The organism is Nonomuraea sp. NPDC049504 (assembly GCF_040676845.1).
GTDB lineage: Bacteria > Actinomycetota > Actinomycetes > Streptosporangiales > Streptosporangiaceae > Nonomuraea > Nonomuraea salmonea.
Map to the genome: position 1 here is coordinate 1 of NZ_JBFAPT010000045.1, position 56,396 is coordinate 56,396.

Annotated in this window: 50 protein-coding genes, 4 tRNA genes and 1 pseudogene; 20 read left to right on the forward strand and 35 right to left on the reverse strand. The window is 68.7% G+C overall.

The features are described 5' to 3' along the window. Positions 1 to 344 precede the first annotated feature (344 nt). The 3 genes from AB0K28_RS47515 to AB0K28_RS47525 all read right to left on the reverse strand — a co-directional run bounded on the left by AB0K28_RS47515 (position 345) and on the right by AB0K28_RS47525 (position 5,257). The gene (locus AB0K28_RS47515) at positions 345 to 854 is read right to left on the reverse strand and encodes a hypothetical protein (RefSeq protein ID WP_364384109.1); all 510 of its coding nucleotides are present in this window, start codon (positions 852 to 854) and stop codon (positions 345 to 347) included. Between the two features lie 101 nt (positions 855 to 955). Further along, positions 956 to 1,345 carry a hypothetical protein gene (locus tag AB0K28_RS47520; RefSeq protein WP_364384112.1) on the reverse strand — a complete coding sequence of 130 codons (390 nt, stop codon included), beginning with the start codon at positions 1,343 to 1,345 and terminating at the stop codon, positions 956 to 958. Between the two features lie 75 nt (positions 1,346 to 1,420). After that, positions 1,421 to 5,257, reverse strand: a complete 3,837-nt coding sequence (locus AB0K28_RS47525) for an SGNH/GDSL hydrolase family protein (RefSeq protein ID WP_364384115.1) — start codon at positions 5,255 to 5,257, stop codon at positions 1,421 to 1,423. A gap of 875 nt (positions 5,258 to 6,132) precedes the next feature. Between AB0K28_RS47525 and AB0K28_RS47530 the strand changes: the two genes are divergently transcribed. Genes AB0K28_RS47530 through AB0K28_RS47540 form a run of 3 tightly spaced genes read left to right on the forward strand, consistent with a single transcriptional unit; the run spans position 6,133 to position 7,954 of the window. Continuing rightward, positions 6,133 to 6,750 carry a hypothetical protein gene (locus AB0K28_RS47530; protein WP_364384118.1) on the forward strand — a complete coding sequence of 206 codons (618 nt, stop codon included), beginning with the start codon at positions 6,133 to 6,135 and terminating at the stop codon, positions 6,748 to 6,750. After that, on the forward strand, positions 6,747 to 7,754 hold the full coding sequence (locus AB0K28_RS47535; RefSeq protein ID WP_364384121.1) for a hypothetical protein: 1,008 nt from the start codon (positions 6,747 to 6,749) through the stop codon (positions 7,752 to 7,754). Before AB0K28_RS47530 ends, AB0K28_RS47535 begins: the two co-directional genes overlap by 4 nt. A 44-nt stretch (positions 7,755 to 7,798) precedes the next feature. Further along, positions 7,799 to 7,954, forward strand: a complete 156-nt coding sequence (locus AB0K28_RS47540) for a hypothetical protein (protein WP_345391523.1) — start codon at positions 7,799 to 7,801, stop codon at positions 7,952 to 7,954. An 820-nt stretch (positions 7,955 to 8,774) separates the two neighbouring features. On the opposite strand, the gene AB0K28_RS47545 is transcribed toward AB0K28_RS47540, so the two are convergent. Both AB0K28_RS47545 and AB0K28_RS47550 read right to left on the reverse strand, forming a co-directional pair. Beyond that, the gene (locus AB0K28_RS47545; RefSeq protein WP_364384124.1) at positions 8,775 to 9,068 is read right to left on the reverse strand and encodes a hypothetical protein; all 294 of its coding nucleotides are present in this window, start codon (positions 9,066 to 9,068) and stop codon (positions 8,775 to 8,777) included. After that, a complete protein-coding gene (locus AB0K28_RS47550) occupies positions 9,065 to 9,607 on the reverse strand; it encodes a transposase (protein WP_364384127.1) in 543 nt (180 codons plus the stop codon). The genes AB0K28_RS47545 and AB0K28_RS47550 overlap by 4 nt, the downstream gene beginning before the upstream one ends. A gap of 337 nt (positions 9,608 to 9,944) precedes the next feature. Between AB0K28_RS47550 and AB0K28_RS47555 the strand changes: the two genes are divergently transcribed. Beyond that, positions 9,945 to 11,159, forward strand: coding sequence for a hypothetical protein (locus AB0K28_RS47555; RefSeq protein ID WP_364384130.1), 1,215 nt, complete (start codon positions 9,945 to 9,947; stop codon positions 11,157 to 11,159). Positions 11,160 to 11,598: 439 nt separating this feature from the next. On the opposite strand, the gene AB0K28_RS47560 is transcribed toward AB0K28_RS47555, so the two are convergent. The 13 genes and pseudogenes from AB0K28_RS47560 to AB0K28_RS47620 form a co-directional block, all read right to left on the reverse strand. Then, a complete protein-coding gene (locus AB0K28_RS47560) occupies positions 11,599 to 12,210 on the reverse strand; it encodes a hypothetical protein (protein ID WP_345391511.1) in 612 nt (203 codons plus the stop codon). A gap of 449 nt (positions 12,211 to 12,659) precedes the next feature. Next, positions 12,660 to 13,053 (reverse strand): annotated as a pseudogene (locus tag AB0K28_RS47565) (helix-turn-helix domain-containing protein); the annotation flags it as partial. A gap of 700 nt (positions 13,054 to 13,753) precedes the next feature. Further along, on the reverse strand, positions 13,754 to 14,920 hold the full coding sequence (locus tag AB0K28_RS47570) for a hypothetical protein (RefSeq protein ID WP_345391508.1): 1,167 nt from the start codon (positions 14,918 to 14,920) through the stop codon (positions 13,754 to 13,756). Positions 14,921 to 14,924: 4 nt separating this feature from the next. Further along, positions 14,925 to 15,059 (reverse strand): hypothetical protein, encoded by a 135-nt coding sequence (locus AB0K28_RS47575; protein WP_364384134.1) that lies wholly within the window; start codon positions 15,057 to 15,059, stop codon positions 14,925 to 14,927. 66 nt (positions 15,060 to 15,125) lie between these two features. Beyond that, positions 15,126 to 15,515, reverse strand: a complete 390-nt coding sequence (locus AB0K28_RS47580; RefSeq protein ID WP_020547379.1) for a type II toxin-antitoxin system VapC family toxin — start codon at positions 15,513 to 15,515, stop codon at positions 15,126 to 15,128. Beyond that, positions 15,512 to 15,757, reverse strand: a complete 246-nt coding sequence (locus AB0K28_RS47585; RefSeq protein ID WP_020547380.1) for a hypothetical protein — start codon at positions 15,755 to 15,757, stop codon at positions 15,512 to 15,514. Before AB0K28_RS47585 ends, AB0K28_RS47580 begins: the two co-directional genes overlap by 4 nt. 550 nt (positions 15,758 to 16,307) lie before the next feature. After that, positions 16,308 to 17,549 (reverse strand): TIGR02679 family protein, encoded by a 1,242-nt coding sequence (locus AB0K28_RS47590; protein ID WP_345391503.1) that lies wholly within the window; start codon positions 17,547 to 17,549, stop codon positions 16,308 to 16,310. Continuing rightward, the gene (locus AB0K28_RS47595) at positions 17,546 to 21,634 is read right to left on the reverse strand and encodes a TIGR02680 family protein (protein WP_364384139.1); all 4,089 of its coding nucleotides are present in this window, start codon (positions 21,632 to 21,634) and stop codon (positions 17,546 to 17,548) included. Before AB0K28_RS47595 ends, AB0K28_RS47590 begins: the two co-directional genes overlap by 4 nt. Next, a complete protein-coding gene (locus tag AB0K28_RS47600; protein ID WP_364384142.1) occupies positions 21,634 to 22,785 on the reverse strand; it encodes a TIGR02678 family protein in 1,152 nt (383 codons plus the stop codon). Before AB0K28_RS47600 ends, AB0K28_RS47595 begins: the two co-directional genes overlap by 1 nt. After that, on the reverse strand, positions 22,782 to 24,317 hold the full coding sequence (locus AB0K28_RS47605) for a TIGR02677 family protein (RefSeq protein WP_345391497.1): 1,536 nt from the start codon (positions 24,315 to 24,317) through the stop codon (positions 22,782 to 22,784). The genes AB0K28_RS47600 and AB0K28_RS47605 overlap by 4 nt, the downstream gene beginning before the upstream one ends. 236 nt (positions 24,318 to 24,553) lie before the next feature. After that, complete coding sequence (locus tag AB0K28_RS47610; protein ID WP_364384146.1) at positions 24,554 to 25,906, reverse strand: site-specific integrase; 1,353 nt, start codon at positions 25,904 to 25,906, stop codon at positions 24,554 to 24,556. Between the two features lie 251 nt (positions 25,907 to 26,157). Beyond that, positions 26,158 to 26,233: transfer RNA gene (locus tag AB0K28_RS47615), tRNA-Lys, on the reverse strand. Positions 26,234 to 26,282: 49 nt separating this feature from the next. Continuing rightward, positions 26,283 to 27,437, reverse strand: a complete 1,155-nt coding sequence (locus AB0K28_RS47620) for an acyl-CoA dehydrogenase family protein (RefSeq protein WP_364384149.1) — start codon at positions 27,435 to 27,437, stop codon at positions 26,283 to 26,285. A 93-nt stretch (positions 27,438 to 27,530) separates the two neighbouring features. Between AB0K28_RS47620 and AB0K28_RS47625 the strand changes: the two genes are divergently transcribed. Next, positions 27,531 to 27,818, forward strand: a complete 288-nt coding sequence (locus AB0K28_RS47625; protein WP_345391491.1) for a PspC domain-containing protein — start codon at positions 27,531 to 27,533, stop codon at positions 27,816 to 27,818. Here the strand turns inward: AB0K28_RS47625 and AB0K28_RS47630 are convergent, their stop codons facing one another. Both AB0K28_RS47630 and AB0K28_RS47635 read right to left on the reverse strand, forming a co-directional pair. After that, positions 27,819 to 29,099 carry an MFS transporter gene (locus AB0K28_RS47630; RefSeq protein ID WP_345391488.1) on the reverse strand — a complete coding sequence of 427 codons (1,281 nt, stop codon included), beginning with the start codon at positions 29,097 to 29,099 and terminating at the stop codon, positions 27,819 to 27,821. Positions 29,100 to 29,209: 110 nt separating this feature from the next. Next, positions 29,210 to 29,551, reverse strand: a complete 342-nt coding sequence (locus AB0K28_RS47635) for a metallopeptidase family protein (RefSeq protein ID WP_345391485.1) — start codon at positions 29,549 to 29,551, stop codon at positions 29,210 to 29,212. 96 nt (positions 29,552 to 29,647) lie between these two features. Between AB0K28_RS47635 and AB0K28_RS47640 the strand changes: the two genes are divergently transcribed. From AB0K28_RS47640 to AB0K28_RS47660, 5 genes are all read left to right on the forward strand, one after another. Next, positions 29,648 to 31,153 (forward strand): metallophosphoesterase, encoded by a 1,506-nt coding sequence (locus AB0K28_RS47640; RefSeq protein WP_364384154.1) that lies wholly within the window; start codon positions 29,648 to 29,650, stop codon positions 31,151 to 31,153. Next, positions 31,154 to 31,226, forward strand: a tRNA-Glu gene (locus AB0K28_RS47645). Positions 31,227 to 31,316: 90 nt separating this feature from the next. Further along, positions 31,317 to 31,391, forward strand: a tRNA-Asp gene (locus AB0K28_RS47650). 5 nt (positions 31,392 to 31,396) lie between these two features. Next, a tRNA-Phe gene (locus AB0K28_RS47655) sits at positions 31,397 to 31,473 on the forward strand. A gap of 70 nt (positions 31,474 to 31,543) precedes the next feature. Beyond that, on the forward strand, positions 31,544 to 31,723 hold the full coding sequence (locus tag AB0K28_RS47660) for a hypothetical protein (protein WP_364384157.1): 180 nt from the start codon (positions 31,544 to 31,546) through the stop codon (positions 31,721 to 31,723). 21 nt (positions 31,724 to 31,744) lie between these two features. Here AB0K28_RS47660 and AB0K28_RS47665 read toward each other — a convergent pair whose 3' ends face one another. Further along, a complete protein-coding gene (locus AB0K28_RS47665; protein WP_364384160.1) occupies positions 31,745 to 32,218 on the reverse strand; it encodes a MarR family transcriptional regulator in 474 nt (157 codons plus the stop codon). Between the two features lie 86 nt (positions 32,219 to 32,304). On the opposite strand from AB0K28_RS47665, the gene AB0K28_RS47670 reads away from it, so the two are divergent. Both AB0K28_RS47670 and AB0K28_RS47675 read left to right on the forward strand, forming a co-directional pair. Continuing rightward, positions 32,305 to 33,183 carry an alpha/beta hydrolase gene (locus AB0K28_RS47670; protein ID WP_364384163.1) on the forward strand — a complete coding sequence of 293 codons (879 nt, stop codon included), beginning with the start codon at positions 32,305 to 32,307 and terminating at the stop codon, positions 33,181 to 33,183. A gap of 33 nt (positions 33,184 to 33,216) precedes the next feature. Beyond that, positions 33,217 to 34,377: an NADAR family protein gene (locus tag AB0K28_RS47675; protein WP_364384166.1), complete on the forward strand. Its 1,161-nt coding sequence runs from the start codon at positions 33,217 to 33,219 to the stop codon at positions 34,375 to 34,377. Here the strand turns inward: AB0K28_RS47675 and AB0K28_RS47680 are convergent. After that, on the reverse strand, positions 34,358 to 35,149 hold the full coding sequence (locus AB0K28_RS47680) for a hypothetical protein (protein WP_364384169.1): 792 nt from the start codon (positions 35,147 to 35,149) through the stop codon (positions 34,358 to 34,360). The two genes, AB0K28_RS47675 and AB0K28_RS47680, sit on opposite strands and share 20 nt — an antisense overlap. Positions 35,150 to 35,190: 41 nt before the next feature. Continuing rightward, positions 35,191 to 35,553 (reverse strand): hypothetical protein, encoded by a 363-nt coding sequence (locus AB0K28_RS47685; protein WP_364384172.1) that lies wholly within the window; start codon positions 35,551 to 35,553, stop codon positions 35,191 to 35,193. A gap of 67 nt (positions 35,554 to 35,620) precedes the next feature. Between AB0K28_RS47685 and AB0K28_RS47690 the strand changes: the two genes are divergently transcribed. After that, the gene (locus AB0K28_RS47690) at positions 35,621 to 35,839 is read left to right on the forward strand and encodes a hypothetical protein (RefSeq protein ID WP_364384175.1); all 219 of its coding nucleotides are present in this window, start codon (positions 35,621 to 35,623) and stop codon (positions 35,837 to 35,839) included. Between the two features lie 268 nt (positions 35,840 to 36,107). Continuing rightward, positions 36,108 to 36,842, forward strand: a complete 735-nt coding sequence (locus AB0K28_RS47695) for a phosphotransferase (protein WP_345391454.1) — start codon at positions 36,108 to 36,110, stop codon at positions 36,840 to 36,842. 257 nt (positions 36,843 to 37,099) lie between these two features. Here the strand turns inward: AB0K28_RS47695 and AB0K28_RS47700 are convergent, their stop codons facing one another. Continuing rightward, positions 37,100 to 39,130 (reverse strand): cellulose binding domain-containing protein, encoded by a 2,031-nt coding sequence (locus AB0K28_RS47700; protein WP_364384178.1) that lies wholly within the window; start codon positions 39,128 to 39,130, stop codon positions 37,100 to 37,102. Positions 39,131 to 39,253: 123 nt separating this feature from the next. Here AB0K28_RS47700 and AB0K28_RS47705 point away from each other — a divergent pair, with 123 nt between their 5' ends. Beyond that, positions 39,254 to 40,231: a helix-turn-helix domain-containing protein gene (locus tag AB0K28_RS47705; protein ID WP_364384181.1), complete on the forward strand. Its 978-nt coding sequence runs from the start codon at positions 39,254 to 39,256 to the stop codon at positions 40,229 to 40,231. Positions 40,232 to 40,235: 4 nt separating this feature from the next. Here the strand turns inward: AB0K28_RS47705 and AB0K28_RS47710 are convergent, their stop codons facing one another. The 3 genes from AB0K28_RS47710 to AB0K28_RS47720 all read right to left on the reverse strand — a co-directional run bounded on the left by AB0K28_RS47710 (position 40,236) and on the right by AB0K28_RS47720 (position 45,172). Then, the gene (locus AB0K28_RS47710; protein WP_364384184.1) at positions 40,236 to 43,826 is read right to left on the reverse strand and encodes a S8 family serine peptidase; all 3,591 of its coding nucleotides are present in this window, start codon (positions 43,824 to 43,826) and stop codon (positions 40,236 to 40,238) included. Between the two features lie 191 nt (positions 43,827 to 44,017). Then, positions 44,018 to 44,512 (reverse strand): hypothetical protein, encoded by a 495-nt coding sequence (locus AB0K28_RS47715; RefSeq protein ID WP_345391442.1) that lies wholly within the window; start codon positions 44,510 to 44,512, stop codon positions 44,018 to 44,020. Positions 44,513 to 44,617: 105 nt separating this feature from the next. Then, positions 44,618 to 45,172, reverse strand: a complete 555-nt coding sequence (locus tag AB0K28_RS47720) for a TetR family transcriptional regulator (protein WP_364384187.1) — start codon at positions 45,170 to 45,172, stop codon at positions 44,618 to 44,620. A 130-nt stretch (positions 45,173 to 45,302) separates the two neighbouring features. Here AB0K28_RS47720 and AB0K28_RS47725 point away from each other — a divergent pair, with 130 nt between their 5' ends. Then, complete coding sequence (locus AB0K28_RS47725) at positions 45,303 to 45,992, forward strand: hypothetical protein (RefSeq protein WP_364384190.1); 690 nt, start codon at positions 45,303 to 45,305, stop codon at positions 45,990 to 45,992. A gap of 25 nt (positions 45,993 to 46,017) precedes the next feature. Here AB0K28_RS47725 and lpdA read toward each other — a convergent pair whose 3' ends face one another. Both lpdA and AB0K28_RS47735 read right to left on the reverse strand, forming a co-directional pair. Beyond that, positions 46,018 to 47,397, reverse strand: a complete 1,380-nt coding sequence (gene lpdA, locus AB0K28_RS47730) for a dihydrolipoyl dehydrogenase (RefSeq protein ID WP_345391433.1) — start codon at positions 47,395 to 47,397, stop codon at positions 46,018 to 46,020. Between the two features lie 39 nt (positions 47,398 to 47,436). Continuing rightward, entirely contained in the window at positions 47,437 to 47,811 is a 375-nt protein-coding gene (locus AB0K28_RS47735; protein WP_364384193.1) for a tautomerase family protein, read from the reverse strand. An 18-nt stretch (positions 47,812 to 47,829) separates the two neighbouring features. Here AB0K28_RS47735 and AB0K28_RS47740 point away from each other — a divergent pair, with 18 nt between their 5' ends. From AB0K28_RS47740 to AB0K28_RS47750, 3 genes are read left to right on the forward strand one after another with little or no spacing between them, the layout of a single operon-like run. After that, positions 47,830 to 48,480: a response regulator transcription factor gene (locus AB0K28_RS47740; protein WP_345391427.1), complete on the forward strand. Its 651-nt coding sequence runs from the start codon at positions 47,830 to 47,832 to the stop codon at positions 48,478 to 48,480. Between the two features lie 6 nt (positions 48,481 to 48,486). Continuing rightward, entirely contained in the window at positions 48,487 to 49,539 is a 1,053-nt protein-coding gene (locus AB0K28_RS47745) for a quinone-dependent dihydroorotate dehydrogenase (RefSeq protein ID WP_364384196.1), read from the forward strand. Between the two features lie 15 nt (positions 49,540 to 49,554). Next, positions 49,555 to 50,109, forward strand: coding sequence for a GNAT family N-acetyltransferase (locus tag AB0K28_RS47750; protein WP_364384199.1), 555 nt, complete (start codon positions 49,555 to 49,557; stop codon positions 50,107 to 50,109). Between the two features lie 7 nt (positions 50,110 to 50,116). Here AB0K28_RS47750 and AB0K28_RS47755 read toward each other — a convergent pair whose 3' ends face one another. The 4 genes from AB0K28_RS47755 to AB0K28_RS47770 form a co-directional block, all read right to left on the reverse strand. Next, positions 50,117 to 51,718: a beta-N-acetylhexosaminidase gene (locus AB0K28_RS47755; RefSeq protein WP_345391422.1), complete on the reverse strand. Its 1,602-nt coding sequence runs from the start codon at positions 51,716 to 51,718 to the stop codon at positions 50,117 to 50,119. Beyond that, positions 51,715 to 52,539 (reverse strand): N-acetylmuramoyl-L-alanine amidase, encoded by an 825-nt coding sequence (locus AB0K28_RS47760; protein ID WP_345391419.1) that lies wholly within the window; start codon positions 52,537 to 52,539, stop codon positions 51,715 to 51,717. The genes AB0K28_RS47755 and AB0K28_RS47760 overlap by 4 nt, the downstream gene beginning before the upstream one ends. Positions 52,540 to 52,617: 78 nt before the next feature. Then, the gene (locus tag AB0K28_RS47765) at positions 52,618 to 52,866 is read right to left on the reverse strand and encodes a hypothetical protein (RefSeq protein ID WP_355412099.1); all 249 of its coding nucleotides are present in this window, start codon (positions 52,864 to 52,866) and stop codon (positions 52,618 to 52,620) included. Positions 52,867 to 52,986: 120 nt separating this feature from the next. Then, a complete protein-coding gene (locus AB0K28_RS47770; protein WP_364384219.1) occupies positions 52,987 to 54,006 on the reverse strand; it encodes a LacI family DNA-binding transcriptional regulator in 1,020 nt (339 codons plus the stop codon). Positions 54,007 to 54,203: 197 nt separating this feature from the next. On the opposite strand from AB0K28_RS47770, the gene AB0K28_RS47775 reads away from it, so the two are divergent. Continuing rightward, complete coding sequence (locus tag AB0K28_RS47775) at positions 54,204 to 54,854, forward strand: TetR/AcrR family transcriptional regulator (protein ID WP_364384203.1); 651 nt, start codon at positions 54,204 to 54,206, stop codon at positions 54,852 to 54,854. A gap of 153 nt (positions 54,855 to 55,007) precedes the next feature. Here AB0K28_RS47775 and bldC read toward each other — a convergent pair whose 3' ends face one another. Next, complete coding sequence (gene bldC, locus AB0K28_RS47780) at positions 55,008 to 55,211, reverse strand: developmental transcriptional regulator BldC (RefSeq protein ID WP_013133571.1); 204 nt, start codon at positions 55,209 to 55,211, stop codon at positions 55,008 to 55,010. Positions 55,212 to 55,532: 321 nt separating this feature from the next. Next, positions 55,533 to 56,396 (reverse strand): hypothetical protein, encoded by an 864-nt coding sequence (locus AB0K28_RS47785; RefSeq protein WP_345391407.1) that lies wholly within the window; start codon positions 56,394 to 56,396, stop codon positions 55,533 to 55,535.

Here is a 56,396-nt window from a genome sequence, read left to right on the forward strand (position 1 = left end):
GCTACGAACGCCGGGCCGACCACTTCGCAGCCTTCGCCGCCATCGCCGCAGCCCTCATCTGCTACCGCCGACTCACCAAATGAGTCATCGTCTAAAAGCCGCAGTTCTCAATGCCGCCCACTATCGAATTGTGTCTCGTTGTATCGCGGTGTCACGCGTTGTCTGCTTTCGAAATGCCCGAGAATGCCGCCCCGTGCTATGCCGTATCAGGTGCCGATGAGCATGCAACGAGCAACACGGAACGGATGGCATCCCTTGACCATGCGCAATTTCCGACTGACTGAGCAGCGGTTACGTGAATTTCAGTACCTCGGACCGCTGATGACCAGGCAGGGAATCGCCAGTCACTCGGCCATGAGGCCCGCGTCGTTGAGTCGCTTGATGAGGCTGTGCTTGCCCTGGTGCCGTTCGCGGAGGTGGGTGAGGCGTTGGGTGAAGGCGCTGGCGTGCTCGTCGCGGAGTGTCAGGCGTGCAGGTCGCGCAGGAGCTCGACGGCCAGGTCGTATTCGCGGGGCTTCTTGGTGCCGATGGAGGCCTCCACCACGTCGCACGCGGCGTCGAGATCCTGGGCGAGCCGGTTCAGGCAGTTCCCGGGCTCGCCGATGCTCCTGTTCCCGCCGCGCCTGCTCTTCGGCGCGCCGGGCGGTCACCTGTTGCTCGCGGGCGTGGCGGCGGGCAGCGGCGTTGTCCAGCAGTTCGGCGACCGTCCGCCCCGTCTCCGTCTCCCGGCCGCTGCGCTCGCCGCCGAACTCGCCCAGCAGCTCCCAGCGAACGCTCGCGGCGTCCTCCTCGATCACCCGCAGCAGCAGCGCGTCCTTGCGCTCGGCGGGCAGCCCGGCGATCCAGGCGGCCAAGGCATTGCGGTCGTGCTGTACGGGCCGCGCCTCGCTCCCAGTTTCACGCCGTGGATTCAGGCTCAGGCTCCGGACTTGGCCTCGCGACCTGCGGTCTCAGCTCAACCTTCCTCGTACGGGCACTCGGGTAGATCCTCGAGGATGTGCCGGAATCCACCTGCCGGAGCATGGTCGTAGGTCAGCGTGTAGCAGCGAACGAATGTGCTCTGGCCGAAGAGATTCTCCTTGGGGGTCACCACGGCGATCTTCAAGAGAAGCCCCTGTGGGTTTCGCGTCGAGGAAAAGACTGAGACCTCGCCGGGCCAGCCCATGACTGTGTCCGCCGGCGGCAGCTCGGCCCCCCATTCCTGTGGCAATCTCGTCGCGAAAAGCTCGGCCACCTCTTCGTTATGGCTTGTAGCCGACGCTTTGTATAAATGACCGACGACGAACGGACTGAGCACGCAGATGGCGAGGGCGGCGAGCAGGGTGATGAGGCACCCTCTTGGCATGGGCCTTCCTTCATGTCGCGTGCTCAGCCTGTTTCCGAAAGCGATCAGCCTGTCACGGTCAGGCTGATCGCTATTCTACCAGCCGGTGTATCCTAGGGCTTGAAGGTGAGTCGTCAGGACGCCGGCGTACGCCCGGGCTCCCGCCGCGTTGGGGTGCATTGAGGTTCGGCTCGCACATCTGAATCCGTCAAACATGCAACCCGACCAGACGTCGTCGACATCCCCAAAATCGCCAGGGCCTGTCTTGGCGAAGGTTACTGGGGTGATCCAGCGTTCGCCCTCTGGCTTACATGCGCCGTGTCCCTGGAACGCTGGCATTGGGTTGGCGAAGGACACCTCGACACCTGCTGCCTTCGCCGTCTGCACCATTTTGTTCTCCTCGGCGGAGAAGTGCTCCGCCATCCGCTGCATCATGTTCTGCTCGTCCGGATCGAAGGCACCGCAGTCCAATACTCCGGTGCCCGTAATCTCGGGATATCCCATCAGTACTATCTGCGCCTTCTTCCCACGCGCGGGACTATAATTCTGGACGCGGCTGTCGATGCTCTCCACGATGTTCTTGACATTAGCTTCTTCGGTTCCCACCATCTTGTTGAAAACAGCGGCGGTAACGTCGGCCTTTATATCGTTCTCGTAGCCCTCGCTATAGCAGGGCAGTAGGAAACAGTTGGTGACAACGGGTGAGAAATTGGCGTCGTTGCCGCCGATCGAGAGCGCGACCAGCGTCGTGTTCTCGTCCAGGTACCCGCTCTCAAGTTGCGCAGCCTCCCGGAATCGACCTTCGGCGCTGCCCCGGTAGGCGGACCAGTCGAAGGGGACGGTGGTGTATGTGTATTCGGGAACGGTCATGTCCCTCGTAACGGCGCCCGAGCAGGCGACGAAGGAAAAGTCCAGCCTGGGGTCGAACGAGTCCGCAAGTTGCCCCACGGTCTGCGTCTCGCCCGGTAGTACTGTCTGCCGGATCCACGCGTCCTTGCTGCGGCGGCAGGCGTTCCAAGTCGAACGCTTGTAGCCCGTGTCGGTCTCCGGATAGTAGTTCCCGACCCCTTCGCCGGAGGCAAAGGAGTCTCCCATGCCGACGACGAAATGCTTAGGCTTCTTGGCCAGCACCTGGAAGGCGATGGCGTCCCACGCTACGGCGGCGGTGCCGTCCCCTTCCTGGTTACGGTTGGTAAGTGCCACCTTGGGCACGCCCTTGAACTCGAACACGCCGAGATTTTGCCAGTGGTTTTCCAGCCGGCCTTGCGACAGGTAACGGGTGCGGGTTTGCCCGTTGCCGAGGTGGACCGTGTACGGGGCCTGCTGGGTTTCCGCCCGGCGTTTTGGCACATGCACGAGGACCCGCGCCCAGCCATTGATAGGTTGGTTCAGCTCCCAGGTGCCAGTCACCTTCATGGGGTCGCCGAGATGGGAGCTGTTGCGCGTGTACCCATACCACAGGTGGCCGCCGAAGCCGTTGCCGAGCTGGCCGAAGTCTGCTCTGCCCGGCGCTTCGCCCGCAGAGTCCTGCTCGAATTCGAAGGTCAGCGCCCCAGAATTGGCCCATCCGCTGTTGTCGCATCCGCCGCGCACCGCTGGTACAGAGTCGGGCACGTCATCGACGATTAGCACGTTCTTGGTGTCGCCGGTTACCTGGGGCAACCCTGGGGTCAGGCACGTCGTCCACTGGTCGGACGGCTCGGAGCGCTCGATGCCGGCATAGCTCGCGTCGTAACGCAGAAACGCCTCGTTCCCACACTCCTGGGGGCAGGTCTTCCAGGTCTTCGCCGAATGCCACCAGCATTTCCAGTCAGCTCGCGTGCACCCCCGCGTCGTGTCGGCGGGGTCGCACTCGTTCTCCGCCGAGCAGAAGGCGTTCTCGTCCACCAGGGTCCCGCCCGGAACGATAGAGCTGCGGTACCCTTCGGAGTTCCACCAGGCGTAGTTGTAACCGCCTTCGGTGACCCACTCGCCGGTGGCGGCGTTGTAGTAGGTTTTTGCGATGGGCCAGGCCGACCAGCCGAGGACCTTCTCCTGGTACGGCCAGTCCTGGGGATGCGCGGCATCGGAGTAGGAGTTGTTGTCGAGGAAGGGGCGACGCCCTGCCACGTAGTCGGGGTTCTTGGGATTGTTGGCCCACCCGACGCCCCAGGCGCCGCCATTCGCGCTTGCCTGCGCCTTGGGGTAGTAACCGGAATTGTACGCCCAGATGGCGAAGTACCAGTTCTCGATCTTAGAGGGGTCACCGTTATTGATTTTCATGGTGCCGCCTGTGTCGGTGTAGATCTGGTTCCACTTCTCGGCAAGCGTAGTCAAGCCGACGGCGATGTTCGTTACGTAGTCCAGGGCTATCCTGCGCTGGGTGTCCGGATCCCACAGCCATTCCCCGGGCTTCGCATGTCCGGCTCGCCGCATGTGGTCGGTCTGCTGTGTGAGGCCGTACCCGCAGTCGGCTTCGTCCCATCGGATCACCCAGTCGTTGTCCGGTTTGTCGTCATAGATTTCGACGCCGTAGTAGTTGCCGACAAGCGGGTTGCCCGTCTCACCGGGAAGTGTGTCCCGCTGCGCTTGCCACAAGTTGGACTCCTGCGCGAGGATGCCGAACACGACCGAGACGGGAATCCGGCCGCCACCCGCGAGGTCGGGTGCCGAGAACAGGTCCTGCGGATTCCAGGATGAGAGGCCGGACTCTTTCCAGTTGTCTTGACGCCAAACTTGGAGCCGGTCCTTGAAGACGAGCTGGTCGACCGCCCATTCCACCTGCCGCCAGTGAGGCTGGTAGACCTGGGTGTTCGGGTCGTTGCGGGCAATGGCGCAAGAGTGGTTCGGGTCAATCGTCCCGGTCGAGGTTGCGGTCGTCTTTGATTCGGCCTGCCCGCGCGCCTCGGCCAGCCGCGGATTCTCCTCGCGACCCGATGGCGAGGTGGCTTCCCGCGTTGGGTCGATGGCGAAGGTCAGGGGGGAGTGTGTCCGAGCAGTCTGGGCGGTGATGTCGATGAGCTCCGGGGCAGGGTCCTCCTGTACGACACCGGGGTAGCGGGTGTCCGCTTGGTCGCTCTCACTGTCGCGCCTGAGCCCGCGCCGCGCGATACTCGTGATCAGCAGATCGCCTTCCGACGACACCGTCTCCACGTTCGGCGCGCCGCCGATGGCGGACATGTGCGAAGGCAGTGGGCCATGCTGACGCGTCTTGCCGGTAATGAAGACCCTGCCGCTCGTGCCCGAATGCAGACTCACTTCGCCCAGCCGTCCTGAAGCGAGCACCCGCACCGAGCCGTTGCGGTAGTGCTTGACGGACACGGCGCCGCCGGCCTGGTCCATGAACGCGACGCCCCCGTCAGCCGTCGGCCGGATACCGAAGGGGACGGAATCTGTCGTCGCCAGCGTCTTGAGCTTGCCCGACGCCGCGACTTTCACGAGCTTGTTGCCGCGGGCCGCCACGATGTGGTCGGCGACCGCAGTGGCTGAGGTGATCTGCCCGTCCAGGAGGATGGGTCGCGAGACCGACTTCGTGCTGGTGTCCACCGTGAGCAGGCGCGTCGTCATGCGCTCCTCGGTGGTGCCCTGGGTGAGGGCTACCTTGTCGTCCGAGCCGCATCCCGGGTTGTAGTAGGCAAGGCTCACCTGGTCCTCGAGTTTAGTGATCTTGCCACTCTTCACATCGATTACGGCGGCGAAGGCACCCCTGCTGAACAGCCAGGCGCGATTGGTAAAGTGCCGCGGCGCATAGGTAGCGACGACTTGGCGTCCCGAACTGGTCAGGCAGGCGTTGCCCACCCACTGGTCAGTGTCCATGCCAGGCTCGCTGAGGGTCGCAATGGTGTGCCAGGCGTAGCCGTCGCCCGCTCTTGCCGCCATGACGTGGAAGCCGGTGGCGTCGCCTGTGGCGGTGATGGCCAGGTCGTTCGATGCTTCCCAGCTTGATCCCAGCACCTTGTCGCGCTGGGACGGCTCGACCGACAGGCGTTCTTCATGCGGCTGCGGTGAGACTTTCGCGGGCGCGGATGCCGCAGCGGCGCTGCCCGTCGTGGCGAGGACTTCCGGGGCGGACAGTGCGGTGGTGACCAGAAGAGCGGATAACAGGAGGAAACATGTACGGTTCAGGACTCTGCGCTCCTTCTACAGAGGGTTACTGCAGTGGGGTCGCGTGCCGCCTGCAGCGTGTGGTCAGCCTGGTGTTTCGGTAGGAGGGAAAATGAGGGCCGCGAGGCAACTTGAGACGCCGGCTTCGCTGGCTCAGGGCCTTCATCCGTCTATAGGAGCGTGGATGCTGGCCTCCGGCGCGAGACGTTTGACGTCTTGATGTCCCAGTGACTATGGCCTATGGGGCGGGGCTCAATGGCTCACCAAGTCCTGGCCGAGCAGCTGACAAAGTGCCAATCACCTGCAAGGACAGCCCTTCCTGTGCGGTCGGTTCCCTTTATCGCTGCCTGTACTGGACACGACGATGACAGTCATGACCTACATAATGTGAGCACATCGGACAACCTTCAGCAAGGGGTAGAAAAATCCCATGCAGTCCTCTTGTGCTCCCGGCCGACAATGAGTAATGATCACTGTCGGCCGCGTCGTGTCATCCATCTCTGTCAAGGTTTCAATCCTTCGAGAAACCGAACGCACAGGGCTCGCCCGACTCGCGTTCGGTCATCCGCGAGGCTGTACGTCATCTTGAGGAGAAAGCATGGCGCCATACGCCGCACTGCCTGAGGTCCGGTAAGCGAAGGGGAAGGTAGCAAGATACAGAACATCGACTTCGGTGATTGTCAAGTTAACAGGAATGCCGATCGAAGAGAACGGGAGAGTTCGTTGTGCGATTGAACATGCGTGGAATCAAGTCAGCGGCGCGTGCCGTAACGGTAGGGCTGCTCGGCGTCGTGGCAGGCATCACTATGATGCCCGCAGGCACCGCTCAGGCGGACTCGGTGAACCGGTGGGCCACGGCGAACGACTACGGTAACGGATACCTCTACCTTGAAGTGCTCAATTCCAGCACTGCGGACCTCGCCTCCGTCATCGCTTTCCCTGGAAACAGCGGATCGGCCAATCAGTGGTGGTCCGACTATCAGTTATCCAATGGCTACTTCGCGCTGTTGAACAACAACAGCGGCAAGGCGCTTGACCGATGGGATCCCTACACCGGGCCGGGCAGTGATGGGGGCTGCAGCACGCCCATGCAGTATCCATGGGTGGATGAACTTCAGCAGCACTGGGGCTACCGTACTGAGTGGAGCGGCTACTACGGCCGGTACTTCAACAAATGGGTCAACCTGAATGGCTGTAACGGCGACCTCTGGCATGACACGATCAGTGTGAACTTCACCACCGCTGCTTCCTACGGCCTGTGGACGACCCTGTTCCATGCCAACCGCTGTGTCGATGGCCAAGACAACGCAACCCGGTGCTTTTGGAGGAGGAACGGCGAATGACGACGCGACGAAAAGGACCGGCCGTCGCGGGTGTGACCGCGGTTGCCCTGGCCACGTTGACTGCCGTGGGCTTCACCGTCAGCCAGCTTTCCAGTGCCGATACCTCGGCGTTGGCCACGGTGAACCCCACCATCGAACCCACCACCCCCAGAGCGACGTCCACGGCCCCGCCTCTCGGGGGTGAGGGCGAACCCGCCCTCGGAGCCATCCCGCACATCAAAGACACGACGCGCGTACCTATGCCGCTCGATTCCGTTCTCACGCCCATGAGCGACATCAAGCTCATCGACCAGGCTCGCGACGTCGCGGCAGCGGACTGTATGAACGCGCTCGGCTTCAAGACGTGGACGGCCGGTACTATCCGCACGTGGGACCCGGGGGAGTACCGCGAACACGATTTCTTCGACTACATCGATCCCGCGGTTGCGGCTGAATCCGGGTACCCGCGGCAGGCCGAGGTCAAGGACGTTTCCTCCACCTTCGCCGGCACGAAGCACGAACCGACCGCGGAGGAAAGGAAGGCGTACGAGGGAAGCGCCAGCAAGACCGCGGAAGGCAGGACGATCCCGGCGGGCGGCTGTGCACGCCACGCCGATGAGAAGCTCTATGGCCAGCAGAAGAAGCTTCCCGCTGACCCGCGCGCACTGGCCGTCGCCTCTCGCTCTCGCGCTCTCGGCGATAGTCGCGTCCGCGCGGCGCTGGCCTCGTGGCAGTCATGCGTGCGGAAGGCGGGTGTCACGGCCTACCAGCATCCGGTCACCGCACAGAACGACCCCAAGTGGCAGTCGAGAACACAAGGAACCCCCGCCTCGGACGAGGAGAAGCGGATAGCGGCTCTCGACGCCAAGTGCCAGGACGAGGTGAATCTAGTCGGCGTCTACAAGGCGGTCAGGGCTGCTTATGAGCAGCGACTTCTGGAGGAGAACCAGTCCAAGTTCGCCGAAACCAAGGCCATTGTGGACGTTTGGACGAAGAACGCGGCTGCGATTCTGAAATCCGGCTGAGGCGTGAAGCACGACTGATCGCGAGCCGGTAAAAGGTCCATGCCGTGTTGAAACCGCGCGCTCGATCGAAAGCGCGCGGTTTCTCGCTGCTTTTGAGCGCCGGCCAGCTGCCAAGCGCGTTCACGTGCGGTGGCCCGGGCGGCGCGGATGGCCTGCAGCGCGCGGGCCTCATCGGCGGCGAGCCGGTCGATCAGGCGTGAGATGGTCGGGTTCAAGGCGATGGGGCCGAACAGTCCGGGCTTGCAGCGCAGCAGGGCGATGTCGGCCATGCAGTCTCCGCCGAGCGTCAAGTGAGGGCAGATCAGTGATGATCTTTGCGGGGTCGTGCACCGCTCGGCTGGGGTGCCAGCGCTCCAGCCGCTGTGAGAGGTCCTTGTCCAGTCCGGTGATGCGCAGTGTGTGCGTCAGCAGCAGGCCGCTGGCATGGGATGCCAGCCCGCGGCCGTCGGCGGACACGGTGATCTTGCGGCGGTAGGCGGTAGAGTTCACTCTGAGAGTGCGTTCTGCGAGTTGATGTCCCTTTCATCGGTGGGGGTTGGGTTAGGTCGGCTGGTCGGAGACCCGCCGGTCGGACTACGGGCGCGGCTGAGTGAACAATCCCGGCTCGGTCTCGACAAGGATGCCGCGGCTGACCAGGCGTTTGAGCTTGGCGCGGACGTTCTGGATGTCGTTCTGCGTCAGGGGCAGGTCCATTGCCCTGGCCAGGTCCCGGGCGCGCAGGGAGCCGCCGGCCTCGGAGAAGACGGTGAGAATCTGCCGGTAGGCCGGGTGCTCGGGAACTGCGGGAGGTGGCGCGGCCGGTTGGATCGGGGTGGGTGGGATCTTCCTCGGCGAGGGAGATGAGGGTCTTGCGGCTGATCCGCAGGTGCTCGACCTGCTCGCTGAGTTGGCCCAGCCTCGCGGTGAGCATGTCGATCTCCGCCTGGCTCTGCTCGATCTGGCAGGTCAAGGCCTGCTCGCGGGCGTCGATCCGGTCCAGGAGCCAGGCACCCGGGTCGGCCGGCCGGGCGTCGGGCCCGATCATGCCCACCGCCACGACGGGGACGCGCCGCGGGTCAGGCGGCGGGACATCACGTCCGTCATCGCCCAATACACGCGGGCTTCGGAACTGGCCGGAAGGTGCTCATAGTCGCGGACCAGACGCCGGTGGAACATCAAGATGCCGTACGTTTGCTCGACGATCCATCTCTTGGGCTGGGGGACGAACCTCTTGCCGGCGGGGTTGCGTTCGACGATCTCCACGTCGATCCCCAGGTCGGCGCCATGTGCGACGACCGCGTTCTTGAACCCCTGGTCGGCCAGCGCCTTGGTCACGGTGCCCTCGGTGCCGGCGGCGACCCGGTCCGGCAGGGCGATCCCGGCGGTGTTCTCATGAGCCGAGGCGGCCAGGACGACCACGGCGATGACCAGGCCCAGCACGTCCACCGCCAGGCCCCGTTCCTGCCCGGCACGCGCTTGGCGGCGTCCTTGCCGGTCGTGGAGGCGGGGACCCCGCCCGCGACGTGGACGCTCTGGGTGTCCAGCACGACCAGGCTCGGGTCGGCTAATCGTTTCTTACTTTCGCGCAGATGCCAGCGCAGCAGGTCATGGATCGTCTTGTCGGTGCCGTCGTCGCGCCACTTGCCGAAGTAGTAGTACGTCGCGCTCTTGGGCGGCAGGTCGTGCGGGAGAAAGTCCCATTGGACACCGGTTCGTCCCTGGTAGCGGATGGCGTTCACGATCTCCCGCAGCTCGTAGTTGCCCTCGTGGCCGCTGACGGACGGGTGCGCGGCCTTCCACGCCGTGAGCACGGGCTCGATCAGCGCCCATTCCGCGTCGGTTAAGTCGCTGGGGTACGGCTTGCGCTCGGTCACCCGGCCATCCCAGCACAGCAGACCCACCGACCGGCGGTAACGCTACAAATCCATACGATCACATAGCGACATCAAAGGCATATGCTCGCGGAACGCACTCTCACATGACAGGGACCACCACACACCAGGTAATCCCGCTCAGCCTCTCGGCTGCCGTTAAGCTCCGCCAGGAGTTGGACGACGTACTCGACGGCACCCTGCGGGACGGGCTCAACCCCGAGGAACTGCGCTGAACAGTGACCCCCGCCCCGATTGGGACACCTACTTCCTCAAGATTGCTACCGCTGTCGCAGTACGAGGCGCTTGTGTCCAAGACCTGTCGGAGCAGTGCTCGTCGATGAGGATCGACGCATCGTTGGTACTGGGTACAACTATTTCGGTGCATTCAAGACAGATGGAGGTCCGGGCGAGGGGCGCTATCATTGCAGCCATGGGTATGGTTCAATTCTCCAGGTACGAATGGTCTCCCGTTCCAAATGGGCGGCCGGACGGAATTCAGTGGTGTGAGACGCGAGATCTGGGGATCAGCCTCGCTTCCGTAATATTAGTCAATGGCCTTTCCTCCATTTCGGGGAGCCGGCACGGCTCCTTCGAATCGCTGATGCTTGAAACTCGGCTGCTGGCCACGGCACTCGACAACACGGGCGGGAGTGCCAATGGTGCGCTCCACCGGACAAGGGCGTATGACTGCTCGTCACACCACATCAAGACGTTCATCGTCACCTCCGCTGGCCTGGGCTTGCTGACGGCGAGTATCGAGAGCCTGATCGCTCAGGGGAAGATCGGGCCGCTGCAGATCAACCACTGTGATCTCATGTCCGCCGTCTCCTCGCGTGGACCGAAAGGCGGGTATTCTAGGCCCGACCTGCTGATCGACTTGCCGGGCTATCGCGAGATGGTCTGTGAGGCTAAAGGAAGAAGTGGCGGCTCGGGGCGGACGACAATGGCAATCAGGGAATCCCTGAAAAAGCTTCACCTCTGGGCATCGATCAATCGTTACGTCGGATCCTCGCTCGCTTTGAGCTGGGCTGCGATTCGCAAGAACGAGACCTTTGTCAACCTCTACCATACGAATCCGGAAAAGGTAGTCGAGCTCATCCCACAGAGTACCAAAGAAGGGCAGGAGGCTTCCGCTCGGGCCGTATGGGATTCGGTCGATCTGCGGCCCGAGCGCCTGGAATTGCTGGACCTGGAGCGTGAATGGGAGCGCCTCGTCGACGAGCTGGAGACGCCCAACATGGCCCAACTCCGCGAGGATCCGCTTTACTGGAGTGCCCCCAACCCCCCTCGTGGAGAAAACTATCTCGCGGACACCCCGGTTCGGGGAGCTTGGGCATCCCTGGGTCGTGACGGGCGATCGGTTTTCGTTGGCGTCTTCCAGCGCGCTCCAGAGGCCGATGCCTCAATGAGCATGCAGCGCCAACGCCTGCTGAGCATCGCCGAGAACACGGTCAGTCCTCTGGACATCGCGGCCGGGGGGCGGCTCGTCTTCGCCGTCGCCCAAGACGCGGAGTTCGCCACCTGGCAGAGGCTTCGTCAGTGGATCAGATGAACTCTCCGGCTGAAGTTCTGAGCCCATGTGGCAGATCGCTTCACAGCCGTAAATTGGTCAGGGGCCAGATGCGGGCGCTCAAGACGACGCTCCACAGAATCGGAGAATCGGGAGCTGGAACCTTTACGGCCCGGCCGATCCCTAAAGTGCGCGTCTCAAGGACCGTTGGTCAGCTCGTGTTGTCGTTTCTCGGATAGGCCCGCTAAGTCGTTCGATGCAGATGTCTCCGTCTGGTGCCGCAGGTGACGCCGGCGGTCTCGCCACCAGGCGAGGCGATGGGCGGACTCTTGGGGCATAACATTCTGAAGAATGACCGAGATTCCCCAAGCGACTGTTGCGAGTACGGTGCAGAGCGCGGCGACAGGCCAGGGCGCGCTCATCCACATCGCGCTCAATGCCATTCCGCCTCCACCCAAGGCTGCGCCGCGCCCGACGCGGTTCATGCGCTGTGATCCTTCACGGTACGGGGTGAACGGGCGTGGTCGATCTGTCCTCGCCGGATCATTCTCCTTACAGTTACGCGAAGTCGCCGCATGTGTCCTTCGACAGCCCGGGTGGTCATGCCGAGGCGATCACCGATTTCCTGCTGAGATAGGTCTCGCAGGATGAGGCCGCAGATCAGCCTGGCTTCGGGCTGAGCCTCGCTGAAGATGCGGCGAAGTGTATCGCCGTTAGCGGCGGCGGTCGCTGGATCAATCGCCTCCGCCAGGTGTGACCAGGCTGTGTCCGCCAGCATTCCGTAGCCGTACTGCCTGAGCTGGGCCTTGCGCTGTGCCGACCATTTGCGGAAGGCGGCCTGAAAGCCGAATGCGCAGGCGCCGAGGAAGTAGGTGTTGATCGATGCGCCCAGCTCCGGATCCCACTTGCCGGGCTTGAGGACTTTCCGGCGGAAGTACTCGATGGCCCCGATGATGCTGTCGACTGCAAGCTGATCGCGATCTTCGAGGGATAGGCGAAGGGCCCGCTGCTCATCGTCAGACATGACAAGGACGACGTCCTTTTCGAAGCAGAGCCTCTTGATGGCTCCTGTGCGGATCATGCCCTTCAGCACAGGCAGAGCGTAAGACCAGAGGCTCTCCTCGAATTGCCGGTACTCGTTTGGGGTGAGGCCAACCCCTCGCGTCCATGTGGGTGCGTCCAGTCCCTCCCACTCTCGGGCGAGCTGGGCCCCGATCCGGCGTAGCTCTTCCATCTCTCCGGAGTCGACGTCCTCCCAAGGCGAGGCGCTGTCGCGGGCAGTTCTCGCCACCGAACTCCCGGAGAATCTCATTTCGGACATAGATCCCCCACCCCGTCCTGCTCCGCTCAGCCCGCGTTTTATCGTCGCGGGTACCCCCGCTCTATGCAGTCGCCCTCAATCACCCCACGGAAATAGTCCGAGAAGTCGGACCGGTACCAGGGAGTACCGAGCGGTGGAGCCTCCCTAAGACCAGGACCGCTCCAAGGTCTTCGCCGCCCTGGCTTAGCGGCGCAATCGGTACGGCAATGCGCGGTCATCAGCTCGGCTTTCCACTGCGCGATCGATGCCCGGTAGTCCAGGCGGCCACCTCGCGTGGCGGCGTTACGCCGCAGTTCGCGCGAGATGGTCGAGGGCGAGCGGCCCAGGCAGCGCGCGATCTCGCGAACCCCCTTGTGCTGCGCCTTGAGCAGGGCGATCTCTTCCCGCTCGGTGAACGACAGGTATCTGCCTGATGGCGGGCTGAGTTCGATCAACGGCATGCCGCCACCCTCGCGGAACCACCGAGACCCGGCCGGCCCCGACACGCCGCAGGCCCGGGCCGCATCTTCGCTGGTCAGCCCTTCGGCGAGCTCTCTCCAGAATGTTCGCTCCACGTCCCGGCGAATGGGGCCGTCCCGGTGACCGCATCTCTGGCCGCGCGGTGCGCGTCGTCATCCACCCTGCTGGTCTGCCCATACAACAGCTCCGGATCAAGGTGTTGCGACGACCGGTTGAATCCGCCCAAATCGCCCCGATGGCTTTGGTGGAGACCTTGGTGTGCGAAATGGGCCGGAGGCGGCTTGACCGGTGCTTGGACGGGTCTGCGGTCAATCCGGGTGTGTTCCCCTCGCCATCCCTTCCACCATGATCTTCTGTTGGGTGTCGCTCGGTCGTGGCTTGACGATCCGGTCTCAGGCACCCAACGCCCGGCGGCGTAAACCGGCTCATTTCGATCACGCCATCGGCCCGCCGATGTGCCGGACCCGTGCCGAAGAGTATCGGGCGAGCATGAACTCGGCCAGCTTCGCCTCGCAGGAGACGGCTCAAAATCAAGAAAGTGCAGGTCGGGCGGGGTGTGGAGTGGTAGGGCGCCCGGGGCTCGAACCCGGAACCTACGGATTAAAAGCCGCAGTTCTCAATGCCGCCCACTATCGAATCGTGTCCTCTTGTGTCGCGATGTCATGCATTGCCCGCGCTCAATATGTCCGGGAATGCCGCCCGGTGTCATGCCGGATGAGGTGCCGATGAGCATCCGACGAGCTTCCGTACAACGGTTGGCATCCCTTGACCATGCGCACTCTTCGGCTGGCTGGGCAGTGTGGCTCCGTGCAGCTCGCTGGCGCGGACCGCTGGTCAATAGGCATGGAATCGCCGGTTACTCGGCTGCGAGGCCTGCGTCGTTGAGCCGCTTGATGAGGCTGGGCTTGCCCTGGTGTCGTTCCCGGAGGTGGGTGAGGCGCTGGGTGAAGGCGCCGGCGTGCTCGTCGCGGAGGGCCAGGGCGTGCAGGTCACGAAGGAGTTCGACGGCCAGGTCGTATTCGCGGGGCTTCTTGGTGCCGATGGAGGTCTCCACCACGTCCCACGCGGCGTCGAGATCCTGGGCGAGCCGGTTCAGGCGCAGTTCCCTGGCTTGTCGTCGCTCCTGTTCCCTGCGGGCCTGCTCTTCGGCGCGCTGGGCGGCTTCCTGCTGCTCGCGTACGTGGCGGCGGGCGGCGGCGTTGTCCAGAAGTTCGGCGACCGTCCGCCCCGTCTCCGTCTTCTGGCCGGTGGTTTCGCCGCCGAACTCGCGCAGCAGTTCCCAGCGGACGCTCGCGGCGTCCTCCTTGATCACCCGCAGCAGCAGCGCGTCCTTGCGTTTGGCGGGCAGAGCGCCGATCCAGGCAGTCAGGGCCTTCCAGTCGTGCTGTACGGGTCGCGCCGGCGGGCTGGCTTCGGCGGCGGCCGCGAGCAGGTCGTGGTCCAGGCGCAGGAAGTCGGCCAGGGCCCGTTGCGGCGCGCTGAGCGAACCCAGCCCCGGCGGGACGGGCGGCTCCAGCGCGTCCTCTTCCTCGTAGTCGAAGGCGTCCTCGTCACGCTCCCATGTCCCATACGCCGACAACCAGGCCAGATAGAGCGGCCGCAGGTCACCGGCGGCCAGCTCGGCGCGGATGCCGACGATGGCCGACAGCGAGCGTTCGACGTCGTCTTCCCAATACTCCTCCTCTGCCTCGCTGGTGAAGTCGAGGACGAGGTGTCCGCCGCTGGTCCAGGCGGTGACCTGCTCGCCCACGCAGTAGCGCTGGGCCTGCTTGGGGTCGAGCACGGCCTTGGGCAGGCGCAGCATGATCCGGTGAGTGCCCCAGTTGGCCAGATACAGGTGGGCGTCGTAGTAACGCTCCATCAGGCGGGCCGGGTCGCCGCGGAAGTCGCCCCAGTGGTACTCGTTGGTGAAGCTGGTGGCGGTGATGTGGGCCCGGGTGGACAGGGCACGCACCTCGGCCTGCTGCTGGTCGGTGAGCGGCCGGTCGACGGCCAGGAACTTGTAGTACTGGTATTCGCTCATGCTGTCACCCGGCCCAGCGGCGGAACGCGTGGATCCATTCGGTCCCGGCCGGTGGCGGGTCGGGCTGCGGCAGATCGAGGACGCCGATCGCCTGCTTGATCAGCTCATCCAGATGATCGTCAGAGGGGCGGCGAGTCACAGCAGCACACGATACTCCCGCGAGGAACCCTGGCGATCACGCTTGAGCAGAGGGCATGCTGGACCGTCAGGGCTGCGCCGGGGTGATGTCGGTGTGCGGGAAGTCCTCGCCTTTGAAGAGCAGGGGTTGGTCGAGGTCCTTGGCGAGGGCGTAGGCGAAGCAGTCGCCCATGTTGAGTTTGGCCTTGGAGTTGTTGCCCTTGCCGTAGGTCTGGTATGCCCGGCGCGCGATCCTGGCCTGATGGGGTGTTACCGGCTCGATGATGAGGCCCATCTCGTCAACGAGCGTGTCGAAGGCGTTGCGCATGGCCTCACCACGGTTGTCCGCCACGATGGCCGCTTCGACGTAGTTGACGGCCGAGATGCGACACACGTTTGCGGCGATGGTGTGAGCGAATGGGATGGCCTCTGGCTCGCCGTTGATGACGGCAATGATGGCGCTGGAGTCGATGATCACGCGGGAAGGCCGGTGTCCGGGTCGTACAGATCTTCAACGGACAGTCGGTCTCGACCGAGGTGGGTCCGCATGCCCGCGGCAACGCTCAGAATGCGTTCGGCCCTGCCGGCGGCTTCGGAGCGGCGTTCCAGCGCATCCAGGCGGCGTTCGAGCACTTGAGCGGCATGCTGGGTTTCCTCGGCCAGCCGGATGACCCGGCGGGCGAGATCATGAATGGGCTCGTGTTCGAGGTCCACGCTCACCGTCGCTCGACTCCCTCCGTCGCGGCGCCTGAGTTGCACCTCCAGCGTAGCCGGTGGCCGAGCCTTACTCGCGTCGTTGGGCAGCATCCGTCCGCGTCGCAAGGTTCTCGTCGAGTCAGGGGTTTCCGCCGTCAGTTCTGCGGTGAAACGCACCGCGATCTGGTCATGGCCCGGCACCGTGGTGGCACCACCGTCTGGTGATCGGATGAGCCTGGCTCATAGCTGCCGTCCACGGCTGGAATCTGAGGGTGGCGCTGCTGGCGGCCCAGATCTTATCCACGTATGGGTCGCTCGGCCCCCGGTGTTTCGTCATTCCCACCACCCGGCCGACGCCGAGCCCGGAACGAGACATTTGCAGACGCGGTCAGCGGCGTCGCAGTGACGGGTCGAGCCCGCTCGTCGGAGGTGCGGCACTTCACCGCAGCACACGATGCTCCCTCCGAGAACCCGGCGGTGACCGCTAAGGGCCCCAGAAGAATAACTTGCTGGTTCGCAACCGCATGCCCTGGAGATACGTCGCCGAAACCGACGATCTATTGATCGACGGGCCCTATGGCGGCGCGGAGCCCAGGTCGGCGATCAGCTCGGGGAGGACGAGTTCCTCCTCCACCCGTACGCCGCGTCGTGCCATCGCCGAGGCCAGTTCCGGATCCCACGGTGACGGGCACGGGCCGCCGGTGAGCGGCGCAGCCGAAGGCACCGCCGCGTAAGAGGCGGCATCGAAGCGCCATGGCGCGAAGCCCATACGCTCGTGAACGGCGGCGGCGATGGCGAGCCCGCCCCAGTCGAAGTCCCCGTGGTAGGCGAACTCTGCGCCGCCACGGGCCAGGAGCTCCAGGAGCCGCCACACTGCGGCCGAGGGCCGGCCGCCGCAGCAGACCAGGGGTGGGCAGGCGGGCCCGAGTTCGTCGGCGGCCGCGGCGACCACCACGGGGTTCTCACAGATTCTGACCAGGCCGGCTGGGATCGGCGGCTCGTGGCGGCGGAGCTGGCGCAGGGTCAGCACGCACGGTTCGCCGGCCGCCTTGGCGGCGCTGAGCATGCGCCCGGTGGGGGTGTGGCCGTCGCCCGGCAGACCCAGGCAGAGCACGAGGGAGGACAGGTCGTCGACATGGACGCCGACCGCGGCCCACGCCGCCCGGCGGGCGTCCGCGCCGCCCTCGCCCGCGTACGGCAGCCCGGCCAGCGCGCGGACGGCGGACAGGCCCAGGGTCGCCAGCGGCCGTCCCTCGTCCAGGGCATGCGCATCGCCGCAGGTTTCGGCTGCGAGCCGGCCCAGGGGCAGGCCTGGCGAGGGTAGCCGGGCCAGAACGGCGGCCAGCCGGTCGAGCGACGTTCGCGCCTCGTCGGCCGTGGCAGTGAGCCTTCGCACCACCCCGGTGCTCTCCAGCCAGGAGCGCCATCCGGCCAGCTCGGAACGGTCGGCGACGAGGGCGTCGAGCCGCGCGAAGGCGCGCTTCCAGGCCGCCGCCTGCGCCGCGTTCTCACCGGCCAGGTCACGGATCGGGCCGCGCAGTCGTACGACGGCCTCGCGCAGCCCGCCGTCGGTCACGCCGCTGTCGCGCAGCATCCGGTCCACGTCGTCCAGGGACACCGACAGGGACGCGCCCGCTCCCGCCCGGCGGCCGAGCAGCACCTCGATCGCGCGGCGCTGGCCGGGGGTCGCGGTCGCCAGCGTCACCGTGCCGGTGGGCGGCCGGCCCTGTTCCAGGCGGCGGTGTACCCGGTCGACCAGCCAGGCGGTCTCCTCGCCGCCCAGCAGCCGCCGCAGCCGTTCCTCTGCCCCGCTCATCCGAACAGGCCGTCCTGCCGGGTGGCGGCCGGGGCGGCGGGCGCGGGCACCGCGACGGCCGGGCGCTCGGCCCGCCGCCGCTCGCGCCCGTCCCACCGCCAGGGCGTGACCAGCACCGCGTCGATGCCGTCGCGCCGCGAGAGCTGGCAGATCGCCAGCCCGGGCACTTGCGGGTAACAACCCCACTCGCGTTCGCTGGTCATCACCACGTCCATGTCGAAGGTGGCCAGCAGGCCCAGGCACTTGGCCCGGGAGTCGTCGTCCACCCCGGCGAACGCCTCGTCCAGGGCGACCAGCCGGGGCGCGTACGGGTTGCCCGCCGACTTGTAGTGGGCCGAGGCCGCGGCGAACAGCGGCACGGAAGCGGCCAGCACCCGCTCGCCGCCCGAGGCGGGACCGGTCGCGGCCCGCCACTGCCCGTCCTGCTGTCGCTGGATCGCGAACTCGTGCCAGGCCCGGTAGTCCAGAGCCTTGGTCAGCGCCTCGGTCCAGCCCGCGGCCGGGTTGTCGGCGTGCTCGCGGGCGATCCGCTCCTGCAGGAACGCGCCCACCGTGGACCGGTCGGCGACGGACCAGGCGTCCACGGTCTGCCGGAGTTTGTCCCTGATCCGATCCAGCCCATCCGGGGCCTTCTTGCCCGTCTTCCAGAGCAGGCGCAGGCGCATGCCGGTGGACGTGGGGCGGGACTCCAGCTCGGAGTTCATCTCCCGAACCTCGGACTCGGCCGCGGCGATCAGCTCGTGCAGCGTTCCGGCGACCTCGTTGAGCAGGTGGTTCTCCAGGATCTCGCGTTCCTTGGCCGACAACAGCCTGGCCCGGTGCCCAGTCTCCTCCGCCAGCGCTGCGGCCAGCCCGGGAACGTCCCTGCTGCGTCCCTGGAAGACCACGTCCACGATCATCACTCCGTCGTGCAGGGTCAGCCCGACGGAGTGTCCGTGCCTGGCCATGGCGTCGGACAGGAGTTTGTGCTCCTCGGCCACCTTCTTCTGGACCCGGTCCCAAGGGCCGTCGCCGTCGTCGACGGCGTCGAGTTCGGCATTGACCGTGCGGGCCAGGAGCACGGCGGGCGTGGCGGCCCACTCGCCCTCGGCGCCGGGTACGTCCAGGTCGGCGAGCGCGACGTTCAACAGGCCCGTGGCGGCGAACGCCCGGAACTCGCCCACGGCGGCCTCGCGCGTCCCGGACGCCTCCTGGATCTGCTCGCGCAGGTTGCCTAGCTCGCCCTCGGCCTTGCCGCGTTCCTGCAGGGCGCCCTGCTCGCGGCGGCGGGCGGCCCGCTCGGCGCTTTCGCGCTCGCGCAGTTCCTGCTCCACCTGGTTGAGCCGCCGGAACAGCTCATCGACGGCGGCACCGGCGGTCTCGGCCAGCGCCCGGTAGGTCTCGCCGGCGGCGTCGGCCTCGGCCCGCGTCGTCGCCGCCAGCTCGGCGGCGGCCTCAAGCTGCTGCCGGGTACGGCCGAGATCCTCCTCGGCCTCCGCGACCGCTTCCTGCGCGTTCCGGAACGCCTGCGCCGCGGGCCACAACCGGGCCAGCGCCAGCCGGTAGTCGGCGATCGCGGCCTTGACCTCGCCCAGCGCGGCAGGCTCGGCGGGCAGGCCGACGTCAGCGGCGAACTCCCCGGCCCGATCGGCCGCGGCCCGCACTTCGTCCTGCCCCTCCCGCAGCACCTGGGCCGCGGCGGCGTGGTCGGCGTCCAGGTGGCGGAGCCGTTCGTGTTCGGTGGCGAGCTTGACGTACGCCTCGCGCAGCGGCAGATCCGGCGGCAGCGCGCGATGTTCGGCGGCGAGCGTGTCCCGCCGCGAGCCGAGCGCGGCGAGATCGGCGCGCAGGCCGTCGATTCGCCGCTTGACCTGGTCCAGCTCGGCGCGCAGGACCGCCAGCCGGGCGCGCCGGGCAGCCTCTCTGGCGCCCTCGCCGATGTGATGGGCCTCGTCCTTGCGCCAGGACCCGGCCAGCACGCCGTTGGCCCACCGGCCGTCCACGGCCACCCATGCCCCGTCGCCGGCTCCGAGCCCGATGCCGTCAAGGACGGACTGGACGGCGGCGTCGGACAACGCCGCGGCCTGGGGATCGGCGCGGTCCACGGCCGGACGCAGCACGGCCGAGCAGGACGGTCCGGCCGAGGGCGGGGCGGCTACGATGACGCTGTCGTCCGCGGCGAGCAGCGTCCCGTCCGGCTGTACCCAGGAGTCGAGGATGCCCGCGGCCTCCAGCGCGGCCTCCAGCCCGGCCCGATGATCGGCGGGCACCTCGTCGGCGAAGTCGACCACCTTCCAGAGTGGGGCGCCGGGACGGCCGAGGCGGGCGGCGAGGTCGCGGGTGTGCGGGGCCGGGGGCGCGTCGTGCTCGCCGGCCTCCAGCCGCGCGATCTCCTCCGCCAGGCTCGTAGCGGTCTGCCCGGCCGCGCGCAGTTCGGCGTCCAGCTCGGCTCCCAACCGGCCCAGGGCGTCGGTGGCCGCCCTGCTCGCCTCGTCCACGGCGGCCGCGGCCGGGTTGGGGCCCTCGGCCGAGACCGCCCAGGTCTCCAGTGCGGCGAGCAGGTCGTCGGGGTCGTCCAGCCGCAACTCGCTCAGCTCGGCCAGGTAGAGGGTGTAGTCCTGGATCAGCGCGGCGCCCGCCGTGCCCGCCGCCCGCTCCGCGTCGCTGATCCGCTGGGCGGCGGCCTGCTGCTCCCCGGTCAGCCGGTCCACCTCGGAGCGTGCCGCCGCCAGCCGGGTTCGGGCCGTGTGCACGGCGCCGATCAGCCGTTCCAGCTCGCCGATCGCCCGCTCCTGGCGTTCGGCGAGGGCCTCGGCCGCGCGCCGCGGCTGCTCGGGCCGCTCCGGGAGGTCCTGCCAGTTCGTGACGGCGAGATGATCGCGCTCGCACCGTGCCGCGCGGGCGGCCGTGACGGCCGCCCGCCTGGTCTCGTCGAGGTCGCGGCCCGCCGCGCCGGCCTTGCCACGGGCGGCCTCGGCCCGCTGCCCGCGGCGCCGGGTCTCCCCGGTCAGGCGCTCGCGTTCCCGCTCGTAGCGCTGCGCGTCATCGGCCCGCCGCCGGGCCTCCTCGCCGGTCTGCTTGAGCCGTTCGGCGTCACGCATCTCGGGGCTCTGCTGCAGCGCCTCCCTGCGTGCCTCCAGCAGGTTACGCCGCTTCTCCAGCTCCTCCAGCAGGTCTTGGGCGGCGGCCAGCTCCGCCTCAGCCGCCGCGTGGCGGCCCTCGGCCTCGCTCAGATTACGCCCCAGGTGTTCGTAGCGGCTGTGCGCCACCCGCAGGACGGCGGCCTTGCGCTTGGCCGCGATCGCCGCGTACCGGCGGTAATGGACGAGGAAGTCGCCCGCGGCCCTGTGCGCCTCCTGCAGCCCGCGCAGCGCGTCGCGCTCCTCGTCCAGGCCGCGGAACGCGTCGGCGACCGTGGCGATCAGCGCGGGGCTGAGCGGCGGCAGCGCCTCGGTGAGGGCGCGCGAAAGCAGCTTCTCGTCCGGCTTCTTCGACAACTGCGGCTGGCGCAACTGGATGAGGAGGTTCACCAGCGCCTCGTACCGGTGCTCCCCGAGCCCGAACAGCGCCTCGTCCACGGCCCTGCGATAGTCGGAGGCCCGGTCGTAAACCATGCCGTCGCCCTCGACGGCCTCGCGCAGCTTCTCCCTGGTGAGCACCACTCCGGTGGGAGAGAGCAGATGGAGCTCCGCGCCGACGCGCCGCGGGGTGAGGAAGAACCAGTGCCGGACGATGCCGCGGTCCTTGACCGCCTTCAACCCGCAGCCGATCGTCCGGAACTCCTCGGTGCCGTCGGCGCCCCGGCGGCCGAACTCCATCCACGCGTAGCCCAGCCGCTCGGGATGCGGGTGCCGGCCGCCCAGCAGCAGGTTCCACTCCATCCGCTTCTGCCGGTCGCCGTCGGGCTCGACCCGGTGCGGAGCGAGCTCGCCGTCGAGCAGGAACGGCAGCGTCAGGGCCAGCACCTTGGACTTGCCGGTGCCGTTGTTGCCGCGCAGCAGGAGCCGGCCGTCGTGGAAATGGAACTCCTCCACGTCGTAGTAGAAGAGGTCCACGAGTCCGGCACGCAGCGGCTTCCAGCGCTCGGAGGTCGGGGAAGGCAGCATCACTGTCCTTTGATGACGGGTTCGTCCAGTGCGTAACGGGCGATGGCGGGAAGTCCCACGGCCGACCCCTCCTCCAGGCGGACCAGCCGCAGCGCGGTGAGCTTGGCCAGCGCCGTCGACAGCAGCCCGTCCTCGGCGCCCGGCTCGGTCACGCCCCTGCGCCAGAAGGAGGCGTGCGCGCGGGCGGCCTCCTGGACGAACGCCCTCAGCTCCTCCAGCGGCACCTCCCCGCGGGTTGCCAGGTGCTCGGCGACCAGCAGCGTCACATGCCCGTCGGTACGCTGCTCCGGCATGCGGACGTCGGTCAGCTCGTCGTCGGGGTCGACCATCGCGATGCCCTCCGCGCGTACCTCGGCCACCAGCCCGGTCGCCTCCTCGATCCGCCGGACGACGGCGTGCCGCTGCGAGGCCAGGTAGGCGCGCTCAGCCTCGTCCAGGTCGGCGTAGTAGATCACCGGATCCTCCAGCAGCCTGCGGGTCAGCCCACGCCGCAGCGCCTGGTTACGCAGGTCGTCGGTGTCGGCGACCGGCTCCGCGATCAGCTCGGCCAGCCGTTCCTCAAAGGAGTCCGCAGTGATCGTGGAGGGTCCCCGCGTGCCGGTGAGCAGCGCGGCCAGCACCGGTCTGCGCACGTCGTACAGCACGTCGCCGGTGGCGCTCAGGTACGCCTCCTCGTCGCCGGCGACCCTGCGCAGCACGCCCCAGTCGAGCAGCATGCGCACCACCGCCACCAGGTCGGCCCGCTCGGCCCGGCTGTCCAGGGTGAAGACGAAGTCCAGCTCCGGCTCGGCCGCGGCCGCCAGCACCTCCTCGGCCAGCCGGCCCAGCGTGGTCTGCGCGTCGGCCCGCTCCAGCATGGCCAGTGCCAGGCAGAGCAGTACGTAGCGGCGTCGGCCGTACGGTTCTGCCGCCTTGCCCCGCGCCGGGTGCGTCCCGTCCCGAGGGTCGGAGGCGGTCTTGAACAGCCGGGCCGCCCCCGCGTCCACCAGCAGCCGCCAGCCGGTCTCGCGCGTCAGCCAGCTACGCAGCTCGGTCAGATGGCGGCGGACCAGCACCAGCGCCTCGGCGTCGCGCTCGGCCGTCAGCAGGGGCCTGGCCAGCAGCGCGCGCAACGCCGCCCGCCGCTGAGCCCGCTCCTCCTCCAGGGTCACGGCGCCACCGCCATCAGATCGACGATCTCGACCATGTGCTCCGGCCCGGTGAGCACGCCGTCCTCGGTGCGGATCTCCACCTCGCCACCGTCGGGGACGAGAGCCAGCCGGACTTCCATAGAGCCGTCAGCGGTCACCGTCTTCACTTCCGTCTCCCAGGGGCGCCGGGCCGCCAGCGCGTCCCCCAGCAGCCCTAGGAACAGCCGGAACGCCTGCGGATCGAGCACATCCAGCTCCGAGAGCAGCATCGGGCCGTCGGTGCGCAGCGCCGCACGTGCCGCGGCCGTCTCGGCCGCCTCCCGCTCGGCCTGCTCCAGCAGCAGCCTCCTGGCCTGGCTGCGGTCGGCCACCCGGTTGGGCTTGCCGCGCCGCTCATAGGATCCGGTACGCCGGAGCTGCGGCGAGATGGTGATCGGCGGCGCCTCCTGCCACGAGGTCCCGGCCGTCACCTCCCGCCACTCCTCCAAGGTCGCCGCCGTGACCGTCAGGTGCCGCGCGGAGGCCAGCCCGAACGCCGCCCGCCACAGCCGGTGCGTCGCCTCCTCGTCGGGAGCCTCGGCGAACCAGCGGGCCAGGGCTCGGAAGTCGGCCGACCGATCCGACCGTCCGGACCGCCGCTCGTTGAGCAGCCCGACGGCGTCGATGAGCTGCTTGATCGCCGTGATCGCCGCCTGGCGCAGCAGCCGCGCCTGCGACGGCCGCTCCACTCCGGCGGAGATGAACCAGTCCTGCAGGCCGCGCCAGCGGTTCAGCCACGACTCGAACGCGCGCCTCTCAGCCCTCCCGTACGCCTCCGCCGCGTCCTCCCCGTCGGGCACCGCGTCAGCCGCCTCCCGGCGCGCGGCCAGCCGCAGCAGACCCTCATGCCCGCACCCCTCCAGCTCCGACAGCAGCCTGGCGATCCGCGCCCCGGAGTTGGCCAGGTCGGCGATGAAGCGGTTGATGTACTCGATCAACCGTTCCTTGTAGGCGACGAACCCCTCCACGTCGCCGTCGGAGAAGTCGATCGCGCGACGCAGCGAGGCCATGAACGCCTGGGCGTTGTCGGCCAGCGATGAGAACCGCTCGGTCAGCGAGAGCAGCAGCAGGTGGACCCTGGCCGGGTCGGGATCCGCATCCCGCGCCAGGACCGCCAGCGACTGCAGATGCTCGGCGATGTCGCCCAATGCCACCGACTGCAGCGCTCCGCGCTGCCCGATCGCCTCCTCGTAGAACGCGATCGCCTGCTCGGCCGCCTGCCCCGCCGGGGTGAGCTGGAACAGGAACCGCTTGCGGTGGAAGTCCTCCACGGACGTGACCCTGCCGGTGTCGGCGTCAGCCCGCAGGTTTCCCCACTCCCGCAGCTTGTCCAGCGCCTGCGACAGCGCGTCGTCGTTGTCCCTCCGCAACTCGGCGGCCACGTCCTCGGGCCGCAGGTGCACGATGAAACGTTCCTTCGCGCGCGCGAAGGCGCGCAGGACCTCCCGGTACAGGGCCGCGTTGGGAGCGCTCAGGTGCGCGAACGGCTGGTGCTCCTGAGACGGCAACGTCATATCGACAAGTCTCCATGTTTGTCAGGGGTGCTGCGTTCAACTCCCTCGCAAGAACACATGGATTGCAACAGAAGGTATCCGTGTAGGGACGTCCGGGTATATGTCTCAGATGCTCGGCAGCGGCGCGATCAACGAGGGGCGAATCTCGTGCCGCCCACGCGCCGCTGAGGCACAGCGCCTCCCTTGAACTGGATGGATGGGGTTTACAGCAGGCGCGGATACGAAGCGGAGTTTCGTTACCCGTGATCGGGTTCTGGATCGTTGAACAAGAATTCGGCTGCCTTGATCACGGGGTGGACGGACTCGAGGACGAGTGCTCGCTGGGCGGGGGTGTGCCGGCCGGAGTAGCCGGCGGTTGTCTGGTAGGACTCGTGGCCGGCGATCAGTTGCATGACTCCTGGGGCGACGCCGCCGTCGCGAAGCATGGTGATCATGGTGTGGCGAAGCGCGTGCGGGGTGATGTGTTTGGCCAGGCCGCGCTGGCGGGCGAGTTCGAGGGCGGGTTGGAGCACGGTGTTGCGCTGGTTGGCGTAGTCGATGTAGCGGCCTCCGCTGCCCTGGAAGAGGGGCTGGTCGGGGCGCTTACCGTCCGCGTGGCGTGCCAGAAGCATGGCCAGTTGGTGGCAGATGGGCACCTCGCGCTGCTTCTTGCCTTTCGGATAGGGCCTGAGCTGCCATTGCTTGCGGCCGGTCGTCTCGTTCAGCAGGTAGGCGTAGGTCTGGGTCACATGGATCAGGCCGCCGACCGGATCCAGGCCGGAGACATGAAGTCCGGCGATCTCGCCCCAGCGCAGGCCGGTGACCGTTTCGGTCAGGACGAACAAGGCGGTCTCGGGGTCGAGGTCGTGGACCGCCCGGAGGTAGACGCCCAGCTCGGGCCCGTACAAGATAGGCCGCGCGGTCACGGAGCCGGGCGGCAGGCGAAGGCCCTCGCAGGGAGAGGAGGCCAGCAGCGGTGGTTCACCGTCCTCCCCCTGTTGCGTGGCGGCTCGGAAGACCGGCTTGATCGCGCCTCGGTAGATCCGTTCCACGGTGGCCGGCGAGAGCGTCCTCGGGCTTGGTGGTGCGGGTGTGGGCGAGCCTGCCTCCCGCCACTGCCGCAGCACGCCGGGCGGTACGCGTCCGGTCTTCTTGACCGTGATGTCGCGGCCCTGTGCCCATCGGCGTGCCGCCTGCTCATCCGAAAGGGGCCGGCTCGGCTGGTGCTCGTTGCGCGCGGATGGTTTGGTGAGCATCCATTCCACCCATTCCCGCAGCACACGACGAGTGACCCGATCCAGTGGCAGGTGCCCGAAGAACGGAAAGACGTGCCGCTCCGCCTCGGCCAGATAGTCCAGGCGCTGGGTGGGGGCGGCGCCGAGCCGGGTGACGTAGTTGTGGCGGGCGTACTGCTCGAAGGTCGGCATGTCCGTATCGAGGATGCCGTCGAAGTGCGGGTCCCTGATGCCATGACAGCCCTTGGGGTAGCCGTGCGGCCGGTTCTCTCCGCTGAGCTCGACCAAGGCCGCGAAGTCTTCGGCGATCTGCCGTTCATAGCACGTCTCGAAGTCTTCCTTGCCGCTCCTGCCCCCGCCGATGCGCCACTTCACCAGCCATGATGTCGCGCCGTTCTTAGCCTTACGCTCGCTCGATGATCCGCGCCATGTTGCTCCTCCCCGCGTTCCCGCGGACGCATGGTGGCGGAGAGCGCAGGAGGGGAGCGGCTATGACGCGCGTCGACAAGAGGACTTTCACCAGCGCATGGTGAGATGCGGGAACATAGGGGGAACATGATCTTCGAGGCGGTCTCACCAGGCCGTGGCGCCATGCCGACAAAGCGCTTTCGACCTGCGGTGATGTGTGGTAGGGCGCCCGGGGCTCGAACCCGGAACCTACGGATTAAAAGTCCGCAGCTCTGCCAATTGAGCTAACGCCCCTAGCAACAGCAAGGGTACAGAGATTACCGCGCTGTCCGCGACGCCACCATCACCGGTAAGCCGCCAGCCCGGTCAGCGCCTCTCCCAGCACCAGGGTGTGGATCTCCTGGGTGCCTTCGTAGGTCAGCACGCTTTCCAGGTTGTTCATGTGCCTGATCACAGGGTACTCCAGGGTGATCCCGTTGCCGCCCAGGATGGAGCGGGCCTGGCGGGCGATGTCGAGGGCGGCGCGTACGTTCGCCAGCTTGCCGAAGCTGATCTGCCGGGGCTCCAGGGTGCCGGCGTCCTTGAGGCGGCCGAGGTGGAGTGCGGTGAGGCCGGCCTGGGCGAGGCCGACGTACATCCAGGCGAGTTTCTCCTGGGTGAGCTGGAACGCGCCGATCGGCTTGTCGAACTGGACGCGGGTCTTGGCGTAGTCGACGGCGGCCTCGAGGCAGGCGCGGGCCGCGCCGGTGACGCCCCAGACGATGCCGTATCGGGCCTCCGACAGGCAGGAGAGCGGGCCGCGCAGGCCCGTGACGCCGGGCAGGACGGCGGAGGCGGGCAGGCGTACGTCGTCGAAGTAGAGGGAGGAGGTGACGGACGCCCTCAGGGACATCTTCTTGTGGATCTCAGGGGCGGTGAAGCCGGGGGTGCCGGCGGGGACGACGAAGCCGCGTACGCCGTCGTCGGTCTGCGCCCAGACGACGGCCACGTCCGCGATGGAGCCGTTGGTGATCCACATCTTGGAGCCGTTGAGAATCCAGTCGGAGCCGTCCTTCTTCGCGTACGTGCGCATGCCGGCCGGGTCGGAGCCGTGGTCGGGCTCGGTGAGGCCGAAGCAGCCGATGGCCTGACCGGCGGCCATGCGCGGCAGCCATTCCTCCTTCTGCTCGTCGGAGCCGTACTTCCAGATGGGGAACATGGCGAGCGAGCCCTGCACGGACACGAACGAGCGCAGCCCGGAGTCGCCGGCTTCGAGCTCGCGGCAGGCGACGCCGTAGGAGGTGGCGTCGGTGCCGGCGCAGCCGTACCCCTGGAGGTGCATGCCGAGCAGGCCGAGCGAGCCGAGCTCCGGCGCGAGCTCGCGCGCGGGGAAGACGGCCTCCTCGAACCAGTCTCCGACGTGCGGAAGGACGCGGTCGGCGACGAAGGACCTGACGGTGTCGCGGATCAGCCGCTGGTCGGCGTCGAGCTCGTCGTCCAGGCGCAGCAGGTCGTCCATCGCGGGGCCCTCTCCCTCGGCTAGGGGACTACCAGGGTTCTACCAGGGCCAATCCTGATGTGCGAACACCAGGGCGCCGGGCAGTCTTGAGGCATGAGCGAATACAACGTCAAGAAGCTGCGCAGGACTCACAAGGGCCGGATCATCGCGGGCGTCTGCTCGGGCATCGGCGAGTACGTCGGGATCGACGCGAACCTCGTGCGGATCGGCCTCGCGATCGCGACGCTGTTCGGCGGGCTGGGCGTCGGCGTCTACGCGATCGGCTGGCTGCTCATGCCGGACGAGGAGCACGACACCTCGATCGTCCAGGACCTCATCGCCAAGCAGCAGCAGAGCAAATCGACGACCGACTGGAGCGGCGAGCACAAGCCGCAGCCGTGATCAGGCGGTGGCCTGGGCGCGTACCCGGCCCTTGCCACGGGACTCGGCCCACACGAGAGAGAGCGCGGCGGCGCTGACCACCCCGGCGACCCCCGCCATGGCGACCACAGGCTCAGGGCCGAGTCTCTCGGCGGCGAACCCGCCCACCAGGATCCCCACCCCCTGGACGGCCATCAGCCCCGACTGCACGAGGCCGAACGCCTGACCGCGACGTTCGGCCGGTACGTGCTGCACGAAAGCGGCATTGGCGGCGAGCTGGTACGCCCCGCCGATCCCCGACAGAACCCACGCGACGAGCACGACGGCCAGCGGTGGCTTGATCGCGGTGATGATGAGCGGCGCGCAGCTCAGGATGGCCATCCACCCCATGAGCCGCAGCCGCCGCGCAGGTGAGACGAACCTGCTGAAAAGGAACGCCCCCACGACCGTCCCCGCGGGCATGGCGGCCATGAGCAGCCCGGTGATCACGGGTGCGGGCAGGTCGTCGGTGGCGAGCCGGGCCGCGTAGGGGGCGGCGATGCCCTCGGGCAGGATGTAGAAGCCGCACAGCCAGGCGAACAGGACGAGCGTCCGCAACTGCCGCGAGCCGAACACCAGCCGGGCGCCGCTCGCGGTCATGTGCCACATGGACGGCTTGGCGCCGTCGGTGTGGGGGGCGGAACGGCGGCGGACGCCGGAGACGATGATCAGCGCGGAGCCGAGGAAGGTGGCCGCGTCGAGGGCCAGCGCGCGGTAGGGGCCCATGCCGGCGATGAGCGCTCCGCCGGCCGCGAAACCGAGCATCTGTACGGCCTGGTTCGTCATGTTCTGCAACGCCGAGCCGATGACGTACGCGTCGCCGTCGAGCACCTCGGGCAGCAGCGCCGCCCGCGCGGCCGAGAAGGGGGCGCTGAGCAGCACCACCAGGAACACCAGCGCGCACAGCGCCCAGAACGGCACGCCGGGGATCGCCATCACGGCCACCAGCGCCGCCCTGATGAGGTCGCAGGTCAGCATGACGCCGCGGCGCGCGAACCGGTCGGCCAGCCCGGCCAGCAGCGGCCCGCCGACGATGGAGGGCAGGTAGGTCAGCGCGTAGACGGCGGCGGTGGCGAGCGGGGACCCGGTGCGGTCGAAGACGAGTACGGCGAGCGCGACCTGGGCGAGCTGGTCGCCGAGGAGCGACAGGCCCTGGCCGTACCAGAGGGAGCGGAACTCCCGGATGGCGATGACTTCCCGATATGTGACTTGTGCTGCTTCTCCGGCACGGCGATGCCGTCCCGGGTGCCGTCGCGCCCGCATGGCCCCCATTGGACTCCGCTGTGCCTGACTCAGGGTGTTCGCTATGTCACCTAAGGTGCCCGACCGAGCCCGTCTGCCGCAACCGGAAGCAGCCAACCAAAAGCAAAGGGTTACCAGCCCAATTCGTGAAGGCGGGCGTCATCGATGCCGAAGTGATGCCCGACTTCATGGATGACCGTGATGCGGACCTCGTCGATCACGTCCTGTTCCGAGTCGCAAATCTCACATATCGGATTGCGGTAGATCTCTATCCGGTCGGGCAGAACCGCTGAGTACCAGTCGCCGCGTTCGGTGAGGGGGACCCCGGTGTACAGGCCGAGCAGATCAGGCTCAGGCGCATCATCGACGACGGTGACGACGACGTTGCTCATGGCACGGGTGAGGTCGGTGGGGATCGTGTCCAATGCCTCGGCCACGAGTTCCTCGAATCTCTGCCGCGATACCTCGATCACACTTGCCATTCTGCCCCGTCGTTCAGGTAAGCAAGAATCTGTATGAAGTTCGTGCAGAGGTCAAAGGTCATTCTCCGGTCACGAGCCGCAAAGGCCGTGGTCGTCCTCTTCGTGGCCGCGGTGGGCGCGTGGCTCGGGATCTTCCTCAGCGGCACCGTGACCACGCAGGTGGGCCCGGTGGAGACCGGGATGTCCCTGCGTCCCGCCTGGCACGGCGAGACCGTCGTGGACGCCAGCCCGCTCGGCACCCTCACCTTCCGCACCCACAGTGCGCCCCTGCGGTTGCGCATCACGCTCGAGAACATCGACCAGGAGCGCGCCAAGGCCCTCATCGAGGACCCCCGGCTGGCCGACCGCCTGCCTGGGATCATCGAGGAGGATCTCCTCGGCGGCGTGCGCGCCCTCCTCGTCCGCTCACTGCTGTGTGCGGGGGCCGGGGCCCTCGTCGCCGTCCTGCTCGTCCATCGGCGCCCCAGAGTGGCCCTGATGGGCCTTCTGGCGGCCTCTGTGGCCCTTTCCGCCACGGGAGTGCTGGCGGTCCTCACGTTCCGCCCCAACTCGCTCGTGGAGCCGCGCTACTCGGGTCTGGTGGCCGCGGCGCCGTCGCTGGTCGGCAGCGCGGAGTCGATCGTGACGCGTTTCGAGTCGTATCGGTCGCAGCTCACCAAACTCGTGACGAACGTCTCGAAGCTCTACGAAACGGTCTCCACCCTGCCCCTGTACGAGGCCGACCCCAAGACCATCAGGGTTCTGCACGTCAGCGACATCCACATCAACCCCATCGCCTGGAACGTCATCCGCTCGCTCAAGGACCAGTTCGCCGTCGACATGATCATCGACACGGGCGACATCTCCGACCACGGCACCAAGGCGGAGAACAAGTTCGTGGACGAGATCAGCGGGCTCAAGGTCCCGTACGTGTACGTACGCGGCAACCACGACTCGATGACGACCCAGAAGGCCGTGGCCAAGCAGAAGAACGCCATCGTCCTCGACGACAGCAGCAAGGAGGTCGCCGGCCTGACCATCTACGGCCTCGGCGACCCCCGCTTCACCCCGGACAAGACCACCGACGCCTACTCGAACCCCCAGGCACTCGGCGAATTCGCCCGAGCCCACCTCGGCAAGGTGGGCAAACCCGACCTGATCGCCGTACACGACCCCGACGTCGCCCGCGGCTTCACCGGCCTCACCCCCATGATCCTGTCCGGGCACACCCACGCCCGCCGCACGAACATGCTCCCGACCGGCACCCGCATCCTCATCCAGGGCTCCACCGGCGGCGCCGGCCTGCGCGCGCTCGAACACGCCCAGCCCACCCCCGTCCAGGCGTCCGTCCTGTACTTCGACAAGGAGACCAGACGCCTGCGGGCCTGGGACGACATCACGCTCGGCGGGCTCGGCGAGCAGTCGGTGTACATCCAGCGTCACGTGGAGCCCGACCCGCAACGTATGATTTCCCCGGAGCCAACGAACGCCCCGTCGCCAACGGGAACGATCACAGGCACCGGGTCATCGACCGCCGGTCCGCCACTTTGGCATCAGGGGCAATCGTCCCCTATGCTTCAGAGGTCTCCGACGGAAGGCGACAGGGAATCCTGAGCCCCCATCGTCTAGCGGCCTAGGACACCGCCCTTTCAAGGCGGCGGCACGGGTTCGAATCCCGTTGGGGGCACTGCGAGCGCCTAGCGCACCGCGAAACGGCTGGTCTCAAGACCACCGAAGAGCTGGTAAGCTAAGCGAGCGCAAACAGCAAGAAACGCAAGGTCCTGTAGAGCAGTTTGGAGTGCTCGCCACCCTGTCAAGGTGGAGGTCGCGGGTTCAAGTCCCGTCAGGACCGCTCTGGGTCAGGTAGCTCAGTTGGTACGAGCGTCCGCCTGAAAAGCGGAAGGTCGGCAGTTCGACCCTGCCCCTGACCACCAGCTTCGAACAGCCAGAACGCCCCGAACGGATCATCGTTCGGGGCTTTTTGATTGCACTGACAGCAGCGCCATGCGTCACTCGGAGAAGATCCTCGAGAAGGGCGAGGCGGCGAACGCGTTGTCGGGCCTGGCGGTCAATCCTGCGCTGCCGGAGAGCCTCATGCTCCGAAAGCTCCAGCCGGAAGCGGCAGCGGATGCGCTGCCGTACCTCGCGGGGCGGGCCGAGCTGCCGGAGCCGGTGGTGACCTGAGCCGGTGGTGACCTGAGGCTGTCAGCCGCCGAGGTCGTGGGTGATCCAGCCGGGGGTGTCGAAGCGTACGGGCTGTTTGCCCACCAGCGTTGTCAGGTGGGCTTCGAAGGCTTCCAGTTCGGCGGCGCCGATCTGACGGGCCCACTGGTCGCGTAGCTCGTCGAAGATCGCTTCTCCCTGGTGCAGGACCTCGAAGCCCAGCGGGGTCACCTGGAGGCGTTTGCGGCGGGCGTCGTTCGGGTCGGTGTCGCGGGCGACGTAGCCGCGTTCCTGCAGGACCGCGATGGTCCTCGCCGCCGACTGCTTGGAGATGGACAGGCGGCGGCCCAGCTCTGAGGCACTGTCGGCGCCGGCGGCGATGGCTCGCATGGCGAAGTCGTGGACGGGGCGCACGTCCTCGTGGCCGCGCCGGGCCAGCTCGGCGATCGCGGCGTCCACCAGTGTGCGGAAGCCTCCCAGCAGCAGCAAGGCGAGATCGGCGCCAGAGCGAGACATGGGGAGAAGCCTACGGCACCCGTTTGGACAAAGGACAGTCTAGGTGTCTAATATTCGACACCTTGCCTGTCTATTTGAGGAGAGCCATGACCGTCACGCCAGCCGGCGCCACGCTGCCGGACGTCACCCATCACCGCGTCGCGGTCAACGGGACCACGCTGCACTACGTCGCCGCCGGCACCAGTGGCTCCCCGATCCTGCTGGTCCACGGGTTTCCCGAGACCTGGTGGACCTTTCACAAGCTCCTCCCTCTGCTCGCGGCCGATCACCGGGTCTTCGCCGTCGATCTGCGCGGGTTCGGCGACTCGGACAACGGGCCGGGCGAGTACGACAGCGCGACCGCGGCCGAAGACCTCCACCTGCTGATCGAGCACCTCGGCGTCGGCCCGGTCCATCTCACGGGACAGGACATCAGCGGCGCGACCGTCTTCCGCCTGGCCACCACGCACCCCGACGACGTGCTCAGCCTCACCGCCATCGAGATGGGTCTGGCCGGGTTCGGCCTGGAAACGCTGGCCGACGTCACCCGCGGCGGCGCCTGGCACATCGGGGCACTCGCCGCACCCGGCATCCCCGAGCTGCTGCTGGCCGGCCGCGAGCGCGAGTTCCTCGGCCGGTACGCGTTCCCCGCCATGACCGCCACCCCTGGCGCGTTCACCGACGCCGACCTCGACGAGTTCGCCCGCGCCTACGCCCGGCCGGACGGCTGGCGCGGCGCGATCGGCCTCTACCGGTCGATGCTGCGGGAAGGCTCGGAGATCAGGGCCCTCGCGGCGGCTCCCGGGCTGCGGACGCCCGTGCTGGCGGTCGGCGCCCGCGGCGGGCCCTTCACGGCGGACACCATGTCCCAGGCCGCGTCTACCGAGATCAGGTCCGTGCACCTCGACGGTGTGGGCCACTACGTCGCGATGGAGGCCCCTGAGGCGCTGGCGAAGGCGTTCCTCGACTTCATCGAGGGCGTCTGACCGTACAAGTGCGGCGGGCCTAGGATGACGCGGATGATGGGGAATCGAACCTATCGCGTCGTCGATGGTGAGCGCATCGAGGGAGTCTTCCGGCCGGTTTTCATTCGGAACGGCGACACCCACTACCTGAGCGAACTCAAGGTCTTCGCGGACGGTGCCATCTATTACTGGGAGTGGGGCGACCTTGACGGGCTTCGCGCGAAACTCGAGTCGGGCTGGGTGGCGACGACTTTCGACGAAGGAGCCAGGGCGAGCGTTCACCATCTGGCGAGCTGGCGCTTCGACCAGGTCAATGCCTGGATCACAGCCGAGGAACTGCTCGGGGAGGTCGCCGATGCGATCGAGCGGTTGAACGGGCGTCCCGATTCCACGGATCGGTGCATCTCGGCGGCGCTGCGCTACGTCGATTCGCGTACGGAGGCCGACCGGCTCGCGCTGCGCACCGCCTACGCGGCCATTCCGGCGCATCTTCGCGTCTACGCACTCGGCGACATGGACGCCCGTGACCTTCCGCTGCGCGTGCTCGCCTCGGAAGTGGGTGAGACATGGGACGAGGACGTCTATTTCGCGTTCGAGGACGGCAGTGAGGCATTGGACGATGACGGCGCCGTCACCGAAGAAGGCCGGCGAGCTGCATTCCAGTACTTCGCGGAGTGGCGGCGACCTGATCAGGACGTGGCCGCAAGGCGGGAGGCCGAAGCTCAGTCGCCGACCGTGATGCTCACCTACGGCCGTCCGATGTACCCGCGTGCGCACGGGCTGCGCAACGAATTCCCCGCCTCGATCAAAGTCGCCGATGCCGTCTATCCGACGGTCGAGCATGCCTACTGGGCCTTGTCCACGGACGACGAAGCCGCGCGCGAACGCATCCGTACGGCACCGAACGCCAGGGAGGCGCACGACATCGCGGTCGCAGCTGAACGGCGGCCGCACTGGCCGGACGTGCGTCTCCTGGTGATGGCCGACCTGCTGCGCGCGAAGTTCGCCCAGCATCCGGATCTGGCCGAGATTCTCCTGGCCACGGGCGACGGAAGAATCCATTACGCGCACGCCACCTCGGAATTCTGGGACATCACCGACGCCGCCGGACGCAATTGGCTGGGCCGGCTCCTCGAACTGGTCCGCGCCGAACTCGTGGCCGACCGCATCGGCTTCCGTACGGCCCAGTGGTGGGTCAAGCGTCCTGGACGATGAGGGCGGCCTCGGTGCGTTCTCTTTCGAGGGCCTGGCGGATGGCGGTGAATTCGGTGGTGTGCTCTTTCAGGGCGGTGGTCTGCAGTTCTCGTTCCGCGCCGGACCAGATGGTGACGAGATTCGTCTGTTCCTTACAGGCGACGTCGGCCACCGCGGCGGCGGTTTCGGTTTGGGACGTGCTCGGGTCCTGCCAGCGCTCGTCGGCGGCCGCGGCGAGCGGGTCGGGGTAGTCCTTCTGGCCGCGGGCGCGCAGGCACGATCGCCAGGCTTCGAACGCCGACCTGACGCGGGCGTCCTTCGTCCGGGTCTGTTCGAAGATCTCCCGTTCCAGGCGGGTCAGGAGAGGGGAGTCGGCGGCGGTGACGTAGACGCGGGCCGTGCTCCGCTGGATGCAGTCGTTGGCCGCCGACTGCTCCGTCCTGGTGCGGGGGCCGCCGCGGGCGCGGTCCGCGCGTTCGCGTTCCTTCTCGGCGGTGGTGTACGGGGCCTGGTAGCCGGCCTGCTCGGCCACGACGGGCTCGATGACGCCGTAGCGGCGGCGGTTGGGGGCCTCGACCACGGGGATCGCGGGCAGGGGCGTCCGGTCGTACCCCTTCTGCTTCAGACACACGCTGGTCAGGACGTCCACGGCGCGTTCGGCGCGTTCGATGTCGGCCTCAGTGCGCTTGTAGGCGTCGAAGGGCAGGCGGAGTGCCCGTGCCTCGACGGACGGATCGATGACGGGCGGCGCGGGCGCCTGCGGGGCGGGGGCCGCGCACGCGGCGGCGGACATCAGCGCCAGCAGCGCGCAACCCCGCGCCCATCGTGCGGTGCTCAGGCGCAGGGAACGGTCCTGAAACGCAGAGATTCGACGGTGTTGTCGAACCCGTTGTTGGTGAAGTCGCTGTCGTTGCTGCGCGGGGCGGCGTAATACCTGACACCGGTCAGGTTGTCGCCGCTGTAAAGGTCGATGCCCGAGTAGGAGGCGTTGGCCATGGAGCTGGCCTGGTTTTCCAGTGCGCCCAGGTCGTCACGGACCTGGGTGACGCAGGTGACGTCTTTGCGTGCGCCTTTGTAGTCGTCGTGCTCCCAGAACGTGATGAGATTCCGGTCGACCATCTGCGCTTCCGCGGGGGTGACGGTGAGTGCGGAGAATGACGTGATCAGAGTGATGCCGGCAATCGCGAGTTTCCTCATCGACCCTCTTCGCGTGGGGGAGCCGGGCGCTCCGGCCCGGAGTTGATGTCGATCTTGGCAATAAGTCTTGACGATTGTCAACCGTCGGTTTGCAGGCGTGCTGAGCTGCGGTAACGCCGGTACGGCCTCCGCGAATGCGCAGACCGCGCAGGCGGAGGACTGCCTCAAGGTGGTCGAACTGGGCTTCACCAGTGCCCTGCAGCCCTACGCCAAGGTGAAGAAGCCAGGCGCATCCGTTCGCGACATTCGACAGGGTGGAGATTTGCTGAGACCGCGCAGGTCATGACGCCACAAAGGTCTGCGTACGGCGGCCCGCATCACCGGAAGCGACCGGTCCTCGCCCAACGGCTGGATGATCTTTAGCAGGACGGGCATGACGAGGTCCGGCTCACCGCTGATCGCCCGGACGGCGTGCGCGGCGCGGCCCCGGGTCCAAGCGTCCTTGCTGCCCAGCAGCCATCGGACCTGCGGCAGCAGCGGCCCGGCCCGCCGGTCCGATGGCGGCCACCCGTCAAGCACGCGGCCAACGTACCGAGGCTGGCTAGGATGCGGCGATGGGATGGGAAGCGCTTGAGCAGTGGGGTACGGACGTTCGCCGGGTTGAGCCGTTCACACGAGGCGTCGCCAACGACGTGTGGAGCGTGCGCGTTGATGGGCGGCTCGCGGTGGGGCGGCTTGGTAGCCGGAGTGACGATGATCTTGCCTGGGAGACTGAGCTGCTGGTTCATCTCGATCGGGCGGGGTTGAGTGTGCCGGTGCCCGTCCCGACCATGGACGGGCGGTTGTTCGTGGATGGGCTCGTGGTGATGTCCTACGTGGAGGGCCGGGCGCCTGAGACGACGGATGACTGGCGGCGGGTGGCTGAGGTGCTTCGGGAGGTGCATCGGTTGACGGCCGAATGGCCGCAGCGGCCGGGGTGGCGGTCGTCTACAGACCTGCTGCACGCCGAGAGCGGGACGAAGGTCGATCTGCGGGAGATGCCGGCGGAGGCCGTTGCTCGGTGCCGGGCGGCCTGGGCGCGGTTGGCGGGGCGGGCCACGTGTGTGGTGCATGGTGATCCCAATAATGTGGGCAATGTCCTCATCAGTGGAGATCGGGTTACCTTGATCGACTGGGATGAGGCGCATGTCGATGTGCCTGAGCTTGATCTGGTGCTGCCAGACAATGCCGCCGGGCTCGATGAGCACGCGTACGACGTCGCCTGTCAGGCGTCGGCGGCGTGGGAGGCCGCGGTCTGCTGGGATGACGACTACTCGGTCAAGCGGCTCGCCGAGGTGCGGGCGATCTGACGCGATAGGTGGCCGGGACACTCCGGAGACGTGGCGGAACAGCCGGGCTTCGCTGGTGAAGCCCGAGCGGGCGGCGATGACGCTCACCGGAAGCGTGGCGAGTGCGGGGTCGGTCAGGGCGCGCCGGCTGTGTTCGAGGCGGCGGCGCCGGATCCAGCCGCGGAGCGACACCTGCGTCAGGTCGGGTTTCCTCGACAACCCCGACGTCTGAGGGAAGCCGGGCCCGATGTGGGGCGGGCCCGGCTGCCCGACCAGGGTCAGCGGAGGGTGCAGGTCGTGCCGTTCAGGGTGAAGACGCGGGGCAGGACGTTCGGGCCGGTGTAGTTGCCGACGAAGCCGATCGACGCCGTGGCCCCCGTTCCGAGCGCCGGGTTGGCGGGCTCGTTGACGGCGCGGACCTGGCCGCCGTCCTCCGTCCACACGGCGCTCCACCCGCTCCCGAAGCTCTGCCAGGTGCGTGGCCAGGTGAAGGAGAGGGTCCAGCCGTCGAGCGGGGCGCCGTGGTTGGTGACGTCGAGGGCGCCGACGTAGCCGCTGGCCCAGTCGGACTGGACGGTCAGCTTCACGCTGCACGTGCTGGTCGCCGGGGTGCCGGTGGTGAAGGTGAGCGGGAGGGACGGGTGAGATTGGGCGCCGGCGTGGGTGCGGGCGAGCACGTTCACGGTGTAGCGGGTGCCGGGCTCAAGGTTGCGTACGGTCAGTTTGGTGCCGGAGGTCTCGCCGAGCTGCTCGGTGACGGCGCCGTGCTGGCGGACCAGCTCGTACTTGGCGACGCCGGGGACGGCGGGCCAGGTGATCGTGGCGGTGGTGTCCGTGACGGCGGTGAGCTTCGGCCGGCCAGGCGTGCCGGGGCGGGCGGCCTGCGGCTTCGCGGGCCGCAGGATGACGGTGGTCATCGAGAGCGGCGGGAGCGTCTGCGCGGTCGCGCTGCCGGTCGAGCCGGTGGTGATGGCGGTGGCGCCGTTGGTGTGGCTCAGCACGGTGGGGGCGCCGGCCGCGGGGGAGAAGCCGGTGTAGTCGAGTTCGACCGGGTACGACGTGTCGGCCGAGGTGTTGAGCAGCAGGACGGCGAGGTCGCCGTTGGGCCGCCGGGCGGCGTGGGCCTGGACGTCGGGCCTGGAGGCGGCGGCGCGGATGAACTGGTCGCCCGGCCTGGCGAACGTGCCGACCATCTGCAGCGCGTAATAGGGCGCGAAGGGCGTGTTGAGCGGCGGCTCGCAGACGCTGCCGTCGGCGGTGCAGCCGGCGCTGGACAGCAGGCCGAAGTCGCCGTAGTCGGTGTGTCCCGCGACCTCGGTGACCTCGCCGATGCCGTTGTGCACGTTCCACCAGTCCACCGTGAACACGCCGCCGGCCAGCAGCGTCGCGTACGCGTCGGCGGCGGCCAGCGCGCCCGGCTGGGTGTTGGTGCCGTTGCTGCTCGACCCCGTGTTGAACTCGGTCATCGCAATGCCGATGCGCTCGGCGCCGGGCCCCGCGTACGCGGCGATCTGCTCGCGGGTGAGCTGGATGATGTCGGGGACGTGGCCGGTCTTGTCGAGGGCGCCCGGATACCAGTGCAGGATCACGAAGTCGATCTTCGAGCCGGCGGTGGACAGGACGACCTGGTTCCACGAGCCGGTGTCGCCCTCGGCCACGATGGCGTCCGGCCAGTTGGCGGGGGTGGTCAGCACCGCGCCGATCTTGATGGTCGGGTCCACGGCCTTCATCGCGTCGGAGTAGGCGACGACGTGCCGGGCGTACTCGTGCGGGCTCTTGTCCTCGTGGTCGTCGGCCTCCCAGGCGGCGCCGTAGTGGCCGTTGCCGTAGTTCTCGTTGCCGATCTCCCACAGCTTGACGCCGTAGCGCTTGGTGACGTTGGCGTAGCGGACCCAGGCGGCGGCCTCCTCGGCGGTGCCGGTGCCGTAGTTGGCGGTGACCATGGGCTGCGCGCCGGTCCTGCGTACGCCGGCCATGAACGTGTCGAAGTCGGTGTTCGGCGCCACGTAGCCGCCGGGGGCGGTGTGGTCGGCCCAGTGGTAGATGTCGGAGTAGGAGCCGCCGGGATAGCGCAGCAGCTTCACGCCGGCGTCCTTGAGCAGGTCGGCGGTGGCGTTCGTGCCCAGGTTCGTGTCCCAGATGGCGTGGTTGGTGCCGATGCCCGTCTCGGGGACGGCGGCCAGGCCCGCGCGGGCGTTGACGGTCACGGCCACGGGTTCGTCGTCGGCCGCGTACGCGGTCGCAGGGGCGTTGAGCGCGGTCAGCGTCAGCAGGACGGCCAGCGCGGCTCGTAACGGGACTTTCGGCATCGGGCGCACCTCATGCTGGGAAGGGGACACCGGGAAAGCAGTGCGATCATCAGCGGCTCGCCGCGCGCCCGTCAATCGCAGCTGAAACTTTCACGAAATGTCCCGGATGCCATGATGGACGGCATGTTGAAGGCTGCGGGGCTGGACGAACTGGAGGAACGGGTCTACCGGGCACTCGTACGAGCAGGCGAGGCCGACACCCCGGGTTTGGCCGCCGAGCTGGGCGCCGGGGAGGCGGAGACGGCCCGCGCGCTGGCCGGGATGCGCGAATCGGGGCTGGTCAGAGAGGCGGCGCCGGGCAGGTTCGCGCCCGTGGCGCCCGAGGTGGCGCTGGGACCCCGGCTCGTACGCGGCCAGGAGGCCATCGACTGGGCCCGCCAGGCGATCGAGCAGCTCTCGGAGGAGTATCGCGCGAGCGCCCGCAGGCGCGACGCCCACCGCCTGATCGAGGTGCTGCCGAGCCGGGCCGCGCTGCGCGAGCAGGTACGCCACCTCCAGGACAGCGCCCGCGAGGAGGTCCTGTACTTCTGCCGCGCCGGCCACGTGGTGATGCCGTCGCAGGACAACGACGAGGAGCTGCAGGCGCTCGGCAGGGGCGTGGGTTACCGGGTCATCTACGAGCGGGCCCTGCTGGAGGAGCCCGGCATGGTCGCCAACGTGGCGTACGGGATCAAGCTCGGCGAGCAGGCCCGCGCCGTACGGACGCTGCCGGTGCGGATGATGATCGCGGACCGGGAGACCGCGCTGCTGCCGCTGGTCCAGCACGTCGGCGGGATGACGGAGCTGACGGCCGCGCTGGTGCGCGACAGCAGCCTGCTGGAGGCGCTGATCGCGCTGTTCGAGGCGCAGTGGGAGCGGGCGACGCCCATCAGGTTCTCGGAGGACGGCCAGGTGGCCGACACCGGGTCGTGCCCCCTGGACGCCGACGAGCTCTATCTGCTGTCACTGCTGGTGGCCGGCGTGCCGGAGAAGACGATCGCGAGCCAGCTCGGGCTCAGCCTGCGTACGGTGCAGCGCCGCGTCTACCACCTCATGCGGCTCGCGGGCGCGCAGACCAGGATGCAACTTGCCTGGCATGCGGCCCGCGAGCACTGGTTGTGATCGGTCAGCGCACGCCGTACGCCCTGGTCACGGTCTGCTCGAACCGGCTGCCCCGGTCGCCCGTCACGGTGACCCGCAGCGAGACGCCGGTGTCGGTGCGCTTGTGCGCGACGAGGCCGGAGTAGCGGCCCTGGCCGAGCGGCAGCACCGGGATGCGCTTCCAGGTCTTGCCGTCGTCGTACGACAGCTCGGCGCTCAGCGTCTTCGCCCCCTTGGCGGTGAAGCCGAGCGGGACCGGGAGCGTCCTCGGCACCCTGCCTTCGAGGTCGGCGGGGATCGTGTAGTCCACGCCGAGCAGCGGCAGCTCCTTGGTGCCCTCGGCGCGGCCCGACCTGAACGTCCACGCCGACTCGGTCGCCGTGGCGTAGCGCCAGTTCTCGGAGGTGCGGGTGGTGGACAGCTCCAAGCGGTACTCGGCGTCCTGCTCGGCGGCCGGGTAGGTGCCGCTCAGCGTCGCGCGCTCCTCCTCCAGCTTGCCGTCGCGGTAAAAGCGGGCGGCGGTGGTGTCCTTGTCGCCGCTGCCGCCGGCGTACCCGATGTGCCCGGCGGCGTCCACGAACTCGGGCGCCTCGACGCTCAGCACGTCACCCGTGCGGCTCGCGCTCTGCGCGACCGGCCGGACGACCGGCGCGAACCAGGTCTCCCTGACCGTCTCGCCGGCCCGGTACGTCCGGGGCACGTCGGTCAGCCCGCCACGCAGCCGCGAGTTGGACTCCCAGGTGAGCATGTGCTGCACGATGTGCTGCCATTGGGTGTCGCCCGAGCTGACGTACTCGGCCCTGCGGTTGCCGGTCGGCAGGTAGCGCTGGGTCTCCATCTGGTTGTCGAGGCTGTACTGCTGCCAGGGCCGCCAGCCGAAGCGCTGGTCCTTGCCGTACCGCTCGCCGCCCGACTCCTGGTAGTGGGAGTCGACGAGGGCGGTGTTGCGCCAGTTCACGTCATGGACGATCTTCTGGGGCACGTGGCCCTGGGAGACCTGCATGACCTCGTACAGGTACGGGGTCTGGAAGCGGCCCGTCACCTGCAGCGTGCCGCCGCCCTTGCGCACCCGGTCGAGCAGCGCCTGGCCGCGGTCGTGGGTGATCATCAGGGTGGGCAGCGGGTCGCGGGCGCCGGTGGGGTTCCACGGCTGCCACATCGCGCGCCCGTCGGGGCCGACCACGATCACCGCCACCGCGCCGGCCGCCTTGAGGCCGTCGATCTTGCTCGACCAGTCGCCGAACGAGGTGCTGGTGATGACCGCGGCCTTGCCCTTGAGCTTGCCGCCCGCGTCGCCGTCGGCGAGCTTCCAGTGCTGCGTGCCGGAGATCTCGGGAGACCTGATCGTCGGCCTGACCACCAGGTCGTCGCGGCCGAGCCGGGCGCTCACCCGGGGCGCGGCGAGCTGCCAGCGTGAGGCGAACTCGAACGTGCCGTTCTTGACCGGCGCCGTCGGGGTGACGGCCAGGCCCTCGACGGACGGGAAGTTCATCGCGCCGAGCGCGATCTTCCTGTTCCCGTACGTGCGGTAGGTGAAGTAGGTGGCGATGCCGTCCTGGATCACCGGCTGCGAGGTCCTGATCTCGATCGGCACGGCGGTCCTGGCGTCGAGCACGACCTCCATGTCCTGCCGCAGCTGCAGCTCGGGGAAGACCATCAGGGTGTCCATGGGCAGCTCGTCGCTGGTCTCGCCCATGATGGCCTGGGTGTGGTAGGTGCCCTCGGGCATCTCGACCGTCCAGCCCTCGGCCTCGTCGAGGATGTAGCCGTAGGCGTCGTCCCTGCTGGAGGCGCCGTACATCATGATCACCGGGACGCGGGACGGCTGCCCGTCGCGGCCGATCGCGGTGAAGTGGACCTTGTGCATCTTGCCGCGCCTGGTCAGCGCCAGCGTGGTGTGCGCGAGCGCGGAGCCGTCCGCGGTGGTGGCGGTGACGTAACCGGCGTGCCTGCCGTGCTGGAGCTTGGCGAGGTCCACCTGGAGGTCCACGGTGGCGCTCGCGCCCGGCTCGATCGTGACGGTGGTGGCCGACAGGGTCAGCGCGCCGTCGCCGGGGGCGGTGCCGTCCAGGTTGGACAGCGCACGGGTGAGCGTCAGCGTGGCGGGGGAGTCGCCGGCGTTGCTGTAGGTGATCGTGCCGGACGGGACGGCGGTGCCGTCGTCCTCGAAGATGCCGAGGCTCAGCGAGGCGGTGGCGGTGACGGTCTGGCGCAGGGCGCGCGTCACGTCGAGGCGGCCGCCGCCCTGCTCGAACGGGGTCTGCCCGTCGATCGTCTTCGCCGTGGACACCAGGGCGTCCTTGAGCCGGCCCGCCTTCCAGTCCGGGTGGCGCTGGGCGAGGATCGCCGCCGCGCCCGCCACGTGCGGCGTGGCCATGGACGTGCCGTTGAGCCGGGTGTAGAGGTCGTCGACCGGGGTGCCCAGGGTGGTGCCCGAGGCCCTGGCGGCGGTGATGTTCACGCCGGGCGCGGTGATGTCCGGCTTGATCGCCTCGTCCAGGCGCGGGCCCCGGCTGGAGAAGGAGGCGAGCGCGTCGTCGCCGTCCACGGCGCCGACGGTCAGCGCCGAACTGGCCGCGCCGGGGGAGCCGACCGTGTAGTCGTCGCCCTCGTTGCCCGCCGCGATCACGAACAGGCTGCCGGTCTCCTCGGTCAGCCGGTCCACCGCGACGCTGAGCGGGTCGGTGCCGTCGGTCGCGCCGCCGCCGAGGCTCATGCTGACGATGTCGGCGCCGCTCTCGCGCGCCGCCCACTCCATGCCGGCCAGCACCTGCGACTCGGATCCGCTGCCGCGCTTGTCGAGCACCTTGCCGATGGCCAGCTGCGCGCCAGGGGCCACGCCCTTGCGCTGCCCGCCCGCGCCGTTGCCGGTGCCCGCCACGGTCGCGGCGACGTGGGTGCCGTGGCCGTGCTCGTCCTTCACCGATTCGTCGTCGGTGAAGTTCCTGGTCTCGGTGATCTTGCCGGTGACGTCGGGGTGGTTCTCGTCGATGCCGGTGTCCAGCACGGCGACCTTGACGCCCGTGCCGTCGTACCCGTCCTGCCACGCCTGCGGCGCGCCCACCTGCGGGACGCTGTGCTCCAGCGTCGCGTGCACCTTGCCGTCGAGCCACACCTTGGCCAGCCCGTCGCGCAGCCTCGGCTCGCCCGACGCGCTCCACAGCGTGGGCAGGTCGTCCTTGTCGGCACGCATCGTGGCGGCGTTGACGCTGCGCAGCGTGACGCCCTTCGCGGCGCCGTCGCGGTAGGACAGGATGAGCGGCAGCACGTCGCTGCTCTCGTCGTCGTAGCCCTGCTCGATCAGCTCGCCGACCGAGAACAGCCGCTCGTCCACGAGGCCGCGCGACAGGTACGGCACCATGTCGGCGGGCGTGACGACCAGGTCGCCGTTCTCCTCGCGGGTGAAGAACCTGACGTCCTCGCGGCCCTCGGCCGGTTTCACGGTCGCGGCGCGCTTCCCGCCGGCGAACTCCTGTACGGTGACCACGTCACCGGTGATCAACGTCACCCGGTGCTGCTCCCCGCCGCCCGGCTGGCCTGGCTCCGCGGCCTGGGCCGGAGCCGCGAGCAGCGCCAGGCCCACGCCGGTGGCGGCGAAGAGGGGGATCCATCTCATGAACGAACCGATCTTTCGTGCGGCTTTACCCGTTCAAGAGAATGGGGGATCCTGCCGGTCAGAAGCAGTCGAACAGCCTGGTCAAATGACGACATGTCGCGAACATGACAGCAGGGCTGGGGCTCAGTTGTCCTTGTAGAGGCGGGTGGCTTGGCGCTCCCGTCGGGCCGGTCACCGCGACGCCCGCCTGGTCAGGCCGGCAGCTCCCGCCGCTTGGGAGTGACGCTGGCCAGCAGCAGGAGCAGGGCGGCCTGGGCGAGCATGCCGGGCGCGAGGGGCGGCGCGCCGCCGACCGACTTCGTCAGTGCCGACCACCACTGCGACAACGGCGACAGCGAGTCCCAGTCGGGGTCCATCGCGCCCATGCCGTGGTTGGCCACCACGTGCATGAGGACGCCGTACGCCGAGGCCAGCAGCACGATCACGGCGAGCACGCGCACCACGGTGAGCGCGGGCCCCGCGTCACGCAGGGCGAGCATGAGCAGCGCGACCGCGAGCAGCGCGATGGCCACCCAGGGGATCAGCTGGGGCGGGGTCTGCCAGTGGCGCTCGAAGGCCAGCTCGAGAGCGGCGCCCACGATACCGATCGCCACCAGGGCGAGCAGCCCGAGCCGCAGCATCGCGGTGCCTGCGGATCCGCGGCGGCGGCTGGGCCGCGCGGTCGTTCGTGAGGAGGTTGAGGTCATGTGCGGGGACCACCGTCCGGTACGAGGGGTCTTCGTCCCCTCCAAGGTCGCCGTGCATCCTCAGATATTTCTCAGTGGAATGTGAAGATCTGGTGAGAAGTGCAGCTAGGAAGGCCGGGTGGCGAGGTCGAAGACACGTATGAGCTCCTCTGCCCCGGCCCGCGGATCGTCCGCGAGGGCGAGCGCCTCGATGGAGCCCCGCAGCGCCGCGCTCATCACCTCGGCGTCGAACGCACGGAAGGCCCCCTCCCGCTGGCCCTCCGCGAAGAGCCCGGCGGGCCACCCGTCGGAGCCCGGCTCGGAGGTGTTGCAGACGATCTGCCGCAGCGCCCGTACGCGCTCGGGCCGGGCGGCGGCGAAGTCCAGCCGCCCCCTGATGTACGCCGACAGCCGCTCCCGCACCCCCGAGACCCCCGAGGCCGCCCGCCGGATGAACGCCGCCTCCTCCTCCCGCACCACCCGCGCCACGGTCGCCAGCAGTTCCTCCTTGTCGGCGAAGTGGTAGGAGATCAGCCGCTTGCTGCTGAGCCCCGCCTGCCGGCAGATGGCGTCGTAGCTGGTGCCGGCGAACCCCCGCCGCGCCAGCACGACGATCGTGGCCGACGTGATCTGCGCCCGGCGCACCTCGGACACCGGCAGGCGCCTCGCGGGGACTCCCATGCCTGCACACGTTCCACGCCGCGGCTCGGGACATCCCCAGGGACGCTTAAAGCGCGGATTTCTCTGGTTCACGCCGCCGATGCGCCTACCCTGGTACGCGCCGCACCGGAGACTCCCGGAGAGACCCCCCATGGCCAAATCCACGCCCCCGCAAGCCACCCACGAGCCGGGCACGTACGCGGGCGCCCTCGCGGGCGACCCCGACGCTCCCGCAGGCCCCGTGACCAGGGCCGACCCGGCCACGGCCGAGCGGGCGCCGTACCGAGGCACGCCGGCCGCGCGGCGGCAGCTCGCCGGGCTCGCCTTCGCCGCCCGCAGGCTCGCGCGCGGCGACGCGGGCGTCGCGCCGGCGGTCGCCGTCGTGTACGTGGCGGGCGGCGACGAGGAGCTCACCCTGCGCCGCGTGCACCAGGCGCTGCGCGAGCTGGGCGGCGACGTCGTCAGAGGCAGCGTGATCTTCACCGGCAGCCTGTGGCAGGCGGTGCTGACCGTCTTCAAGCGGCAGGCCGGCGCCGGGCGCGTCGAGTCGGCGGTCGGGCTGGCCGTCTCGGCGGGGGAGAACAAGCTGTACTTCGAGACCCAGGCGGCGATCACCAAGACCAACGCAGAGGCGATCGCCATGCTGCTGGACTCGCTGGGCGACGCCACCATCGGCCTGGTCTTCGTCGGCAACCTGCTGGCCATGAAGATCGACGGGACGACCGTCGGCATGGAGCTGACCCCGCGGCAGGCGGCCTACCTGCGCGACAATCCGGCGCTGCACCGAGACCCCGCCGCGGCCCTTGAGGCCATGGAGCGCATACGCGTACAGGGGGCCTGACGCGCCGCGGCCGGAGGTCGGTGGCTCACATGTTGATCATGTGACCCGCGAGCCCGTGGACGGCCTCCTTGACGGCCTCGCCGAGCGTCGGGTGGGCGTGGACGTTGCGCGCCACCTCGTGCACGGTGAGGTCCCACTGCTGCGCCAGCGTCAGCTCGGGCAGCAGCTCGGTGACCTCGGGCCCGATCAGGTGCGCGCCGAGCAGCTCGCCGTGGGTGTCGTCACTGATGATCTTCACGAAGCCGGCCGTCTCGCCGAGGCCGTGGGACTTGCCGTTGGCGGTGAACGGGAACTTCGACACCTTGACGTCGTAGCCCAGCTCGCGGGCCTGCGCCTCGGTGTGGCCGAAGCTCGCCACCTGTGGCTGGCAGTAGGTCGCGCGCGGGATCATCACGTAGTCGAGCTCCATCGTCTCGGCGTCCGCGATGGTCTCGGCGGCGATGATGCCCATCGACTCGGCCGCGTGGGCCAGCATCAGCTTGGCCGTGACGTCGCCGATGGCGAAGATGTGCGGCACGTTGGTGCGGCACCGGCCGTCGACCGCGATCGCGCCGCGCTCGGTCAGCTCGACGCCGGTCTTCTCCAGGCCGTAGCCCTCGACCCGCGGCTGGAACCCGATGGCCTGCATCACCTTGTCGGCCTCCAGCACCTGCGTCTGGTCGCCGCGCGTGACGGTGACCTTGACGGAGGAGCCGTTGTCCTCGATGGAGTCGACGCGGGTGGAGGTCAGCACCTCGATGCCGAGCCGCTTGTAGCGCTTGGCCAGCTCGGCCGAGACCTCTTCGTCCTCCAGCGGCACGATGCGGTCGAGGAACTCGACGATCGTCACCTTGACGCCGTAGTTGTGCAGCACGTACGCGAACTCGACGCCGATCGCGCCCGCGCCCGCGATGATGATGCTGCTGGGCAGCTCCTCGGAGAGGATCTGCTCCTCGTACGTCACCACGCGCTCCGACAGCTGCGTGCCGGGGATGAGCCGGGTGGTCGCGCCGGCCGCGATGATGCAGTGGGCGAACGTGATGGTCTCGCCGTTGACCTGGAGCGTGTTGGCGTCGAGGAACGTGCCGCGCCCGTCGTACTCCGTGATGGCGTTCTTCTTCATCAGGTAGTGAACGCCCTTGACCCGCCCGTCGGCCACCTTGCGGCTGCGCTGGAAGGCCGCGCCGTAGTCGAAGGTGACCTCGCCGCTGATGCCGAAGGTCTTGGCCTCGTGGTGGAAGATGTGGGCGAGCTCGGCGTTGCGCAGCAGTGCCTTGGACGGGATGCAGCCCACGTTCAGGCAGACGCCACCCCAGTACTTCTCCTCGACGACCGCGGTGCGCAGGCCGAGCTGGGCGGCGCGGACCGCGGCCGTATAACCTCCAGGACCCGCGCCGAGGACGACGACGTCATAGTGAGTGCTCATGAGTCGGACCATACCGCCCGGGCGTACCTGCCCCTGACCTCAGACCTCCACCTTGTACGGCAGGCTGAGCTCATCTGCGGGAACGCCCCGGATGCCCCAGTTGTGCGTGGGCATCTCGATGATCGTGATCTCAACGTCCTCGGGATCGTACCCCGATCTGGCGTAGATCTCGCGAATCAGCGCCTTCTTGGCCTCGGTGCTGCGCCCGGTGAAGCAGACGATCTCGATGATGAGATAACGCTCACTCCGCTGCGGGCAGACGAAGTCGTCGGCGTCGAGCAGCAGGAACCGGTGGAACCGCTTGTCCTCGGGCAGCCCCCACGCCTTCACCAGGCACGCCTGGATGAGATCGGAGACCTCACGCTGCCGGCCGGCCCACACGTCCCGGCGGCCGTACACCTTCACCTGCGCCATGCCGCCACTATAGAGGGCGTGATCCGCATACTCCTGGCCGACGACGAGGCCATGATCAGAGCGGGGGTCAGGGCGATCCTCGAATCCGACCCCGAGCTGGACGTCGTGGCCGAGGCCGGCGACGGCAGGCAGGCGGTCGACCTCGCCATCAGCCACCACCCCGACGTCGCGCTCCTCGACATCCGCATGCCGCGCCTCGACGGCCTGGCCGCCGCCGCCGAGATCCGCAGGGCGGCGCCCGGCACGGCGGTGGTGATGCTGACCACGTTCGGCGAGGACGACTACATCGCCAAGGCGCTCGACGTGGGCGCGGGCGGGTTCCTGCTCAAGTCGGGCGACCCGCGTGAGCTGCTGGCCGGCATCCACGCGGTCGCCGAGGGGGCGGCGTACCTGTCGCCGAAGGTCGCCCAGCGGGTGATCGCGCAGCTGTCCGGCGGGCGCATGTCGAAGGGGGCGCAGGCGCGTGACCGCATCGAGGTGCTCACCGAGCGGGAGCGCGAGGTGCTCGCGCTGCTCGGCGCGGGCCTGTCCAACGCGGAGATCGCGCGCGAGCTGCACCTCGTGGAGGGCACGGTGAAGGCGTACGTGAGCGCCATCCTCACCCGGCTCGACGTGCGCAACCGCGTGCAGGCCGCGATCATCGCCCACGAGGCCGGCTTGGTAGCCTGACGCGTGATGTATCGCCTCGTGTTCTCGCAGGTCTTGCGGCGTTTCGACGCCGAGGCCGTGCACCGACTCACCGTGAGCGCCCTCGCGCTCCTCGCCCGGCTGCCGCTGCTCAAGCGGCTGCTGCACCGGGCGTACGCGCCGCACGACCCGGCCCTGCGCGTGAGCGCGTTCGGCGTGCACTTCCCCGGCCCGCTCGGCCTGGCCGCCGGCTTCGACAAGGACGCCGCCTGCGCCGAAGCCGTCGCCGCGCTCGGCTTCAGCCACGTCGAGGTGGGCACCATCACGGCCCACGGCCAGCCGGGCAACCCGCGCCCCCGCCTGTTCCGTCTCGTACGCGAGCGCGCGGTGATCAACCGGATGGGCTTCAACAACGCCGGCGCCCACGCCGCGGCCCGCAGGCTGCGCCGCCCGCGCGGCGTGCCCGTCGTGGTCGGGGTGAACATCGGCAAGACCAAGGTGATCCCCGAGTCGGGCGCCACCGCCGACTACGTCGCCGGCGCGAAGAAGCTCGCCCCGCTGGCCGACTACCTCGTGGTCAACGTCAGCTCGCCCAACACCCCTGGGCTGCGCGACCTCCAGGCCGTCTCGCTGCTGCGGCCGCTGCTCACCGCGGTCAAGGAGGTCTGCGACGCCACCCCGCGCCGCACCCCGCTGCTCGTCAAGATCGCGCCCGACCTGGCCGACGAGGACGTCGACGCGGTCGCCGAGCTGGCCATGGAGCTGGGCCTCGACGGCATCATCGCCACCAACACCACGATCAGGCACGACGGCGAGCGCGGCGGGCTGTCGGGCCGCCCGCTCAAGGTCCGCTCGCTGGAGGTGCTGCGGCGGCTGCGCGCCAAGGTCGGTGACCGGCTCACGCTGGTCTCGGTCGGCGGCGTCGAGGACGTCGACGACGTGTGGGAGCGCATCCTCGCCGGCGCCACCCTCGTCCAGGGCTACACCGGCTGGATCTACGGGGGCCCGCTGTGGGCCGCCCGCATCCACCGGCAGCTGCTGCGCCGGGTCCGCCGCCACGGCCTGAGCTCGGTCATGGAAGCCGTCGGCCGTACGGCGTGACTTAAGGTGGTCCGAATGATCAGACCCGTGACTGTGACCGGCGGCGTGATCATGCGCCTGGCGACCGAGCAGGACGCCGAGGCGCTCGCCGCCGCCTACCTCCGCAACCGCGACCACCTCAAGCGGTGGGAGCCGCGCCGCTCCGAGGGGTTCTTCACCTTCGCGGGGCAGGCCGAGGGCCTCAAGGGCCAGCTCCAGGCGCACGGCAGGGGCCAGGTGGTGCCGTGGCTGCTGTGTGACGGCGAGCGGGTGGTCGGCCGCATGACGCTCAGCAACATCGTCCGCGGCCCCTGGCTCAGCGCCGACGTCGGCTACTGGATCGACGCCGAGTACAACGGCCGCGGCCTCGCGACCGCGGCCGTGCACGAGGTGTGCAGGCAGGCCGACCAGGAGATCGGCCTGCACCGCGTCGCGGCGAGCACCCTGCTCGACAACGCCGCCTCGCAGAGCGTGCTGCGCAAGTGCGGCTTCGAGCCGTACGGCACGGCGCCGAACTATCTGGAGATCGACGGACGCTGGCAGCACCACCTGCTCTGGCAGCGCATACTCAACGACCGCCCGGCCTTCTGACCCCGCGTCAGAGGCTGGGCCTGGTGGACTCGGCGTCGTGGGTCATGGCGTCGATGCGCTCCATCACCTCGGTCACCCGCACGGTGGAGGGCCGGTGCGGGCGGCGGCGCTGCCACGGGTGCGGCCCCGCCGCCGGCCGATACTCCACGCCGAGCGCGTCCAGCCGCCCCAGGTGCTCGCCCAGCCGGGCGTCGAAGTCGTCGCCCGCCGCGCCCGCCGCGCCCGCCCACGCCACCTCGGCCAGCGCGCAGGCCCTGGGCCACATCCGGTAGTCGACGGTCCGCGGGTCGGGCACCCGCTCGGTCCACAGCTGCGCCTGCACGCCGATGACCCGCGCCCGCTCCTCGTCGCTCCACCCGGCGGGCGCGGGGTCGAACGCGGCGACGTCCGCCACGGTGATCGCGTCGCCGATCGCCATCGGCTCGTCCGGCGAGCCGGCCTCGGCGTAGTCGAAGTAGAGCGGGAACACCGGCGTGGCCACCACGTCATGACCGGCCGCGGCCGCCCTGCGGCCCACGTTCATGCCGCGCCACGGCATCACGATCGTGTCCTGCCGCAGCCCGCCGCCCACGAACGCCTCGTCCCACACCACGGCCCGCGCGCCCCGCTCGGCCAGCACGTCGGCCAGCCGCCGCAGGAACCACGCCTGCAGCTCCACCACGCCGCCGAGGCCGAGCGACTCCCGGTAAGCGGTGATCTCGTCGGAGGCCGCCCACCGGTCGAGCACCACCTCGTCGCCGCCGATGTGCACGTAGGGGGTCTCGCCCAGGGCGCCGATCAGCTCGTCGAAGATCGCGGTCAGGAACTCCACGGTCTTCGGCAGCGGCGACAGGATCGCGGGGGAGATGCCCCACCGGTCCAGCACGTCATGGGGCTCACCCGTGGCCCCGAACTCCGGGTAGGCCGCCAGGATCGCCGACGCGTGCCCCGGCACGTCGATCTCCGGCACGATCGTCACGTGCCGCGAGCGCGCGTACGCGGCCAGCTCTGCCAGGTCGTCGAGCGTGTAGTAGCCGCCGTGCGGCACCTCGTCGTACGCGTCGGGCTCGCGGTAGTGGTTGACCGCCGTCCGCGGCCGGTGCGAGGAGACCTCGTGCAGCAGCGGGTAGGCCCGGCTCTCCACCCGCCAGCCCTGGTCGTCCACGAGGTGCAGGTGCAGCCGGTTGAGCTTGTGCACCGCCATCAGGTCGATCAGCCGCAGCACCTCACGCTTGGGGAAGAAGTGCCTGGCCACGTCGAGGTGCAGGCCGCGCCAGGCGAAGCGCGGCGCGTCCTCGATCCGCACCCCGCGCACCGGCCACGAGGCGCCGGAGGAGAACCGGTAGGCGGCCGGCGGCAGGAGCTGGCGCAGCGACTGCGCCGCGTAGAACGCGCCCGCCGGGCCGCCCGCCACGATCTCCACACCCCGCGACCCGACCGTCAGCCGGTACGCCTCCTCGCCCAGCCCGGCGTCACGGCGCACGTCGATCTCACCGGAGTCGCCGGGCAGCGGGTCGAGCCCGGCCAGCGCCGTGCGTACGGAGGCGACCAGGTCACCGGAGACCGTGGGAGAGGCCGTCAGCTCGAAGGAGGAGGAAAGGTCACGAAGCAGCTCTGGGCGAGGAATCATGCTTGCAGATAGTGCTGCAATCCGTTCGCCAGCGCCACAGCGATCTTCTGCCGGAACTTCGGGTCACGGAACTTGGCCGCCTCGGTGGCGTTGCGCATGTTGCCGGCCTCCACGAAGATCTTCGGCACCGTCGACAGATTGAGCCCGCCGAGGTCGCTGCGGTAGTCGAGGGCCTTGCGCCCGATGTAGGTGGAGTAGGGCAGCCCGGTGCCCTTGCGGAAGGCGTCGCGTACGGCCATGCCCAGGCTGCTGGAGTCGGCCACGACCTTGTCGACCGGACCCTTGATCTTCTTGGGCATGATCACGTGGAAGCCCCTGTTGGCCGGGGCCGAGCCGTCGGCGTGCACCGAGATCGCGGCGTCCGCCCCGGCCTTGTTGCCGATCGCGGCCCGCTCGGTGATGCACGGCCCGACGCCGTCGTTGCTCGTGCGGGTCAGCTTCACCGTCGCGCCGCGCTTCTTCAGGATCTTCTGCAGGCGCTTGGAGACGTCCCAGGTGAAGGCGGCCTCGCTGTAGCCGTCGTTGGTGGAGGTGCCGGTCGTGTCGCAGGCCTTCATCTGCGTCAGCACGTTGACCTTGCGGTTGATCTCCTTGGGCGCCCGGTAGTTGCCGCCGTTGTGGCCGGGGTCGATGACGACCACCTTGCCGTCGAGCGGCTTGGCCTCGGGCGGTGCGTCCTTGGCCTGAGCGGCGGCGGGTGCCTGCCCTGCCGTGGTCGCTGGGGCGGCCTGACCTGCCGCGGCGCCACCGGTGCCGGTGCCGCCACACGCGGAGGCGATCAGGCCGCAGACGGCGAGGACTGTGGCTGGTAGAGCACGCATGCCGTCCAACTTACGGCAATCCAGGCATGCGAACTCGACTTATGCCAAGCGCGGCGTGCCACGGCACGCCGTACGTCCTCACCAGACGCGCTCGCCGGCCTCCTGACGTTCGAGCAGGGCGGCGAGCTCCCGCGCGTCCTCGGCGTCGAGGCCGAGGACGACGCGGGGACGGCCCCACGGGTGGTCGAGCGAGTGGGCGACGTAGCTGGCGACCGACTCCGCGGCGCCGTCGGTGCCCCGTCCCCTGCCCGCCCGCCAGTGCCCCCAGGCGCGCTCTAGCTCGGCGGCGGCGCGCTGGGCGCAGGACACCAGTTCCGGATCACGCATAGCTGTTCCCCCGGATCAGATCGTGGCCGGATCGGATCCGGCCACACCTAGCATGACCCTGCCGAGTAAACCGCCGTGTGGCGCCGCCGCCACACGGCTTGACCCAGGTTTGATGCTCTCTTAGGCGGGTCCCGTGCTCCGCCGGACGATCAGTTCAGGGCGTACCTCCCGCAGGCGTGCGACCTTGCCGGGATCGCCGATCCTGTCGCTCAGCAACGCGGCCGCCGACCTGCCCATGGTGCGGCGAGGCTGGTCGACGGAGGTGAGCGAGATGTGCCGGGAGGCCGACAGGTGGGTGTTGTCGTAGCCGACGACCGAGAGGTCCTCGGGGACGCGCAGGCCCAGCTCGCTCGCGGCCGAGAGCACGCCGAGCGCGGTCACGTCATTGGCGGCGAAGATCGCCGTGGGCCTGGGGTCGCGGGTGAGCAGCGCGAGCGCCGCCTCCCTGCCGCCCTCTTCCGTCGAGTCAGCGGCCTCGACCATGATGTACGGCGCCAGCGAGTGCCTGCGCATCGCCACGAGGTAGCCCTCGCAGCGCGACGCCCGCCGGCCTTCGATGTGGGCGATGCGCTTGTGGCCCAGCTCGACCAGGTGGTCGATGGCCAGCCGCGCGCCGAGCTGGTCGTCGTCGACCACGATGTCGACGCCGTCGAGCTCGATGTCACGTTCCCCCACGACGACCGTGGGGGTGTACGCGGTCGCCTCGATCAGCGTCTCGCTGGTCGGGGCGATGCCGAGCAGGACCAGCCCGTCGACCCTCAGCTCGAGGAAGGCCTCCACGGCCTCGTCCTCGAACGCGGGGTCCCATTGGCTGTTCCCGATCAGCATGCGCAGCCCGTCGCCGTGCAGGCTCTCCTGCAGACCGTCGAGGAACTCCGCGTAGAACGGGTTGTGCAGGTCGGCGACCAGTGCGCCCACCAGATGGGTACGTCCTTCGACCAGGCTCCGCGCGACCGCGTTGGGCCGGTAGCCGAGTTCGCGGGCCGCCTGCAGCACGGCCTGGCGCCGGTGCTCGCTCACGTGCGGGGATCCGCGCAGCACGAGTGAGACCAGCGATTTGGACACGCCGGCTCGTTCGGCGACGTTACGGATGGTCGGTCTGGGCCGAGGCAGCGCGTCTACCTCTCTTAGCTCAGGGATGGTGGATGTGTTGACGGGCGGTCCTGACATGTGTCTCCCCCGCGATGCGGATATGGGCACCTGTCTCACCAAACGATCGAGTTGACCGCAGGGTACGGCCTACGTCACGGATTGCCGCAACCTGTCGCGTAACGGGCGCGGGACGTGCGGGATCCCGGCGGGGGCCGGTCGGATAGCCGGTCGGATACTGTGCTGGTGTGACACCCGGGAAGTCAGCCGAGACGGCACGGCCGGCTCGGCGCAGGCTCAGTGTGGACCGCCGCCGGGAAGAGCTCATGGCGGCGGCGCTGGAGTTGTTCTCCACCCGCGACGCGGAAGACGTGTCGATCGACGACGTCGCGTCGGCGGCGGGGGCTTCGCGGGCCCTGGTCTACCACTACTTCGGTGGCAAGCAGGAGCTCTACGTGGCGGCGCTGAGAAGCGCGGCGGAGCAGTTGGAGTCGCGGCTGCGGCCGCAGGAGGGCGGCAGTCCGCTCGACGAGCTGGCCTCCGGGCTCAGGCGCTATTTCGACTTCGTCGAGGAGCACGCGGCGGGCTTCGCGGCGCTGCTGCGCGGCGGCCCCGCCAACAGGACGGGCGAGGTGGGGGAGATCGTCGACGGCGTGCGCCGCCGGCTCTTCCTCCTCATCCAGAAGCAGATGGGCGTCGAAGAACCGAGCCCGGTGCTGCGCACGACCCTGCGGTCGTGGATCGCCTCCGTCGAGACCGCCGGGCTCGACTGGCTGGAGCATCGCGACATCGACCGGCCCACCTTGGAGAAGCTGCTGGTCGACCAGATGGTCGCGCTGCTCGGAGTCGCCGCGTCGCATGACGGCGGCGTCGCCGGTTTACTCGACCGGCCGGCGTAGCGGCGGAGGGCGTGACACGTCACGGAAGAGTGGCGCCGGGCGGGCGGCGCCAACTTCCATCCGACGTCTCGTCGTCACAGTGGTGGACCCGGCCCAAATGGCGACCCGGTCCACCCCCATCAAACCCCCCTGAGGTCCGTGACGACCTTCCCGCTACTCGGAGCGCTGCTGCGGAATGCCCGCGAGCAGCGCCCGAACCTCGGTCTCCCGGTAACGCCGATGACCGCCCAGGGTACGAATCGACGTCAACTTGCCCGCCTTGGCCCACCGCGTAACGGTCTTGGGGTCGACCCTGAACATGGTCGCGACCTCAGCGGGCGTGAGCAGTGGCTCGGCCTCGGGTGTACGAGCTGACATTTGTGCGGCCTCTCCTCCGTGTGGACCGGCTTGCGATCCTGTGACTGCCTTTGCGCGTGTCACGGATGTCCCCCTATGGCGCAGAGCGTGCGGCTTTTCTGAGCCATATGCGGCATCACCCGATGTGACCATACCGCCACTCAGAGCGATTGGCGAGCCCTTCTTTGACCCAGCTGCCCGCCCCCGTGGCCATGTCACGCTCGGTGATTCTAGCGACACGGTTCGTGGTATCGCAGTGAAAACGGCAAACTACTCAGTTCGCAGAAGAGAGCAGCCGCGAGACGTGACCTACTCATGCAGGTCAGACGGCCGTATTGGGGCTCAGTTGGCAGATTCCAGCAGTTGCATTGACTTCCACCGCAGGATGACCCTCTGGTACATGGCGTAGGCAAGTTCTTCTTGACCCGTGTCCAGTCCCGTCAAAGCGGCAGAAAGCTCCGCAACCGACTGGTCGGCCTGCAGCGCGTCGTCGTCCATCAGGTGGACGAGACCGCCGTAGTCGAGCTCGACGAGGGAGTGCGGGTGGAACTCCTCCAGCCACCTGGCGATGTCCTCGACCTCGAGATTGGCCGCCGCGTCGCCCAGATGCCGGCGCAGCACGTTGAGTGCGCGGGCCGCCCGCCTCCTGGCCTGGGCCATGGAGGTGACGTAGATGAGGTTACGGCCCGTAGCGGTCGTCACGTCCTGTCCCGGGTTGGCGGAGCCGAGCACCAGCCAGCGCTCGTTTCCATCAAACGGCACGAACCACGACGGCGGCACATGCCACGCCGTGGTGCGGATGTGGGTGCGCAACGCGGCCGAACCGGCCTTCCTCTTGTACCGGTCGAAGTCGTCGGCCGTCTGGTCGGCGATCGCCTTCGGCACGAGATGGTCCATGATCTTTTGAGGTGTGGTGCCACGAAGCCGTGAGAACGCCAGCCACGAGCGCAGACGCGTCTGCCAAGGACAGACATAGAGACGGTCCTCAACGCGCCGGAGATAGGCGTTGGGGCTCTCCTGGGCGGGAACGGGTTGAGGGGGCGTGCCGAGCAGACGCATGACCGACTCGCCATGCTCCGCATTGAGCGCGTTCGCGCGGCGCGGGCGGTCACGTGAGTCGGCGTAGTCGGCCCACACCTTGCGCTCGGACTCGGCGAACGCGGTCAGTGGCTCATAGACACGGAGGTAGGCGGCATAGGGCAGCAC

Excerpts from the sequence above, each read along its gene's own strand:
- AB0K28_RS47520 (WP_364384112.1), bottom strand. The coding sequence starts at position 1,345 with ATGCCAAGAGGGTGCCTCATCACCCTGCTCGCCGCCCTCGCCATCTGC.
- AB0K28_RS47535 (WP_364384121.1), top strand. The coding sequence starts at position 6,747 with ATGACGACGCGACGAAAAGGACCGGCCGTCGCGGGTGTGACCGCGGTT.
- AB0K28_RS47555 (WP_364384130.1), top strand. The coding sequence starts at position 9,945 with ATGAGGATCGACGCATCGTTGGTACTGGGTACAACTATTTCGGTGCAT.
- AB0K28_RS47570 (WP_345391508.1), bottom strand. The coding sequence starts at position 14,920 with ATGAGCGAATACCAGTACTACAAGTTCCTGGCCGTCGACCGGCCGCTC.
- AB0K28_RS47590 (WP_345391503.1), bottom strand. The coding sequence starts at position 17,549 with ATGAGCGGGGCAGAGGAACGGCTGCGGCGGCTGCTGGGCGGCGAGGAG.
- AB0K28_RS47595 (WP_364384139.1), bottom strand. The coding sequence starts at position 21,634 with ATGCTGCCTTCCCCGACCTCCGAGCGCTGGAAGCCGCTGCGTGCCGGA.
- AB0K28_RS47605 (WP_345391497.1), bottom strand. The coding sequence starts at position 24,317 with ATGACGTTGCCGTCTCAGGAGCACCAGCCGTTCGCGCACCTGAGCGCT.
- AB0K28_RS47620 (WP_364384149.1), bottom strand. The coding sequence starts at position 27,437 with ATGGACGACCTGCTGCGCCTGGACGACGAGCTCGACGCCGACCAGCGG.
- AB0K28_RS47625 (WP_345391491.1), top strand. The coding sequence starts at position 27,531 with ATGAGCGAATACAACGTCAAGAAGCTGCGCAGGACTCACAAGGGCCGG.
- AB0K28_RS47630 (WP_345391488.1), bottom strand. The coding sequence starts at position 29,099 with ATGCGGGCGCGACGGCACCCGGGACGGCATCGCCGTGCCGGAGAAGCA.
- AB0K28_RS47660 (WP_364384157.1), top strand. The coding sequence starts at position 31,544 with ATGCGTCACTCGGAGAAGATCCTCGAGAAGGGCGAGGCGGCGAACGCG.
- AB0K28_RS47665 (WP_364384160.1), bottom strand. The coding sequence starts at position 32,218 with ATGTCTCGCTCTGGCGCCGATCTCGCCTTGCTGCTGCTGGGAGGCTTC.
- AB0K28_RS47670 (WP_364384163.1), top strand. The coding sequence starts at position 32,305 with ATGACCGTCACGCCAGCCGGCGCCACGCTGCCGGACGTCACCCATCAC.
- AB0K28_RS47675 (WP_364384166.1), top strand. The coding sequence starts at position 33,217 with ATGATGGGGAATCGAACCTATCGCGTCGTCGATGGTGAGCGCATCGAG.
- AB0K28_RS47680 (WP_364384169.1), bottom strand. The coding sequence starts at position 35,149 with ATGTCCGCCGCCGCGTGCGCGGCCCCCGCCCCGCAGGCGCCCGCGCCG.
- AB0K28_RS47685 (WP_364384172.1), bottom strand. The coding sequence starts at position 35,553 with ATGAGGAAACTCGCGATTGCCGGCATCACTCTGATCACGTCATTCTCC.
- AB0K28_RS47695 (WP_345391454.1), top strand. The coding sequence starts at position 36,108 with ATGGGATGGGAAGCGCTTGAGCAGTGGGGTACGGACGTTCGCCGGGTT.
- AB0K28_RS47700 (WP_364384178.1), bottom strand. The coding sequence starts at position 39,130 with ATGCCGAAAGTCCCGTTACGAGCCGCGCTGGCCGTCCTGCTGACGCTG.
- AB0K28_RS47705 (WP_364384181.1), top strand. The coding sequence starts at position 39,254 with ATGTTGAAGGCTGCGGGGCTGGACGAACTGGAGGAACGGGTCTACCGG.
- AB0K28_RS47710 (WP_364384184.1), bottom strand. The coding sequence starts at position 43,826 with ATGAGATGGATCCCCCTCTTCGCCGCCACCGGCGTGGGCCTGGCGCTG.
- AB0K28_RS47715 (WP_345391442.1), bottom strand. The coding sequence starts at position 44,512 with ATGACCTCAACCTCCTCACGAACGACCGCGCGGCCCAGCCGCCGCCGC.
- AB0K28_RS47720 (WP_364384187.1), bottom strand. The coding sequence starts at position 45,172 with ATGGGAGTCCCCGCGAGGCGCCTGCCGGTGTCCGAGGTGCGCCGGGCG.
- AB0K28_RS47725 (WP_364384190.1), top strand. The coding sequence starts at position 45,303 with ATGGCCAAATCCACGCCCCCGCAAGCCACCCACGAGCCGGGCACGTAC.
- lpdA (WP_345391433.1), bottom strand. The coding sequence starts at position 47,397 with ATGAGCACTCACTATGACGTCGTCGTCCTCGGCGCGGGTCCTGGAGGT.
- AB0K28_RS47735 (WP_364384193.1), bottom strand. The coding sequence starts at position 47,811 with ATGGCGCAGGTGAAGGTGTACGGCCGCCGGGACGTGTGGGCCGGCCGG.
- AB0K28_RS47745 (WP_364384196.1), top strand. The coding sequence starts at position 48,487 with ATGTATCGCCTCGTGTTCTCGCAGGTCTTGCGGCGTTTCGACGCCGAG.
- AB0K28_RS47750 (WP_364384199.1), top strand. The coding sequence starts at position 49,555 with ATGATCAGACCCGTGACTGTGACCGGCGGCGTGATCATGCGCCTGGCG.
- AB0K28_RS47755 (WP_345391422.1), bottom strand. The coding sequence starts at position 51,718 with ATGATTCCTCGCCCAGAGCTGCTTCGTGACCTTTCCTCCTCCTTCGAG.
- AB0K28_RS47760 (WP_345391419.1), bottom strand. The coding sequence starts at position 52,539 with ATGCGTGCTCTACCAGCCACAGTCCTCGCCGTCTGCGGCCTGATCGCC.
- AB0K28_RS47765 (WP_355412099.1), bottom strand. The coding sequence starts at position 52,866 with ATGCGTGATCCGGAACTGGTGTCCTGCGCCCAGCGCGCCGCCGCCGAG.
- bldC (WP_013133571.1), bottom strand. The coding sequence starts at position 55,211 with ATGTCAGCTCGTACACCCGAGGCCGAGCCACTGCTCACGCCCGCTGAG.